Raw genomic sequence first — 57671 nt, forward strand, 5'->3', positions numbered from 1 at the left:
CAACAAAAATGAAGCTGCCGCTTCACGATTTATTAATCGTTAAAGCGACAGCCCCATTGAGCAAGAAGCCCCCACTTCAAAATCAGAGATTTAAGTGGTGGGAGCGTGTCACAGGTCAGGTATCAGCGAGCTGGAAGTATATTATCTGGCTGCTGATTACGGTAAGTCTTTGTATTCCTGTGCGCCTCTCGGCAAATTTTACCCTGATGGATTTTAAAGTACAGAGAAGCATTCAACAGAATGAACAAAATTCGAAGACAACGGATTACGCAGCAAGACCGGGAGAGAGACAACAGAAAATGAAAATAATGTCTTCTGTGAACAATAATACGAAAAGTCAGTCTGAAGTTCCGGAACAAAAAGGGTTTGTCGTGCATACGGCTGGAAAATGGATGGAAACTATTGCTGTAATTTTTGCATCGGTCTGGCTGGGTGTGGCAGTGCTTAAACTGGCAGGAGAACTGCTGGCATATTACCTTTCCATGAAAAATCTCAGGAGAATGAGCCTTCCAGTCAATGATCCGGTGAGTATTCAGATGTATAGAGATGTATGGCGGAAAAAGCGTGTGCGCAGAGTACCGGAGCTCAGACAGAATGCGGGTCTTACTACACCACTTCTGGCAGGATTCTTCCATACAAAGTTGTATCTTCCGGCAACAGGCTATTCCGCAGAGGAGCGAAAACTAGTATTTTACCATGAACTTACACATTATTGTCATCGGGACCTCTGGTATAAGATGCTTCTTCGAATCTGTGCATCAATATACTGGTTTAATCCGTTTCTTCTTATTATGCTGAAAGAAGCAGATAAGGATATCGAGAATCTATGTGATACGGCAGTGATTAACCGTGTAAACAAAAAAGACCACAGGCTTTACAGACAGCTGCTTCTTCGTACAGTGGCGATGAATAATCAGATCCCATATGTGACAGCAAGTCTCAATGACAGCGGAATGGTGTTTAAGGACAGAATTTTGTATATGGTGAACATACGGAAGCTTCGCAGAGGAATCTTGCCGGGAATTCTTGTGACGGTGCTTCTTGCGGGCAGTAACCTCGTATTTAATGTTTCTGCCGGGACAGATACAGTCCCAACGCGAACAGAGAGAACAGGGCAGCGACGGAAGTGTCGATGTAAAAGAGACCACAAACGGAGATTATTATTATCGTGATGCAAATGGTGTTGGCTATACCGATAACGGCGATGGCACCTGGACCGATGAGAATGGGAATAGTTATACGGAGTAAAGTCTGCTATGCATGATAAAAAGATAGTATTTTACTTTTGAGGTGGAAACGGGTATCATATGGGTAACAACTTTTTCACCCAAGAAGGAGGATTATCATGAGCAAAGTAGTAGATATTACTGGAGCTTCTTCAAAGGAAGCCAGATTGAAAAGAATTATAGCTTCTCTGGAAGAAATAAAAGATACTCTTGTGGATGTGATTGATGCATATGAAGCAGAAGATGAGAGCAGTGACAAACTGGATCTTCTGACAGAGGCACTGGATGCACTGGAGGATGCGAATGACGCACTGAATGATGCATCCGATGAAGCCTGACACGGAGAGAAAAATATGGCATCAGAAAGAGCAGACGAGCTTTACAGAGCATTGATTGAAAGAAGATATCCGAAGGAACTATGTTCAGAAATTGCCTACAAGTATCTGAATACGGATTACACAGCAACGCGCATGCTGGGGTATCTGTACAGGATGACAGAGCCACCCGCAGTTGAGGTAGTGGTGGATGAAATGATTGCAATTTTGAGTGACAGGGAGCAGCTTATAAAGAAAAAAGAATCAGAACATGCCCAGGCTGTGATCAGTAAGATGTACAGGGACGGGCTGTAGATATCATAAAACGAGCAAAACATATATTGACACATTTTAAAGAAATAGTTATAATCCTAAACGTTAGGATTATAACTATTTTGCTTTCAACATAAAAAGAAAGGAACGTGAGACGTGAACACATCATTGCATTACCTGACCATGGCGAATCATCTGTTAATTCAGAAGCGTATTCTGGAAAAAGTAAAGGAGTCAGGGCTTACACTGGGACAGCCGAAGGTTCTGGATTATCTTAAAAGTCATGATGGAGCAAGTCAGAAGGAAATTGCAGCGGGCTGTTTTATCGAGGCGGGATCGCTGACTTCAATACTGAACCGTATGGAGGAAAAAGGTCTGATCGAGCGACGTATGCTCAATGGAAACAGAAGGACTTTTCACATTTTTATGACAGAATCCGGCAGGAAGAGCCAGAAGCTTGTCGAGGCTGCTTTTGTGGAAATTGAGGAGAATGCATGGAAAGATATTTCTTCAGAAGAAGCAGAGACATTTATGAAGATTTATCATAAAATTTATTACAATCTGTCTGAGACAGGCTGCGAGGAAACAGGGAAAGAAGGAAAGTAACAAATGAACAAATTAAAAAGATACGTAATATTTCTGATCGGTCTGTTTGTGAACTCACTTGGTGTCAGTCTGATCACGAAAGCAAGTCTGGGAACATCACCGATCTCATCCATTCCGTATGTGTTGAGTTTGAGTTTTCCATTTACACTTGGTAATTTTACGATTTTTTTCAGCGTATTTCTGATCTTACTGCAGTTACTGATCCTGCGTAAGAATTTTAAACTGGAACATGTTCTGCAGATACCGGTATCGATTGTTTTCGGATATTTCATCGACCTGACGATGCTTTTGTTTACATGGGTAAATCCGCAGAACTATGTCATGAAAATTGTGTATCTTCTGATAGGATGTCTGATCCTTGGAATTGGTGTGTATATGGAAGTTCTGGCAGATGTTGTCATGCTGCCAGGAGAATCTTTTGTCCGTGCGATCGTTCTGACATGGAAAACAAACTTTGGTACGACAAAGATTTTCTTTGATGTGTCTATGGCAGTTATCGCGGCAGTTCTGTCTTTGGGCTTTGCCGGACACCTCAATGGTGTTCGAGAAGGCACAGTCATTGCAGCACTTCTGGTCGGATTTATCGCAAGGGTTCTGGGCAAGAAACTTGCGTTTGTAAAACCTGACATTTAATCTGAAAACGGAGATGGGAGTCTTTTTGTTTGTAGAAGGAGAAATCGATACACCTTATTGCAGGATTAAAAGTGCTTGGAAGTGGAAAATATTCATTTTTATTGTGAAAAAATTTATTTTTGTGTAGGAACGGAGGATTTCTAAAATGTCTGAATTGACTGAGAATAGTCATTTACAAAGTAACATAACAATGCCTGTGATAAGAGGGGAAATTGCACTGATAGTAATTATACTGATCAACAGTCTGGGAGTAGTACTTATGCTCTATTCTGGGTCAGGGATTTCTGCAATATCCAGTGTGCCGTATGCGTTTTCACTGGTGTTTCCAAAGATTTCTCTTGGAACCTGGACCTATATTTTTCAGGGACTTTTAGTATTATCACTGATGATCATGCGAAAGAAATTCGTTGCACCGTATCTTTTCAGTTTCTTAGTTGGATTTGCATTCAGTGAGATGCTGGATATACATGAAATGTGGATTAACGCCTTGCCGACAGCTTTAGAATACAGAGTGATTTATTTTGTAATCAGTTATTTTCTGATATGTTTTGGAATCGCACTTTCCAACCGCTGTGGTCTGCCAATTATTCCGACAGATCTTTTTCCGAGAGAACTGGCAGATATCACAAAGATAATATATTCCAGGATCAAGATTGGATTTGATGTCACCTGTCTGGTAATAACAGCACTGATGACCTGTATCATCCTTGGACATTTGGACGGACTCGGAATCGGTACGATTCTTGCTGCATTTACGATGGGAAAAGTGATTGGAATGATCGGAGACCAGATGGATCGTCATGTAAGATTTGAGTCATTTATGACAAAGAGATCGGCATAAAAGGAATAATAAAAAGAGTGTAAATCTTGTGGTGTCAGGATTTACACTCTTTTTTAGTGTTCTTATATCAATTGCGCAGTTTGGAAATAATAAAGCATACGATACCGAAAATGACCATGACCGGGATCAGAACACTCAGCACCGTACACAAAAGCACAATCACGATTGCAGCGATCAGGATAACGGCAAGCTTGCCATACCAGGTACTAAGATCGATGTGAAAACTACGGCTCTTTACTTTTTTACTGCCGGAGCTGCTGTTGTCATATTCATAAGAATTGTCTGTGTATGGTTCAGAATAGCTTCCTGTAGTCTGTGGATTACCGGAAGCGGTTGAATCAGTATCTAAAAGAGTACGTGCGATCAGATGAGGATCGCCGAGTTCATTTAAAATATCGTCTTCACTGCGTCCTTTACGCTGTTCTTCTTCAATATAATTGCGATAATATTGTACATGGGCGGCAACATTTCCCTCCGGCATCTGCCCGGAAAGCTGTTCATATAAAATGTCAAGAAATTCTTTTTTGTTCATAACAAATCTCCATAAAAGCAAATTCATTGCCTCTGACAGAGGCTTAATTATCAGAATGGTAACATTTTACCACACATAATGAGGAAGGAATAGAGATTGAAATATTAAATTTTCATAAAGGGATGTAAAGTGTTTCTGAAATAAAATGCTGGTATTTTATTTTATACATAGGAACAAAAACTTGTCTAAAAAAAATGAAACTGGTATAGTATACATTAGAACTTTTGCACAAATACGCGACAGAACAAATGGGGTGGAGAGATGTTAAAGATTTTTCTGGCAGAAGATGAGGTTGTAGTCCGTGAGACGATCAAACGAATGATCCCGTGGGAGGAACTTGGCTTTGAGCTGGTAGGAGAAGCGGCAGATGGTGAGATGGCATTGCCGTTGTTGATCAGACAGCAGCCGGACCTTTTGATCACGGATATCAAGATGCCATTTATGGATGGTCTAACGCTGGCACGTCTGGCCAAAAAGGAAATACCGGGGCTGAAGGTTGTGATCTTAAGTGGATATGATGACTTTAATTATGCAAAACAGGCGATAGGAATTGGGGTGGAGGATTATCTCCTGAAACCGATCACAAAGAATGCTTTGATTGAACGGCTTTCAGAAATCCGCAGCCGCTATGAACATGAAAAAACACAGAAAGAATATTACGAAAAATTCCAGAGAGAGATGCAGGCTTATGAGAAGAACAGCAGCCGCGATTTTTTTGAGGCATTGGTCGGCGGTTCCATGGACATGATGGAGGTCTATAAAAGAGCAGAAAAGCTTGGTCTGGATATTGTTGCAGAGGCTTACAATGTTCTGATCTTTACGATGAACTGTGATGAGGATTTTTCCGGACAGAGAGATGAATATTCTTCGTGGGAAGCAGAGTCACTGGAACTTCTGGAAAACTTTTTTGCCGGTCATTCATCGGCCATGCTGTTTCGAAGTAATATTTTCTCCTATGGTGTACTTCTTAAGGGACAGAGAGAAACTATTGAAGAAAATACAAGAGCGTGTGTGGATGAGATCCGTAAGATTCTGAGCAGGCAGGATGGAAGAAGGGAATGGTTCCTTGCAGTTGGTCAGTCTGTGGATCGTCTGAGTCAGATACAAAAGAGCTATCATACGGCATCAAGAGCCTTTTCGCAGAGATATCTGTATGATGAAAATATTCTTTACTATGATGAGATGGAAACTATGGAGCATCCTGGTGGACAGGCGGAGACTGAAGATAATGCCTATCTGCAGAAAGTGGATGTGAATGCCCTGAATCCGGCAATCCTTCAGAAATTTTTGAGCAATGGTCTTCAGGAAGAGACAGAAAACTTTGTAAAAGACTATTTTTATGCAATCGGTCAGGAGCCGATGGAATCACTGGTATTTCGAAATTATGTTATTCTGAATGTTCGGTTTTCTGTTATTTCATTCATTAAAGGGCTGGGATGTGATACGAATGAAATGGAATCTGCAGATACAGAAGAAGTACTTGCAGAGAGTGGAAAGAATATGGAAAGTGCAATTGCTTATGCGAAAAAAATGATCTCACAGGCAATCGAGATCCGTGACCAGAATTCCGGAAACAAAAACCGCAGTATTTTAAAAACCGCGGTGGACTTTATTGACAGCCATTATATGGATGAAGAGATTTCACTAAATACGGTTGCCAATGTTGCAAATGTCAGCTCTAATCATTTCAGCGCTCTGTTCAGCCAGAATATGGGACAGACTTTTATTGAGTATCTGACCACACTGCGTATGAATAAAGCAAAAGAGCTTCTGCGTTGCACAGGTATGCGTTCCAGTGAGATCGCAGGAGAAATCGGATATAAAGATGCACATTATTTCAGCTATCTTTTTAAGAAAACACAGGGTATGACTCCGAGTGATTACCGTAAGGCACGGGAGGAAAAAGCATGAGAGGAGTACTTCAGAAAAGAAAAAAGCAGATGGGACTTGAGAAACGTATGAACAGACTTCTGTTCAGTACGATGATTCCGATGGCCTGCCTGCTGGTTATTTTGCTTCTGATCTTCTGGCAGTATGCCGGACAGTATAACAAGCTGTCAGAGAATCTGGCGGTCAGCAGTAAATTCAACCTGAGCTTCAAGGATGAGCTGGATCTGGAAATGTATTATCTGGCAATCGGTTCAAAGGAAGCCAGTGAACTGGATGATGTACTGGGACAGGTAGAAGATGCACAGAATATCATGGAGAAGCTGCGTCAGAATACATATCATGCCAGTGGGGTGAAGTGTTTGAACAGTCTGGATGCTTATCTGGATAATCTGAAGAAACGAATGGTTCAGCTGATGGAGATCAAGGAATATGATAGGCGAATGGAATTTATGGACAGCAACATTCGTATTATTACAGGTCTGATCATGCAGGAGATGCAGAACTATATTTATAATGAGTCCATGTATCTGGTACAGGTGGAGACAAGTCTGACGCATAGAGTCAAAATCCTGATATCAGGAATGGCAGTGTTACTGCTTGCAACGCTTGGGATCCTGATGCGCAGATCGTTCCGTCTAACTGGTGGGATCATCCAACCGGTAACCGAGATGCGAGATAAGGTGAAGAAAGTAGGAAAGGGAAATTTCGATGTTCTTCCGGTGTCTGCGGAGATTATAGAGATTGAGGAACTGGATCAGGGAATCAACAAGATGGCACACAGGATCAGTGGACTTCTGGAAAATGTCCGGCAGGAAAAGGAGATGCAGCATCTGACAGAACTGCAGCTGATCCAGGCACAGGTCAATCCGCATTTTTTATATAATACCCTGGATACGATCGTATGGCTGATCGAAGGTGGTATGACGGATGATGCAGTGGAGATGATTTCCAGTCTTTCTATTTTCTTCCGTACATCGCTTTCTAAAGGAAATGACATCATTCCTCTTTCGGAAGAGAAACGGCATACGTTGAGTTATCTGGAGATTCAGCAGTTCCGCTACAGAGATATCCTGGAATTTGAATTATCCATTCCACAGGAGCTTGATGGGATACAGGTGCCGAAACTTTCCATTCAGCCGCTTGCGGAGAATGCTCTTTATCATGGAATCAAGAACCGGCGTGGCAAAGGAAAGATTACGATCACCGGCAGGGAAGAAGCGGATGCGATCGTTCTTACAGTCAGTGATAATGGACAGGGAATGACACCGGAGCGTCTTCATGAGGTACAGGAGGCAATACGTACAGGAGAGAGAGCCGGATTCGGGCTTGCGGCAGTTGCGGAACGTATTGCTTTGTACTACGGACCGGGCTACGGAATGACGATTTCTTCTAAAGAAGGAGAAGGTACAACGGTGGAATTACGGCTTGGGAAAAATATTCAACCGAAATCGTAAAAAATCCAACTTGTTAAAAATGAGACAGAAAGATAGATAAAAGACTAAACTTTTTTCCGAAAATAATCCATGGAGTTTTCGTAACAAATTGCTATAATAAAATCATATTAAAAAACACGAAACAAATGTAAAGGGAGGATTACAAAATGAAGAAAAAAATGGTGACAGCGCTCTTGGCAGTATCTATGTTGGCAGGACTTTCCGCAGTGAATGTTATGGCAGCGGACGACGACACAATTACAGTTGGTTTCTCACAGGTAGGTGCAGAATCTGACTGGCGTACTGCAAACACAGAATCCATGAAATCTACTTTCTCAGAGGATAACGGATATGAACTGATCTTTGACGATGCTCAGCAGAAACAGGAAAATCAGCTGACAGCAATCCGTAACTTCATCCAGCAGGAAGTTGACTATATCGTACTCGCACCTGTAACTGAGACAGGTTGGGATACAGTACTTCAGGAAGCAAAAGATGCAGGAATCCCGGTTATTATCGTTGACCGTATGGTAGATGTATCTGACGACAGCCTCTACACTGCATGGGTAGGATCCAACTTCAAACTTGAAGGTCAGAAAGCTATGGCATGGCTGGATGCATATCTCGAAGCAAAAGGCCGTGGCGATGAAGAAATCAACCTTGTTGATATTCAGGGAACCATCGGAGCATCTGCTCAGATCGGACGTACAGAAGGATTTGATGAAGCTGTAGAAGCTCATGACAACTGGACAACACTTGCTCAGCAGTCCGGTGAATTTACACAGGCTAAAGGACAGGAAGTTATGGAATCTATCCTGAAACAGAGCGGTGATGATATCGACGTTGTATACTGCGAGAATGATAACGAAGCATTTGGTGCAATCGATGCGATCAAAGCAGCAGGATATGAAGTTGGCGGCGAAGAAGGCCAGATTCTTGTAATGTCCTTCGATACAACAAACGCAGGTCTTACACAGACACTTTCCGGCGAAATTACATGTGATACAGAGTGTAACCCACTTCACGGACCACGTGTAGAAGAGATCATCCAGAAACTGGAAGCCGGCGAAGATGTTGATAAACAGGCATTTGTTGATGAAGTTGCATTTGCATCTGATGATACAGTAACTAAAGTAACAATTGATGGAACAGATTATGATATCACTCCAATTACTCAGGAAATCATCGACGGACGTGCATACTAATCTTTGAGACATAAAACTGCAAACTGAAAGAGATTTATAAGTAATGAGCCCGGGGCGTGGAACAGGATCCAGATGGTATGGATTTTATGGGCCACGCCCCTTTTGCGCTCAAAAAAGGGAAAATAAAGGAAAAAATGGAATAAAACAGGGAATGGAGGAAAGAAAATGGAACAAAACGTTGTTTTGGAAATGTGTGATATAAGTAAAAATTTCACCGGTGTCCGTGCCCTTTCCCATGTGGATTTTACACTTCGCAAAGGTGAGATCCATGCACTGATGGGAGAAAACGGAGCCGGAAAATCAACACTGATCAAAGTTCTGACCGGTGTACATGAATTCGAAAGCGGTTCCATTCATATGAATGGTGAAAATAAAGATATTATCAATCATTCTCCGCAGGAGGCACAGGCAAATGGAATCAGCACGGTTTACCAGGAAGTAAACCTCTGTCCGAACCTGACTGTTGCGGAAAACCTGTTTATTGGCCGTGAGCCGCGAAACAAGGTTGGAATGATCAACTGGAAAGAAATGAATGCACGTTCTGCAAAGCTTCTGGAAAGCCTGAACATTAATGTTCCGCCGACACAGATGCTGGATGAATGTTCTGTAGCGATCCAGCAGATGATCGCGATCGCACGTGCTGTGGATATGAAATGTAAGGTTCTGATCCTGGATGAGCCGACTTCCTCTCTGGATGATGAAGAAGTTGAGAAACTGTTTGTTCTGATGCGCAGACTTCGTGAGGAAGGTGTTGGAATCATCTTCGTAACACATTTCCTGGAGCAGGTATATGCAGTGTGTGACCGGATCACGGTTCTTCGAAATGGTGAGCTGGTTGGAGAATATGAGACCAAAGATCTTCCAAGAGTTATGCTGGTTGCCAAGATGATGGGGAAAGATTTTGATGATCTTGCAGACATCAAAGGCGATCGTAAAGATAAAAAAGTATTCTCCGAAACTCCGGTCATTGAGGCTGAGGATATTGGACATAAGGGAACGATCCGGCCATTTGATCTTAAGATCAATAAAGGAGAGGTTATCGGTCTTACCGGTCTTCTGGGATCCGGACGTTCTGAACTGGTACGTTCCATTTACGGAGCTGACAAAGCCGACAGCGGTACATTGAAGGTAAATGGCAAAGAAGTAAAGATTAACAGTCCACTGGATGCTATGAAGCTTGGTATGGCATATCTTCCGGAGGATCGTAAGGCGGAGGGTATCATTGCTGATCTTTCCGTACGAGAAAACATTATCATTGCAATGCAGGCAAAGAAAGGCATGTTCCATCCGATGAGCCGTAAAGAGATGGAAGAGGCGGCAGATAAATATATTGATATGCTGCAGATCAAGACTGCAAGCCGTGAAACTCCGATTAAGAGTCTTTCCGGTGGTAACCAGCAGAAGGTTATCCTTGGCCGCTGGCTTCTGACAAATCCGGAATATCTGATTTTGGATGAGCCGACCAGAGGTATCGATATCGGTACCAAGACGGAGATCCAGAAGATCGTTCTTGATCTTGCAGATCAGGGAATGGCAGTAACCTTTATTTCTTCAGAGGTTGAAGAGATGCTTCGTACCTGCTCCAGAATGGCAGTCCTTCGTGACGGAGAAAAGGTAGGAGAACTGGAAGAGAGCGAGCTTTCACAGAGCAATATTATGAAAGCGATTGCAGGAGGTGACGATAAGAATGAATAAAAGTAAATTAAAAAAGATCACGAGTGCACGACTCTTTCTTCCTATCGTGTGTCTGATCGCGGTCCTTCTGATCAATGTGATCAAGACTCCGGACTTCTTTAATATTACGATTCGAAATGGTGTCCTTTATGGATATGTTATTGATGTTATCAACCGTGCATCTGAACTGGTAATCCTTGCAGTTGGTATGACACTTGTTACAGCAGCATCCGGTGGACAGGATATCAGTGTTGGTGCAGTTATGGCGGTTGCAGCAGCTGTATGCTGTCAGATCTTATCTGGTGGTGCATCTTCTGTAACAGAATATCAGAACTCTCTGATCATTGCAGTTATTGCAGCACTTCTTGCAGCAGCACTCTGCGGAGCATTTAACGGATTTCTGGTAGCGAAGCTGAATATCCAGCCGATGGTAGCAACGTTGATCCTTTATACTGCAGGACGAGGTATCGCACAGCTTGTTACAAATGGACAGATCACTTACATCCGTGTTCCATCTTTCCAGATGGCAGGTGGATATATCGGTAAATCTCCGGTTCCGACGCCTGTTCTTTTCGCAATCGTAACCGTAGTTATCGTAGCTTTGATTTTGAAAAAGACAGCTCTTGGACTTTATATTGAGAGTGTTGGTATCAATGGTAAAGCAGCACGACTGGTAGGTCTGAACTCTACCATGATCAAGTTCCTGACTTACGTGATCTGCGGTGTTCTTGCAGGAATCGCCGGACTGGTAGCATCCAGCCGTATCTATTCCGCAGATGCGAACAACATTGGTCTGAACCTTGAGATGGATGCCATCCTGGCAGTTGCACTTGGCGGTAACTTCCTTGGCGGTGGTAAATTCAGCCTGATCGGTTCTGTAATCGGAGCTTATACAATCCAGGCACTGACAACAACTCTATATGCAATGAATGTAAAAGCCGATCAGCTTCCTGTTTATAAGGCAATCGTTGTTATCATCATTGTAACCTTACAGAGTGATGTATTTAAGAAATTCGTTGCAAATCACAGAAGCAAAAAAGTTTCCGTTGCAGCAGAGGGAGGTCAGAAATAATGAAACAGAAAAAGAAAATGACAAGTACCGGATTTCTACTGTTGATCACGATCGTTCTGTTCTTCGTTATGTATGCAGCAGGTATGGTGATCTTTGCAGATAAAGGTTTTGCCAAACCGCAGATGTTTCTGAATCTTTTTGTATCAAATGCAGGTCTTCTCGTTATTTCCTGTGGCCTGACGATCGTTATGATCACCGGTGGTATTGATATCTCCGTTGGTTCTGTAACAGCACTTGTCTGCATGGTAATGGCAGACCTTATGGAAAACAAAGGCGTGAGTGCATATGTGGCAGTTCTTGCAGCACTTCTGATCGGTCTTGCTTTTGGTATCGTACAGGGATTCCTGGTAACTTACATGGGAATCCAGCCATTTATCGTAACACTTGCCGGTATGTTCTTCGGACGTGGTATGACAGCAATCATCAGTACAGACATGATCTCCATCAAAAACGAAGTATTCCTGAAATGGGCAAACTACCGTTTCTACATGCCATTTGGTTCTACAAACAAAAAAGGTAAATTTATTCCGGCATACATTCCGCCGACAGTAGTGATCGCAATTATTGTAGTTCTCATTATTGCAGTGCTTCTGAAATATTTCAAATTCGGCCGTAAACTGTATGCGATCGGTGGAAACAGACAGAGTGCCCTGATGATGGGTCTTGATGTTAAAAAGACAATGTTCCGTGCCTATGTACTGGATGGCTTTCTTGCAGGACTTGGCGGATTCCTTTTCTGCCTCAACAGCTGCGCCGGTTTCGTAGAGCAGGCAAAAGGTCTTGAGATGGATGCAATTTCTTCAGCCGTTATCGGTGGAACACTTCTTTCCGGTGGTGTTGGTACCCCGATCGGTTCCTTGTTTGGTGTGCTGATCAAAGGAACGATTTCCAGTCTGATCACAGCACAGGGTACTTTATCAAGCTGGTGGGTACGAATCGTACTTTCCGCACTGCTTTGCTTCTTCATCGTGATCCAGTCTGTACTGGCATCTGCAAAGAAGAAAAAATGATCAAAGAAAAATATATGGAGGTTTTTTGTTATGGTTACAGGTAGAAATTATAAGTTCTGGTTTTGCACAGGCTCACAGGATCTTTATGGAGATGAATGCTTAAGAAAAGTTGCAGAACACTCAGGAATTATTGTTGAGGAACTGAACAAATCAGGCGTTCTTCCTTTTGAACTGGTGTGGAAACCAACATTGATCACAAATGAGCTGATCCGTAAGACTTTTAATGAGGCTAATGCAGACGATGAATGTGCAGGTGTGATCACTTGGATGCATACATTTTCTCCTGCAAAATCCTGGATCCTTGGACTGAAGGAATACAGAAAACCATTGTGCCATCTGCATACACAGTTTAACCAGGAAATACCATATGACACAATTGATATGGATTTCATGAATGAAAACCAGTCTGCTCATGGTGGAAGAGAGTATGGTCATATCGTTACCCGCATGGGAATCGAGAGAAAAGTTATCGTCGGACACTGGGCTGATAAGAAGGTTCAGGAGAGACTGGCATCTTGGATGCGTACCGCAGTCGGCATCATGGAAAGTAGCCATATTCGTGTCTGCCGAGTTGCTGATAACATGAGAAATGTAGCTGTTACCGAGGGCGATAAAGTAGAGGCACAGATCAAATTCGGATGGGAAGTGGATGCTTATCCGGTCAATGAAGTATGCGATTATGTGAAGGATGTTTCAAAAGGAGATATTGATGTTTTAGTCGAAGAATATTATAATAAATATGACATTCTTTTTGAGGGCAGAGACCCGGAAGAATTCAAACGTCATGTAGCAGTACAGGCAGCAATTGAAATCGGATTTGAGAGATTCCTGGAGGAGAAAAACTACCAGGCAGTTGTTACTCATTTCGGTGATCTTGGTGGTTTACAGCAGCTTCCGGGACTGGCAATGCAGCGTCTGATGGAGAAGGGATATGGTTTCGGCGCTGAGGGTGACTGGAAGACAGCAGCAATGGTCCGTCTGATGAAGATTATGACTGCAGGGGTGAAGGATGCGAAGGGAACTTCTTTCATGGAGGATTATACATACAATCTTGTTCCGGGTAAGGAAGGTATTCTTCAGTCACATATGCTGGAAGTATGCCCGACGATCGCTGACGGTAAGATTGGCATCAAAGTATGCCCGCTTTCCATGGGTGACAGAGAAGATCCGGCAAGACTTGTATTTACATCCAAGACTGGTCCGGCAATCGCTACTTCTCTGGTAGATCTGGGAGATAGATTCCGGCTGATCATCAATGATGTTGAGTGTAAGAAAGTAGAGAAACCGATGCCGAAACTTCCGGTAGGGAGCGCGTTCTGGACTCCGCAGCCGGATCTGGCAACAGGAGCAGAGGCATGGATCCTTGCAGGTGGCGCTCATCATACGGCATTTTCCTATGATCTGACTGCTGAACAGATGGGTGACTGGGCAGCAGCAATGGGAATCGAAGCTGTCTACATTGACAAAGATACAACCATCCGCAATTTTAAGAATGAACTGAGATGGAATGAGGTCGCGTTCAGAAAATAAAAGGCGGATGTGGTAAACACAGAAGTCGGGAGGATTTACAATGAGTGTAAACGAAGCAAAGACAGCTATTTTAAACAACAAAACAGCACTTGGAATAGAGTTCGGATCTACCAGAATCAAAGCAGTTCTGGTAGATGACAAATATGATCCGATCGCATCCGGAAGTTATGAGTGGGAAAACCGTTACGAAAACGGTGTGTGGACTTACTCTCTGGATGACATTCATAAGGGATTACAGGGAAGTTACAGCGACCTGGTGAAGGACGTACAGGAGAAATACGGTGTGGAGCTTACCAGTGTCGGTGCGCTTGGAATCAGTGCCATGATGCATGGTTACATGCCATTTGATAAAGATGGAAAACTTCTGGTTCCGTTCCGTACCTGGAGAAATAATATTACAGGTGAAGCATCTGAGAAACTGATGGAACTTTTCCAGTATAACATTCCACAGAGATGGAGCATCGCACATCTGTATCAGGCAATCCTGAACGGAGAAGAGCATGTAAAAGATATTGATTATATGTGTACTCTGGAAGCTTATGTACATCGCATGCTGACAGGAAAGCGTGTTCTTGGTATCGGTGATGCAGCAGGAATGTTCCCTGTTGATTCGGAGAAAAAAGATTACAATCAGGAAATGGTTGAGAAATTTGATAAACTGGTAGAGCCTTATGGATTCCCATGGAAGCTTCGTGACATTATGCCAGAGGTCATGGTTGCAGGACAGGATGCCGGCACTCTGACAGAAGAAGGTGCAAAATTCCTTGATCCTACAGGAAAACTCAAAGCCGGAATTCCGATGTGTCCGCCGGAAGGTGATGCAGGAACCGGTATGGTTGCAACTAACAGTGTTAAACAGCGTACAGGTAATGTTTCTGCAGGTACTTCTGTATTTGCAATGATCGTTCTTGAAAAAGCACTTTCCAAACCATACAAAGAGATTGATATGGTAACTACACCGGCTGGTGATGCAGTTGCCATGGCACACTCCAATAACTGTACTTCTGACCTGAATGCATGGGTAAATGTATTCAAAGAATTTGCAGAGGCTATGGGAATGGAAGTGGATATGAACAAGCTGTTTGGAACACTTTACAACAAAGCTATGGAAGGTGACCCGGACTGTGGCGGACTTCTGTCCTACTGCTATTTCTCCGGAGAGCATATGACAGGATTTGAAGAAGGTCGTCCGTTATTTGTTCGTTCCCCTGAGAGTAAATTTACACTTGCAAACTTTATGAGAACAAATCTCTACACCTGCCTTGGAGCAATGCGTGTAGGTCTGAATATCCTGATCGACCAGGAACATGTTAAGATTGACAGACTCTTAGGACATGGTGGTCTGTTTAAGACAAAAGGTGTCGGACAGCAGATTCTTGCAGATGCAGTGAATGCACCGGTATCTGTTATGTCAACCGCAGGAGAGGGCGGCGCATGGGGTATCGCGCTTCTGGCTGCTTATCTTGTCGACAAGAAAGACGGAGAGACTCTGGATGAATTCCTGGACAACCGTGTATTTGCCGGAAATGAAGGAAGTACTCTTGATCCGGAGCCGGAAGGAGTCAAAGGATTTAATGAATTTATGGACAGATATCTGAAGGGTCTGCCGATCGAGAGAGCAGCGGTGGAATCTAAGATCTGGTAAGAAATGATAGGACTGCAGGGTACTGTGTATGAAATGCACAGTGCCCTTGAGTTATATAAAAAGAACTGCGTAAAGGAGAAAAAGTATGCTTGAGAAATTAAAAGAAGAAGTATATAGGGCAAATATGGACCTGCCAAAATATGGGCTGGTAACATTTACCTGGGGAAATGTCAGCGGAATCGACCGTGAAAAAGGTCTTTTTGTTATTAAACCGAGTGGCGTGGAATATGATAAGCTGAAACCGGAAGATATGGTTGTTGTAGATCTTCAGGGAAATAAAGTAGAGGGAGAATACAATCCGTCTTCTGATACTCCGACGCATGTGGTTCTTTATAATGAGTTCCCGAATATCGGAGGAATCGTACATACGCATTCTGAATGGGCAACGAGCTGGGCACAGGCAGGAAGAGCTATCCCGTGTTATGGAACAACGCATGCGGATTATATTTATGGAGAAGTTCCATGTGTCCGAAATCTGACAAAAGAAGAGATTGAAGAGGCATATGAGAAAAATACGGGTGTTCTGATCGCAGATTATTTCCGCAAGCTTGATTATGAGGCTGTTCCGGCAGTCCTTTGCAAAAACCACGGACCGTTTACCTGGGGTAAAGATGCGCATGAGGCAGTGCACAATGCAGTTGTACTTGAGGAAGTGGCAAAGATGGCATGCCGCTGTGAACTGATCAATCCACAGGTGAAACCGGCGCCACAGGAACTGCAGGATAAGCATTATTACCGGAAACATGGTGCAAATGCTTATTATGGACAGATCAAAAGATGATAAAGGATTCCCGGTGAGGAATTGTGAAAGAGTACTCCGGTGGAGTTAACTTGTGAATTATCCTCTGAATATGGTTCAATTCAAAAATTCTAAAGTATCAGGAAGTACAGGATTTTGCTAAAGGCGATACATAAAATGCTGAACTCGCATCAAAGATGCTCAGACAGCAGCATTTTATGCATCAACGCAAAAACCTGCACATTCCGATACTTGGACGAATTTTTTCAGGCGAACTCATTTCAGAGGATAATTACAGGTTTTCTCCGTCGGAGTTTTTTCAATACCGCACCGGACTTTATCTGGGACAGCGGCGACGCCGGAGGATACGTGGGGATATGACAGCGCGCAGCGCGACCAGGAGCCCACCAATTAAAACAAAAGAATCTCTGGAAATATAAAAGCTCCCTGTCGGGAAAACTCTGCAGGAATTTATAGAAACACTTAGAGGATTCTCTTTCTGTGTTATGGATTGAAAAGTGCATTGTCTGAGCCGTAAGGCGAGTTATACACTTTTTATCCATGGTTTTAACAGAAGGAGAATACTCCTAGTGTTTCTGAATTCCGAAGCTGTTTCCAGACGGGGAGTTTTATATAACAGAGAAATTCATTTTGTTTTAAAGCTCATTTAGTAATCTCTTCCGGTAAACACGGCCACGCTCCTCGGCCGCATCACGAAACTTCTGTCAATCCGGACTTCCTGTCCTTCCGGATAGCAGTAATGCCCGTTTCCATCTCCATACGTATTGACGCTCAAGTGCCATGCGCCTCTTCTGTGAAGATTTGGAAGCGTGATCGTGACGTCTTCCCAGAAAGTATTGACTGCGACATAGATCAGGTCATCTTTTCCTTTTTCTTTATCGTATCCCGCAAAGCTCACACAGAAGGTACGTGCATCTCGTGGAATATCTGTTTCTTCTGCATTCAGATTATGTGTGTGGATAGGATCCATGCCGCAGACGGATGTGGGCAGCTGTTTGTGGATGACCGGATGCTTTTTGCGGAATGCGATCATAAATTTAAAGAATTCAAACAGATCTTTGTTCTTTTCGAGCATACGCCAGTCCAGCCAGGAAGTAATGTTGTCCTGGCAGTAGCTGTTGTTGTTTCCGAATTTGGTATTCCCAAATTCATCACCGGCAAGAAACATTGGTGTACCGCGGCTGCACATAAGGACAGCACAGGCATTCCGGATCATACGGCGGCGAAGTGAGAGGACTTCCGGATCATCGGTCTCACCTTCGGCACCACAGTTCCAGCTGCGGTTGTCATTGGCCCCGTCTGTGTTATTCCAGCCGTTTGCTTCGTTATGTTTGTCATTGTACGCATATAGATCGTACAGTGTAAAGCCGTCATGACAGGTCAGAAAATTCACGCAGGAATTGTAACCGGCATAGTTGCTGTGGGTATTGTCGTAATAGCCACCATAGAGATCACCGGAGCCGGAGATACTCCAGGCTGCATCCCATGCATTCCAGGAATCCCCTTTCAGATAACTGCGGAGAGAGTCACGGTATCTGCCGTTCCATTCTGCCCAGCGGCCGCTTGCAGGGAAGCTTCCTACCTGATAAAGACCGCCGGCATCCCATGCTTCAGCAATCAGTTTTACGTTGCTTAAGATTGAATCATCGGCAAGAGTACGGAGCAGAGGCGGATTATTCATAGGAGAGCCATCTTCATTTCGGCCAAGGATACTTGCCAGATCGAAGCGGAATCCGTCTACGCGGTAATTGATCGTCCAGTAGCGCAGACATTCGAGAATCAGCTGCTGAACGACAGGGTGATTACAGTTCAGGGTGTTTCCGCAGCCGCTGAAGTTGTAGTAATTGCCATCAGGAGTCAGCATATAGTAAATATTGTTGTCAAATCCTTTGAAACTGAATGTGTTTCCTTTTTCGTTTCCTTCGGCAGTGTGATTGAAAACAACATCCAGGATTACTTCAATCCCGTTGTCATGAAGTGCTTTGATCAGTGTTTTCAATTCCGTACCTTCCTGGTTATGTTCATTTGCAGCGGCATAGCTGCTGTTCGGAGCAAAAAATCCGACAGTGTTGTATCCCCAGCATTCGAGAAGTTGTTTGCCATCTACGGTACGGGAATTCATGGTCTCATCAAATTCGAAGATAGGCATCAGTTCCACTGCATTGATTCCCAGTTCTTTCAGATAAGGAATTTTTTCCATAAGTCCGGAAAAAGTTCCTCGATGCTGAACACCGGAAGAAGGATGATGAGTAAAATCACGTACATGCAGTTCGTAGATGATCAGGTCACAGAGTTCTTTTTTGGACTGTGGCATATCACCCCAGTCGAAACGGTCTTTGACGACACGTGCATGATACGTATGGTCCCAGCGGATTCCCCAGGTACGCTGACCTGCAACTGCTTTGGCATATGGGTCGAGCAGAATTTTATTTTTGTCAAAGAGCAGTCCTTTTTCCGGACAGTATGGTCCGTCTACACGGTAGGCATATTCAAATTCATCAATGTTCAGTCCATATACGATCATGGAATAAACATCACCGATCTTGTAAGCTTCCGGAAAAGGAAGTACAGCAAAAGGTTCTTCCTGTGCACGGTGGAACAGAAGCAGTTCACAGGAGGTTCCTCCGCATGTGTGAATGGTAAAATTAACACCATTCTGCAAAGGAGTAGCCCCGTTCAGATCGTAAATTCCCGGACGGACCGGAAAACCGGCGATTTCTGCCATAGGGGAAGATTCATAAGGATGGTCAGATACAAATTTCTGATGATAGGATTTCATTTTTTTCTCCATTTCTGAAGCTCCCGGCCTGATGTACAGACCGGGAGCTTGTTTTGTATAGATTCTTGTGTCGGAAAATTTTTATAAATCGTTTGTCAGATGCAGCTTATCAAGAATATAGAAGATAAGGCTTAAAGCCATGGCTACTACACAGGCAAGGACCATTCCGGTGAGTTTGACGTTGCCAAGATTCAGGGCGATTCCGGAAAGGCCTACGATAAAGACTACAGAAGTCAGGGCCAGGTTACGGGATTTGCTGTAATCCACCTGATTGTCTACGAGCATACGAAGACCGGAAGTTCCGATCATACCGTACAGCAGGAAGGAGATTCCACCGATAACCGGTCCCGGAATCGTGTTGATCAGGGCAGCAAGTTTGCCGAGGAAAGAGCAGCAGATAGAAAGAACTGCAGCACCACCAATGACCTGAACGCTGTAAACTTTTGTCATAGCCATAACACCGATGTTTTCACCATAAGTTGTAGTCGGCACAGAACCAAGACATCCGGATACGGTAGTTGAGAAAAAATCTGCAAAAAGGGAACGATGAAGTCCGGGATCTTTCAGCAGATCTTTGCCTACGATCTTACTTGTCACGATCTGATGGCCGATGTGCTCGGAAGTAACAAGAAGCAGTGCCGGAAGAATGGTCAGGATTGCCTCCAGATTAAATTTCGGTGCCTGAAAATTCGGAAGTGCAAAAAAAGCAGCTTCTTTTACAGCAGTAAAATCAAGAATTCCGCAGGCAGCTGCGGCTGCATATCCGGCAATGATCGCGATCAGGATTGGAATAACGGATAAAAATCCACGGAACAGGATCTGGCCAAATACAGCAACACCGAGTGTGACCAGAAATACGATCACATTTTTCATATCGATCTGTTCGTCCAGAAGTCCGGCAGTGCTTGCTGCGCTTCCGGCAAGCTCCAGTCCGATCAGTGCAACTACCGGTCCCATGGCTGCGGTTGGAAGGACAATGTCAATCCAGTTAGTTCCACACTGACGGATGATCAGAGCAACGATCATACCGCAGATGCCGAGGACAACAAATCCGCCCAGAGCATACTGGAAACCAAATTTGGAGGCAACCAGGAGTCCAGGTGACAGGAATGCAAAACTGGAACCAAGATAGGCCGGTGCTTTACCTTTGGTGATCAGAATGAACAGAAGTGTTCCGATACCGTTCATCAGAAGAACGATGGCAGGGTTGATACCGAACATAAAAGGAACCAGAACAGAGGCACCGAACATGGCAAACATATGCTGGATGCTTAAAGGTATTAACAGATTAACAGGTACTTTGTCTTCTACTTGGATAATTTTTCTTTCCACGTTACCCTCTCTTTCTTATCTGCATGCGGCAGATAACATTTAACTAAGTGACCGTTTACAAACGGTTACGATTCTGAACAATTATACCATAGAGGAGCTTTCATTACTATTTAAAAATAAATGTGCAGAATGTAAAAATAATATGCAGGAATAAAAAGTGGATGTGAGTGGGGGAGGTGGTTATAATTTGGACAAAAATAGGGTGCATATTGGTGAAATGTTGTTGCTTTTTTCAATATTTTATATTATAATCTTGTTTGTAAAAAGAATTTACCCTTCAAAAATTTTTTTTACATAACCCCTTATTTAATTATTTATACTCCCCTTGAAATACCCGGTAGCTCCCCTATCGGGTATTTCTCTGTTTAAATATGGAAAATCATGGAAGTTTTCTGGCTGTTTTATAAAGAATCCAGGCAGTTATGAATAGTATCCTGTTCTTCTGGTCATAATAATGGATGTAATGAAATTGCTGCAAACAGTAATCTTACATTACAAAACGAACCAGGAGGAATGGACAAATGGCAAAAAATTACGAAAATGAAAACAAAGCAAAAAACTACAGCACAGATAAAACTTCAGACAAAAATGCAATGGACAGCCGAAACAGTTCCAAAAACAGCTCTAAAAATGCTTCCAGAAACAGTTATGGAAACAAAACATCCAATGCATATGACAAAGAGCAGAATGATTATTCTGGCAGATACTAAGGAAGAATAAAACAGGATTTTCCCTTCTCTTGCAAAGAGGCTGGCTATGTGCCGGCCTCTTTTGCTGCCTGCAGATAAGGATGGTATTGCTTGGGAAGATTGAAGAGGCAGATCGTGCACCGAAAAGAAAAGGGAACATATGATAAATAAAAAAGGAAGGTTTGTCATGTTTCCTATTGAAACGATCTCAGCCAGGATGCTTGATTATTATGTGGGGCGAAACGATGCTTTGATCATAGATCTGCGAGAAGAAAAAGCATATGCCGAAAGTCATGTGCGGGGAGCTGTAAATATTCCATATGAAACACTGGAGAACAGAAAAGATCTTCCAATGAATAAGATACTTGTTTTTTACTGTGACAGAGGCGGTGCAAGCATGGCAGCCGCAAGAGAATTTGTCAGACGGGGATACAGGACACGTTCGGTGATCGGTGGGTTTACGGCGTACCGAGGCAGAAATCTTGTGAGTGGAGACAGGTAATGAAATCTTGTAATTTCCCTGTAACCATGATAAGGTAAGAAAGAGAAAATGTTATTATTCAGAGGAGAATTAAGTATGAAATACATGTTTGCATCTGATGTGCACGGCTCGGCATACTATTGCCGGCTGATGCTGGAGAAATATAAAGAAGAGCAGGCAGAACGCCTGGTGCTGCTGGGCGATCTGCTTTATCACGGACCGAGAAATGACCTTCCGAAGGAATATGCACCGAAAGAGGTCATCAAAATGCTGAATGGCATGAAAAATGATATTTACGCAGTAAGAGGTAACTGTGAAGCGGAAGTGGACCAGATGGTTCTGGAATTCCCGGTAATGGCAGATTACTGTATTCTGGCAATTAACGGACTTACTTTTTATGCGACGCATGGACATGTCTATAATGAAAATAATCTTCCACCGTTCCACGAGGGAGACATTCTGATACATGGACATACACATGTGCTGAAAGCAGAACAAAAAGAAGGGTATATCCTTCTGAATCCGGGATCTGTATCTATTCCGAAAGAAGGAAATCCGCCTACATATGCTGTTCTGGAAGACAAAACATTTACGATTAAAGATTTTGATGGAAATATCATCAAGGAAATGAGGCTTGGATGAAATATATGGAATTGATCGCACCGTGTCACTTTGGCATGGAAGCGGTTCTGAAACGCGAGATTCTGGATCTCGGGTATGAGATCAGTAAGGTAGAAGATGGCAAAGTTACGTTTCTGGCAGATGCGGAAGGTATTGCACAGGCCAATATGTTCCTTCGTACGACAGAGAGGATTCTGCTGAAGACCGGAGAGTTTAAAGCAGTGACATTTGACGAACTTTTTGAAAAAACAAAGGCGATCCCGTGGGAAGAATATATTCCGAAGGATGGCAAGTTCTGGGTAGCAAAAGCCAATTCTGTGAAGAGTGCGCTGTTCAGTCCTTCTGATATTCAGTCCATCATGAAAAAAGCAATTGTAGAACGCCTGAAAAGTGTTTATGGAATTTCCTGGTTTCAGGAGGATGGTGCAAGCTTCCCGATTCGAGTAGCCTTTATGAAGGATGTGGCTACGATCGGGATTGATACATCCGGAGTTTCTCTTCATAAGAGAGGCTATCGTCAGATGACTGTCAAAGCTCCGATCACTGAGACGCTGGCCTCTGCACTGATCATGTTGACGCCATGGAATAAAGACCGCATTCTTGTGGATCCATTCTGCGGAAGTGGTACTTTCCCGATCGAGGCAGCTATGATTGCGGCAGATATGGCTCCTGGCATGAAACGTTCTTTTCTTGCGGAAGACTGGAAACATCTGGTTCCGCGCAAATGCTGGTATGATGCACTGGAGGAAGCGCAGGACCGTGTGAACCTGGATATAGATACAGATATTCAGGGATATGATATTGATCCGGAGGCACTGAAATCTGCCCGTGCCAATGCGAAGATGGCAGGAGTGGATAAGCTGATCCATTTTCAGCAGAGAGCAGTCAAAGATCTCAGTCATCCGAAACCATATGGATTTATCATCACGAACCCGCCATATGGAGAACGTCTGGAAGAAAAAGAAGCACTTCCACAGTTGTACAGAGAGATTGGAGAGAGTTATAATCGTCTGGACAAGTGGTCTATGTATCTGATCACATCTTATGACCGTGCGGAAAATGATATTGGACGAAAAGCGGACAAGAATCGCAAGATTTATAATGGTATGTTAAAAACATATTATTATCAGTTCCTGGGTCCGAAACCACCAAGGAGGAAAAAAGATTGAAAAAAGTAATTTTTGCAACCGGTAATCAGGGAAAAATGAAAGAAATCCGTGAAATACTCGGAGATCTGGATATTGAACTTCTTTCCTTAAAAGATGCCGGAATTCATGCAGATATTGTAGAAGATGGAAAAACGTTTGAAGAAAATGCACAGATCAAGGCAAGGACCATCTGCAATCTGACAGGTGAGATCGTTCTGGCAGATGATTCAGGACTGGAAATCGATTACCTGAATAAAGAGCCGGGAATTTATTCCGCACGTTATATGGGAGAAGACACTTCTTACCATATTAAGAATGCAAAACTGATCGAGAGACTGGAAGGAGTTCCGGATGAGAAGAGGACTGCAAGGTTTGTGTGTGCGATCGCAGCGGCATTTCCGGATGGAACGATGAAGACTGTGAGAGCAGCGATGGAAGGCAGAATCGGATATAAAGAGAGCGGAGAAAATGGTTTTGGTTATGATCCGATCTTTTATCTTCCGGAATACGGCTGTACTTCTGCCGAACTTTCCATGGAAGAAAAAAATAAGATCAGCCACAGAGGGAAGGCTCTGCGTGCGATCAAGGATGAACTTCGATGAAGGTACTGATCGTCAGTGATACCCATGGGCACGATGAAAATCTGGAAAGAGCGGTGATGATGGAAACGCCGTTTGATATGCTGGTACATTGCGGAGATGTGGAGGGCCGTGAGATTTTTATCGAAGCTCTTGTGGACTGCCCCTGCTGTATTGTTGCCGGCAATAATGATTTTTTCTCAGACCTTCCGAGAGAAGAGGAGATAGAACTTGATGGAAATAAGGTTCTTGTCACGCATGGAAATTATTATGGTGTGTCCATGGATATTTCCGGTGTCGCAGAAGAAGCAAAGTCCAGAGACTGTGATGCTGTGTTCTTTGGACACACGCATAAGCCTGTAATTGAAGAAATAGACGGTGTTCTGGCCATTAACCCGGGAAGTCTGTCCTATCCACGCCAGCACGGCAGAAAGCCAAGCTATGTGATCCTTGAGACTGATAAAGACAGAAAGATGTCTGCCAAGATCAAATATCTGTAAAATGATTTAAACAAGTATGTATAGGGGACTCTAAATTGTTCGGGTTAAGATTCAGGGAAAACAAAATAATAGAATGTCAAAACAGCAGGAAATCTTCTCCATACGAGAGAGAAGTCTCCTGCTGTTATTCTATACATATCCTATTTGAAAAACGAAGAAGTCCTTTGCTTCTCAGCCAAGGGTGTGCAGAGGGAATGGTAAGTCCCTTTGCAATCCTTATGATTTAAATAAAATGCGGATGACAGGACTTGAACCTGCACGTCGTAGACACCAGAACCTAAATCTGGCGCGTCTGCCAATTCCGCCACATCCGCATAGAAACAATATATAGATAAACGGAATTGTCAGACGATCGATAAATCGATTAGCGTCTGTCCGATCTTGAACTGACGTTCAAGAACAAAGAATTCCGCCACATCCGCATATTGTTTGATATATTCGTGTGTAACATAAAAGATAAATAAAAACACTATCGAAATGATAGTGTTCTTAAAAATCAATGAGACATCGGGGATTCGAACCCCGGACAACTTGATTAAAAGTCAAGTGCTCTACCAACTGAGCTAATATCCCATATAAAAGACTGGGCTAGCTGGATTCGAACCAGCGAATGCAGCAGTCAAAGTGCTGTGCCTTACCGCTTGGCGATAGCCCAAAGGCGAGGGTGGATACAGGGATTCGAACCCTGGGCCTCCAGAGCCACAATCTGGCGCGCTAACCAACTGCGCTATACCCACCACAGCGTGCCTGAAGGGATTCGAACCCCCGACCCACGGCTTAGAAGGCCGTTGCTCTATCCAGCTGAGCTACAGACACATTCCTCTGTTTGCAACAGAGAAGCGGGTGATGGGAATCGAACCCACGTATCCAGCTTGGAAGGCTGGTGTTCTACCATTGAACTACACCCGCATGTCGCTGAAACGGTATTGTTTACAGCATCGGGGTGACAGGATTCGAACCTGCGGCCTCCTGGTCCCAAACCAGGCGCTCTAGCCAAGCTGAGCCACACCCCGTTAACGGTATTTAATTGTTTGCGTTTGGCTTTGTCGCTCAACGCAAGACATATTATATTATAGTGATATGCAAATGTCAACAACTTTTTTCAACTTTTTTTCGAAAAAAGTTTTAAGACCTAAAAAACATTGATTTTACAGGGGTTTCAGGTGGAAAAAAGTTTTATATTTTATTGCGAAAAGAGTAAAAATTATAGAAAAGAGATAGATTTTCTTGGAAAAAACAGAGAAGGATGTTACAATAAAAAACGGAGAAAAAATGAAAAATAACAGTGTGTTTAAATGATCTTAATAAGATAATGACAGATGAACTGTCGGAATAAAGGAGAACTGTGATGAACGTACAGGAGTTTCAGAATAAACTAAAAGAAGTGCAGGAAATTGCCAGACAACATGGGAATGCGTTAAATGCAGCCGAAATCCGTCAGGTATTTGAAGAGTGTGACCTGGACAAAAGCCAGTTGCTGGGTGTATTAAAATATCTTACTTCTCAGGGAATTCTCATTGAAGGTCTGGAAACGGCAGGAGAAGAAGCAAAGGAGCCTGAACATAAAAAAATTCCTCTTACAGCAGAAGAAGAAGCTTATCTTAAAAATTATCTGGAGGAACTGCCGGTTGTTGATGAGGTGGATGCTGACAGTGTATTTGAAGCTCTGGCAGCCGGTGATCAGAGGGCACTTCAGACACTTACTTCTTATTATATGAAAACGGCGGCAGATATGGCTGTTGAGATGAATATAGAAGAAATGCAGCTGGCCGATCTGATTCAGGAGGCGAATCTGTGCCTGATCCAGGCGCTTGGAACTGCCGGTGATGAATGCAGAGATGAGAAGTGGCTTCTGAGTGAAATGCGCAAAGGAATCCAGCTTGTTCTGGAAGAACAGACACAGAGAAAATTCGAGGATGACAGTCTGGTAGCGCGTGTGGAGAAACTGGAAAGTGCTGTTCGAGAATTAAATGACGGAGAGGATGAGAAGAATGCATTTACGATCGATGAACTGGCAATCATCCTTGATATGAAGGTGGATGAGATCCGCGATATTCTTCGTCTGACCGGCGATGATAATTAAGACATACAGTGGCGCCTAAACAAAGTTAGATAAGAAAAACAATTGTTGAATTCAGGGTAATCCTGTGGTATTATGTACCTAAATGGGAGGTATTTTTTATGCAAATCAGAGAATCGGCAGAGGATTACCTGGAGGCAATCCTTGTTTTATCCAAAAAAGGCGGCGGAGTTCGTTCTGTTGATATTGCGACTATGCTCGGGGTATCCAAGCCAAGTGTCAGCCATGCAATGAAGCTTCTCAGAGAAGACGGTTATATTGCGATGGACCGTTATGGAACGGTGACACTGATGGACAAAGGTGCTGAGATTGCAAACAGAATCTATGAGCGCCATACCGTCCTGACAAAGATGCTGGAAGGCCTTGGAGTATGTGATGAGATTGCCCGGGCAGATGCCTGCAAGATGGAACATGATGTCAGTGATGAGAGTTTTGAGAAGATAAAAGAACATCTGAAAGCAAAAGGCGAGATTTAATTACTGTTCACAGGTAATATCTCGAGACATACGAGATTTAAACAGATTGCAGAGTGAATCAGAGCTTTTGTATTCGTTTAAATAAAATATGAGATAAAAAGGTCGTCACGATCAGAGTTGAATCAGATCAATTCTGACAGTGATGACCTTTTTTGGTATAATTATGCAACGCGGCAAAACCAATTTTATCAGAAAGCAGTTCCTTTTTGTGGCAACTGAGCCAGGATGATCGCACCAAACATCAGCACGCAGCCGAAAATTTCGCGACTACTGAGATTTTGGCCGAGAATCAACCAGCCAGCGATAACAGAGATACAGGATTCCAAGCTGAGAATCAGGGAGACTACAGTTGGGTTCATATTTTTCTGACCGACGATCTGCAGGGTGTAGGCAACGCCACAGGACATAACTCCGGCATAGAGAACCGGAATTTTTGCGGCGAAAATTCCGGCAAGATCCGGACTTTCAAAGATCAGCGCCGGGATTCCGGAGAGGATTCCACAGACCAGAAACTGGATACAGGACATTTTTACACCATCTACCAGTGGTGAGAAATGGTCGATTGTAAGGATATGTAAGGAAAACAGGAAAGCACAGATCAGTACCAGAAGTTCGCCCTTGCCGATGGCAAATCCCTCTCCTGGAGTCAGACAAAGAAGATAAAGTCCACACAGGGAAAGAATGACAGCAATCCAGATAAACGGGCTGCATTTCTTTTTCAGAAAGATACCGATGATCGGAACAATGACAATGTAACAGGCGGTGATAAAGCCGGCTTTACCAACGCTGGTGTATTTGATGCCAAACTGCTGGAAGTTGCTTGCAAAGCAGAGCAGGATACCACAGCAGATACCGCCGGTGATTAATGTTTTGCGGTCGGAAGATGCTTGAATACGTTTTTTTTCTCCTGGTGCTTTTGTTTTGCCAAGTCCCCAGATGACCGGCAGGAGTGTCAGTGCACCAATAAGATTGCGGACGGCATTGAAAGTAAAGCCGCCGATGTAGTCCATGCTGACACTCTGGGCAACAAAGGCAACACCCCAGATAGTTGCAGTCAGAAGCAGTAAAAGAGAATTCCTGACCGGAATAGATTCTTTTTTCATAATGTTTCTCCTCGTGTGATAAGATAGCGGGTTTCAAATGTATATGCCCATTCATGCGAGCATGAAGCTCATATCCGCTTTAAACCCTTGTATCTTTGTATTATACTGCATAGGTATGCATTGATAAAGAGTGAAAATAAAAAAATAAGGACTCCGCATATGCAGAGTCCCTATGAATAATTTTCAAGTCGAACATCCGTGAGACCTGGCGCGTGATTCAGGTCAGCATAAGCTGACATCTTCTTTACAGAATCACTGCGCATCCTTGTTAAGATCAGATGAAAATATATTTCAGTACAAATAATATGGCAAGAACGTACATCAGCACACTGATCTTCTTTTCTTTTGCTTTTCCGGTAATTACATTGATTACCACATAAGAGATAACACCCATGGAAATACCTTCTGAAATACTGTACATAAATGGCATTGCAATGATAGCAATAAAGCAAGGGATTGCTTCTGTCATATCATTGAAATCAATCTTTGTTACTGATGTCAGCATCAGATAACCAACAACGATCAGGGCGGGTGCTGTGGCAAAAGAAGGAATTGCCAGGAAAATTGGTGAAAGCAGGAGAGAAAGTCCAAACAGTACAGCTGCTACCAGAGAGGTGAGGCCTGTACGTCCGCCTTCTGCAACACCAGAAGCACTTTCCACAAAAGTTGTAACGGTAGAAGTACCGCAAACAGCACCTACAGTTGTTCCGACCGCGTCAGAGAGAAGTGCACCTTTGATTTTTGGAAGTTTGCCGTCTTTGTCGAGCATATCTGCCTTGGAAGCTACGCCGATCAGAGTTCCAAGCGTATCAAACATATCAACAAACAGGAATGCAAACATGATGACTACGAAATCCAGTGAGAATACAATGGAAAAATCCATTTTCATAAAGGTTGGAGCCATACTTGGTACAGAAATTCCGTTTGAAAAATCTGGAAGCAGGCTGTAATAACCAATGTCTGCATTTGGTACATACAGATGTGTCAGCTGGCAGATGATTCCGAGAACCCAGGTGATCAGGATGCCCCAGAGAATACTTCCCTTGACATCTTTTGCCAGAAGAACAGCGGTCACCAGAATACCAATCAGAGCCAGCAATACGGTGATTCCCTGAGAGGAGAAGGTCCCTTCTGCTACAGAAGATTTGAAGGAAAAGATGCTTACCAGTGTGGAATCATTTCCAACAACGATCTTGGCATTTTGCAGTCCGATGAATGCGATAAAGAGACCGATACCTACGGATACTGCGTGTTTCAGGTTCATCGGAATGGAGTTGAAGATCGCTTCACGTACATTGGTAAGAGAAAGCAGGATAAAAATGATACCTTCTGCAAAGACTGCTGCAAGTGCCTGCTGCCAGGTGTATCCCATACCGAGAACTACTGTGTAGGTAAAGTATGCGTTCAGTCCCATACCAGGAGCAAGAACGAACGGATAGTTGGACAGAAGCGCCATCAGACAGGTGGCAATGAATGCGGATAGTGCGGTGGCGGTGAAGACAGAGCCGCGGTCCATGCCGGAAGCAGACAGGATGTTTGGATTGACGGCCAGGATATAAGCCATTGTCATAAAGGTAGTGATTCCTGCCATAACCTCAGTTTTGACATCTGTGTGATTTTCTTTCAGGTGGAAAATTTTGTCGAGATTCATATAAGTACCCCCTTCGTGTTGTGCAGATGTATGCACTAAAAGATTTTGTTTCCGGAAATATATTTTCCGGTGATGCAACTGTCATCTGAGAGATAGATCAGTCGTTCCAGACGTTCTCTGGCCGTCAGAGGCTGAGGATGCCGGAGTTTGCTGTCATCCAGAATCAGTGCATCAAACTCATAGCCTTCCGCGAAAGTTCCGACTTTTCCGAAAAAGGATCCTCCACCCATAGTAGCCATATAAAAGGCTTCTTCCAGTGAAAGAGGTTTTTGGGAATCATCCACAAGCCGCCAGCGAAGTTTGGATACTTGAATGGCATCTGCGATCGCTCGTAGCATGGAAAGAGAGTGGCCGCCGGCAATGTCGGTACCGAGTCCGATGTGAAGTCCCTCTTCAAGATAACGCCTGACCGGAGCGATACCAGAAGAGAGATTGGTATTGGACTGTGGGCAGTGGGCGATGAATACACCTCGGTCCTTCATCAGGGAGAGCTCTGCATCAGAACTGTATACACAGTGCGCCATGATCGTCGGGCAGGTTTTGCCGCCAAAGAGACCAAACTGATCATAGGCTTCCCCATAGAAAGAAGTATTGGGGCATAATTCTTTTACCCAGGCTATTTCACTCTTGTTTTCGGAAAGGTGAGACTGTACCGGGAGACAGTAAGCTCGCTGGATTTCTGCCAGTCTGGACATAAGTTCGTCACTGCAGGAAGGGGTAAAACGAGGGGTGAGAATCGGTTTGACGTTCTCATATTTTCCTGCAATATCATTTAGCCAGCGGACAGTATCCGTTGCAGAAACAACAGCACTTTCCTCCTGGAGAGCCTTGGAGCCGTTCCGGTCCATATTTATTTTGCCGATGAAAGCTTTTAGTCCGGTTTTCTCCATAAGGTCCATCAGAAGTTCTGTTGCATCTACATGTAAGGTGCCGAAGATGGAAGCTCGTGTGGTCGCACTTTTTTTCAGATCATCGGCAAAGATGGAATAGGCTTTTTCTGCATAGTTCAGATCAGAATATCTGGCTTCTTCCGGAAACGTGACCGTGTTGAGCCATTCCAGCAGCTCCAGATCCATGTACATACCGTGAAATGCATACTGTGGTGCATGGAGATGAAGATCATTCATTCCGGGGATGATCAGACAGTTGCTGAAATCCTGACAGGGAATGCCGTGAAACTGTTCGGGAAGCTCTGTGAAGACACCGGCTGTCCGTCCATTCTGACAGACAATATAAGCGTCTTCGAGACAGGTCAGATGACTGGAATCTGTACTGAAGCATACAGCGCCTCTGAGTGCAAATGTGGTTGGTTTTTTTGTCATATGAGTTACCTCCTTTTGGCTGTTGGAACTTGTCCGCAGGCAAAAAAAATACCGAATATTAATGCGTAATAAGTCCCTCAAAAAGAACTTATAGGCAACTATTACGGTAGTTGGTAGAGACGTCCAACCAATTATGGACCTATATAAGTTTCGTGATGTTGTTTATAAAATTATTATAAAATAGCAAATGTTTTCTGTCAAATATAAAATAAAAGGTTTGCCTGATAATATTAAGGAAAAAATTTGCATAAAAAATCCGATAGCCTGAAATTCCAGACTATCGGAAAGAGAAGTTGAAATTATTTATTGTTTTTGTTTTTTTCTACTTCCAGTAATTTCATAGCACGAACTTTGAGCGGAAGACCAAAGAGGGTGATGAATCCGTCTGCATCATGGTGATCATACATATCACCTGTTGTAAAGGATGCAAGAGATTCGTTGTACAGGCTGTATGGAGAAGTTGTACCGGCTTTGATGATGTTTCCTTTGTAAAGTTTGAATTTAACTTCACCGGTTACATATTTCTGTGTGGATTCTACGAATGCCTGGATTGCTTCGCGAAGTGGTGTGAACCATTTTCCTTCGTATACAACCTGAGCAAACTGGCTGCCGAGTTTCTTCTTGGCTTCCATTGTGTCACGGTCAAGGATCAGTTCTTCCAATTGTTCGTGAGCTGCCATCAGAATTGTTCCGCCAGGAGTTTCGTATACACCACGGGATTTCATACCAACAACACGGTTTTCTACGATATCAATGATACCGATTCCGTTTTCGCCGCCAAGACGGTTCAGTTCAGTGATGATCTCGGAAACCTTCATTGCTTTTCCGTTGAGAGTTTTCGGAACACCTTCTTCGAAAGTCATAGTTACTTCTGTTTCTTTATCTGGCGCTTTTTCAGGAGTTACACTTAAAACAAGCATGTCATCATAGTTTGGAGCCTGGGAAGGATCTTCCAGTTCCAGACCTTCATGGCTGATGTGCCATAAGTTACGGTCACGGCTATAACTGTGGCTTGCATCAAACGGAAGATTGATTCCATGAGCCTGACAGAATGCGATCTCATCTTCACGGGACTGCATGGTCCATACGTCTGTCATTCTCCAAGGAGCGATGATCTTGATATCCGGCGCAAGTGCTTTGATACCAAGTTCGAAACGAATCTGGTCATTACCTTTACCGGTTGCACCATGGCAGATAGCAACTGCATTTTCTTTACGTGCAATTTCAACAAGTTTCTTGGCAATTGCCGGACGTGCCATAGAGGTACCAAGCAGATATTTATGTTCGTATACAGCACCTGCCTGTACACAAGGCATTACATAATTGTCACAGAAATCATCAACAATATCTTCAATATATAATTTGGAAGCTCCGGAAAGTTTGGCTCTTTCATCCAGTCCATCCAATTCGTTACCCTGTCCGCAGTTTACGCAGCAGCAGATAACTTCATAATCAAAGGTTTCTTTCAGCCACGGAATCAGTGCTGTGGTATCAAGACCGCCTGAATAAGCAAGTACAACTTTTTCTTTCATAATGTAATCCTCCTGAAAATGATTTTCTGCCACTTGGCAGATACATGAATATTTGATATTATAAAAGGTAAAGATTCATACGCTGATTTGATAAAGTGTTGAATCTTCATGCTATGTCGGGTTTCGACAAAAGATAATATACAACAATTTTTATAAATATGCAATACCAATATGCAAAAAAGTTAAAGATTTTTTTGTATAAAAATGCACATTTAAATAGGAAGAAACCAATAAAAATACATAAATTCAAGAAAAAAGAATGTAAAATCCATAAAAATTACGTATTGCATATTATGCATAAAGGATGTATAATTGTTACATCTTATGAGAGAACATTCCGATTTCAGGAGGAGAGAAAAATGATCAAAGCAGGAATTATCGGAGCGACTGGTTATGCAGGAAATGAACTTGCAAGACTGCTCCTTGGACATAAAGAAGTAGAAGTGGCATGGTATGGTTCAAGAAGCTATATTGATCAGAAATATGCAGATGTTTATCAGAACTTTTTCAAACTGGTAGATGCAAAATGTATGGATGACAATATGGCTGCACTTGCGGATGAGGTAGATGTGATTTTTACTGCAACACCACAGGGGCTTTGTGCATCTCTTGTAAATGAAGAGATCCTTTCCAAAGCCAAGGTGATTGATCTGAGTGCGGATTTCCGTATTAAAGATGTAAAGAAATATGAAAAATGGTATGGCATCGAGCACAAAGCTCCACAGTTTATTGATGAGGCTGTTTACGGATTGTGTGAGATTAATCGTGAGGATATTAAGAAAGCAAGACTGATCGCTAATCCGGGATGCTATCCGACATGTTCGACATTATCAATCTATCCACTTCTCAAAGAAGGACTGATCGATCCGAATACGATCATCATTGATGCAAAATCCGGTACATCAGGAGCAGGAAGGGGGGCAAAGGTTCCGAACCTTTACTGTGAAGTAAATGAGAACATCAAGGCGTATGGTGTAGCGACTCACCGTCATACACCGGAGATCGAGGATCAGCTGGGATATGCATGCGGTCAGGAGGTCCTGATCAATTTTACGCCACATCTGATTCCGATGAACAGAGGAATTCTGGTGACCGCATATGCTTCTCTGAAGAAAGAAGTTTCCTATGAAGAAGTAAGAGCCGCTTATGATAAATATTATGCAGATGAAACATTCATCCGTGTTCTGGACAAGGATGTATGCCCGCAGACAAAATGTGTAGAGGGCAGCAACTACGTAGATGTCAACTTCAAGATTGACCTGAGAACCGGACGTGTCATTATGATGGGTGCGATCGACAATCTTGTAAAAGGTGCAGCAGGACAGGCTGTACAGAATATGAACCTGATGTTCGGTTTCGATGAAGCGGAAGGTCTTCATCAGATTCCGATGCTTCCGTAAAGAAACAAGAACACAGGGATATTCCATATGACGAGGAGGAATATATTATGAAGATCATTACAGGTGGAGTTACAGCAGCAAAAGGTTTTCAGGCAGCATCCACAGCTGCGGGAATCAAATATCAGGGAAGAACTGATATGGCAATGGTATATAGTGAGAAACCGTGTGTGGCAGCAGGTACTTTTACGACAAATATTGTGAAGGCAGCACCGGTAAAATGGGATCAGGAGATTGTTTATCAGCATCCGAGTGCCCAGGTGATCATCTGTAACAGTGGTATTGCCAATGCATGTACCGGTGAAGAGGGATTTAGTTACTGCCGGGCTACTGCAAAAGCAGCAGCGGAAACTTTGAATGTGGATGAAAACAGTGTACTGGTAGCATCTACAGGTGTTATCGGTATGCAGCTTCCAATCCAGAAACTGGCGGATGGTGTCAAAGCAATGGCACCGAAGCTTCAGGGAACTCTGGAAGCCGGAAACGAAGCGGCAAAAGCAATCATGACTACAGATACAAAGGAAAAAGAAGTCGCAGTACAGATTGAAGTTGGTGGAAAGACAGTTACCATTGGCGGCATGTGCAAAGGTTCTGGAATGATCCATCCAAATATGTGTACCATGCTTGGGTTTGTCACTACAGATGCGTGCATTTCCAAACAACTTCTGCAGGAAGCATTAAGCCAGGATGTTAAGGATACGTATAACATGGTATCCGTTGATGGTGATACTTCTACAAATGATACTGTTCTTTTACTTGCAAATGGAATGGCAGAGAATCCGGAGATCAATGAGAAGAATGAAGATTATCAGAAATTCTGCGAGGCTTTGAACTATATCAATACCACACTTGCAAAGAAAATTGCCGGTGACGGTGAGGGAGCAACTGCACTGTTTGAGGTCAGGATCATTGGAGCAGAGAGTAAGGAACAGGCAGTAACTTTAAGTAAATCCATCGTTACTTCTTCTCTTACAAAGGCTGCAATCTATGGACATGATGCAAACTGGGGAAGAATTCTCTGTGCAATGGGATATTCAGGCGCACAGTTTGATCCGGAAAAAGTAGACCTGTATTTTGAAAGTAAAGCAGGTAAGATTCAGATCATTGAAAATGGTGTGGCAGTTGATTACAGTGAAGAAGAAGCAACCAAGATCCTTTCTGAAGATGCAGTGACGGCAATCGCTGATGTAAAGATGGGGGACTGTACAGCAACTGCATGGGGCTGTGACCTTACTTATGATTATATTAAGATCAATGCGGATTACAGGTCATAACAGGTTTTAGAATATATAATGAGGAGAAATAAAAATGGTAAATCAGAAATATCTGGACAAGGCCGAGACTCTTATTGAGGCTCTTCCTTATATACAGCGTTTTAATCGTAAGATCGTAGTAGTAAAATATGGTGGAAGTGCCATGCTGGATGAAGAACTGAAGGCAAATGTCATTAAAGATGTTGTTCTTCTGAAACTGATCGGATTCAAACCGATCATCGTTCATGGCGGTGGTAAGGAAATTAGCCGCTGGGTGAACAAAGTCGGCATGGAACCGCGTTTTATCAATGGCCTTCGCGTAACAGACAAGGATACCATGGAAATTGCAGAAATGGTTCTTGCAAAGGTAAATAAAGAACTGGTTACTCTGGTGGAATCTCTTGGTGTGCAGGCAGTCGGTATCAGCGGAAAAGACGGTGGACTGCTTCGGTGCCACAAGAAACTTTCCAATGGAGAGGATATTGGATATGTTGGTGATATCGAAAAAGTAAATCCGAAGGTTCTGCAGGATCTTCTGGAAAGAGATTTCCTTCCGATCGTATTTCCGATTGGTTATGACACAAACTTTGATTCTTATAATATCAATGCAGATGATGCAGCATGTGCAATCGCAGAAGCAGTACATGCAGAAAAACTAGTATTCCTCTCTGATATTGAAGGGGTATACAAAGACAAAGATGATCCGAATACACTGATTTCTGAGCTGCATGTACATGAAGCAGAAAAACTGATCAGCGAAGGTTATGTAGGAGGCGGAATGATTCCGAAACTGCAGAACTGTATCGATGCGATCGAAGAAGGGGTAAACAGAGTACATATTCTGGATGGACGTATTCCACACAGCCTTCTTCTGGAAATCTTTACAAATAAAGGTATCGGTACTGCTATTTTGAGAGAGGACGGGGAGAAATACTACGATGAGCATGAATGAACAGATGAATCATGCAGAAGAAAGCATTCTGCATACATATAACCGTTTTCCGGTCATGTTTGACCATGGAGAGGGATGCTACCTCTATGACACAGAAGGCAAAAAATATCTTGATTTTGCTGCCGGAATTGCAGTAAATGCACTGGGATATCATTATCCGGGATATGATGACGCACTCAAGAGTCAGATCGACAAGCTGACACATATTTCAAATCTCTATTACAATGAACCAATGAGTGAAGCGGGAGAGAAACTGATCAAAGCCAGTGGACTCAGTAAAGCATTCTTTACAAACAGTGGTACAGAGGCAATTGAGGGCGCTCTCAAGGCTGCACGTAAATATTCTTATACCAAATATGGCAAAGAAGCAGGAAGATTTGAGATTATCGCGATGAATCATTCCTTCCATGGCAGAAGCATGGGAGCTCTTTCTGTAACAGGAACAGAACATTACAGAGAGCCGTTTGAACCACTGATCGGCGGTGTGAAGTTTGCAGACTTTAATGATCTGGAGAGTGTGAAGGCACAGATCACAGATAAAACCTGTGCAGTCATTACAGAAGTCGTACAGGGTGAAGGAGGAATTTATCCGGCGCAAAAGGAATTCCTGGAGGGGCTTCGCGCACTTTGCGACGAAAAGGACATTATTCTGATCTTTGATGAGATTCAGTGCGGCATGGGACGAACCGGATATTATTTTGCATGGCAGTCTTATGGTGTGCAGCCAGATGTGATGACATGCGCCAAAGCACTTGGATGCGGTGTTCCGGTTGGGGCATTCGTTCTTGGAGAAAAAGCAGCAGCAGAGTCTCTGGTGCCAGGAGACCATGGTACAACTTATGGTGGAAATCCTTTCGTATGTGCAGCAGTCAGCAAGGTATTTGATATCTTTGAACAGGATAACATTCTTGCACATGTGCAGGAACTTACACCATATCTTGAGGAAAAACTGGATGCACTTGTGGATAAATATCCGATTGTCGCAGCACGTCGTGGAAAAGGTTTCATGCAGGGACTGGTGATCGAAGGTACGACAGTTGGAAGTGTTGTGACAAAAGCACTTGCGAATGGACTTCTTGTGATCTCTGCGGGAAGTGATGTGCTTCGTCTCGTTCCTCCGCTTGTTATCACAAAAGAACATATCAATGAAATGATCGAGAAATTAGAAAAGAGCCTGGCTTAATGCCGGGCTCTTGCCTGTTCTGAAAAATTCTTAAATTCTGTACAGTTCTGTACCATTCACTTCATAATGATTATTTCATACTGTCGAGATCAATATGTTTCTTGATCGCTGCAAAACTTTCGCTGCTGATCACATGTTCGATCTTGCATGCATCGCTTGCTGCAACAACCGGATTAACACCAAGCTTTTCAAGCCACTCGGAAAGGAAAAGATGACGTTCGTAGATTTTCTCTGCGGTAGCACGACCGGATTCTGTCAGATAAAGATATCCTTCCGGAGATACAGTGATCTGATCTGTCTCGCGGAGCTTTTTCATTGCGACACTGACGCTGGATTTCTTGAAACCAAGCTCAGCGGCAACATCTACAGAACGCACGACCGGATGTGACTTGCTTAAGATAAGAATTGTTTCAAGATAATTTTCGGCGGATTCGTTTGTATGCATCTATTACACCCCAATTTCTGTTCATGATCTAATGGAAAATGATTTCTCATTTAAATTACTTTAAAATTTAAGGTTTTCACTCAATTTTATAGTATTTCTATAATATCATATTTTATCGCCGGGGACAACAAAAATGCATAAATATACTTATAAATAATTGTATAAAAGTTACTGTGAACAGTAACGTATAAAACCGATAAAATTCAGAGATGCAGAAGTTCCTTGAGCCAAACATTGGTTATATACTACAAATATAAGTTTGAAATAACAGATTGAAGTTATACATAACAAATAATAGTTTTATTAAACGAAAAAAAGTACTTGACAGCTTACAAACGTTAGCATATACTAACCCTGTAAGAAAAAGTAAATGGTGTTTAACTGTGAACTTTTTTTGATAAAGAAAATAATTCTCAATAAAGACTATAAAAGAAAGTGAGCTGATACATATGATGCCTATCACAATGGCTGGAATCGGAGAAAAATGTAAGATTCAGAAAATAGGTGGAAACGAAGAAACAAGACGTTTTCTGGCGAATCTTGGATTTGTCAATGAGGCTGAAGTGAGTATCGTTTCTGCAATCGGCGGAAATGTGATCGTGAACATCAAAGATGCACGTGTAGCAGTTAATTCAGATATGGCAAAGCACATATTTATATAAATTTTATAACGGAAAGGAGACAGAACGATGACTTTAGGTGATGCAAAAGTTGGAAGTACCGTTGTTGTAACAAAGATTGAAGGAGACAGCGCGTACAAACGTCGTATCATGGACATGGGAATCACAAAAGGAAGCGAACTGTATATCAGAAAAGTTGCTCCGCTTGGAGATCCTGTAGAGATCACTGTTAGAGGTTATGAGTTATCTGTAAGAAAGAACGATGCTCAGTGCGTACAGGTAAAGTAAGTACGCTCAGTGCGTACAGGTAAAGTAAGTACGCTGTAGTGTTCTGTAAGAACTATTATGAAAAATGCAACTGTGGAGAAGAACGCAGTTACAATAAGAGGGATTAAGGAGGTAAGAAAAAATGGCAATTAAGATTGCACTTGCCGGCAACCCGAACTGTGGTAAAACAACAATGTTCAACGCATTAACGGGCGCTAACCAGTACGTAGGAAACTGGCCGGGAGTTACTGTAGAGAAAAAAGAAGGTAAATTAAAGGGAAAGAAAGGAAAGGGCGAAGACATTATCGTAACGGACCTTCCTGGTATTTATTCCCTTTCACCATACACACTGGAAGAAGTAGTCAGCCGTGACTATGTCCTCAAAGAGAATCCAGATGTGATCATTGACCTTGTCGATGCAACAAATATCGAGCGTAACCTGTATCTGACCACTCAGCTGATCGAGACAGGTGTTCCGGTTGTTATTGCACTGAACATGGCTGATCTTCTTGAAAAAAGAGGAATCAAGATTGACACCAAGCGTCTTTCCATGCTGCTTGACTGCCCGATCATTGAGACATCTGCGCTGAGAGGGGAAGGCCTTGACAAATTGATCGACGAGGCTGTCAAAGTTGCAAAGAGCAGCAAAGTTGATCTTCCAAAAGAAATCTTCTCCAAAGATATGGAAGCAGCTATCGACGAAGTAAAAGGTGTTCTTCCTACATCTGTTACAGATGATAAGAAGAGATGGTATGCGGTTAAGTTCCTTGAGAATGATGAAAAAGTAAAAGAGGCTATGAAGCTTTCTGCTTCCGGACAGTCTCTGGTTGATACAAAACGTCAGGAACTTGAAAAACAGCATGACGATGACATGGAAAGTATCGTAACAGACGAAAGATACAAATTCATCCAGAAGATCGTTAATACGACGGTTAAAAAAGCAAAAGATAAACTGACTGTATCCGATAAGATCGACCGTATCGTTACCAACCGTATTCTTGGTATCCCGATCTTTGTTGCAGTTATGTGGCTTGTATATTATGTGTCCGTAACAACAGTCGGAACATTCGTAACAGACTGGACAAATGATGTATTTGTAGTAGCTATTCAGGACTTCTTTACAAACATCCTTACCAGCATCGGTGCCGGTGACCTGGTAATGGGACTTGTAGTTGATGGTATCATCGGTGGTCTTGGTGCAGTACTTGGATTCGTTCCTCAGATGGCAATTCTGTTCCTGTTCCTGTCCATCCTTGAAGACTGTGGTTACATGGTACGTATTGCATTCGTTATGGACCGTGTATTCCGTCACTTCGGACTTTCCGGTAAGAGCTTCATTCCGCTTCTGATTTCTTCAGGATGCGGTATCCCTGGAATCATGGCTTCCAAGACCATCGAACAGGACAATGACAGACGTCTTACTATTATGACAGCAACATTTATTCCTTGTGGTGCCAAACTTCCGGTTATCGCTCTTATGGGTGGTGTAATCGCTGGTGAAACTGCAGGATATGCAGAGAGCTCCTTTATCGCTCCTCTGATGTACTTCATCGGAATCGTAGCTGTACTTGTAGCAGCAATCATTCTTAAGAAGACAAAACCGTTCTCCGGTAAACCGGCTCCGTTCGTAATGGAGCTTCCACAGTATCATATTCCGCAGGTTAAAACAGTTCTCCTTCATGTATGGGAAAGGCTGAAAGGCTTCATCATCAAAGCTGGTACAATCCTGTTCCTTGCCTGCGTAGTAATGTGGTTCCTTGGTGGATTTGGATTCACAGATGGTGGATTCGGTATGGTAGAAGACAGCGCAGACAGCCTTATGGCAGCAATCGGTGGTGTGATCGCTCCGATCTTTGCTCCACTTGGATTCGGTGAATGGCAGCCGGTAGCAGCTTCTATCTCCGGTTTTACAGCAAAAGAAGCTATCGTATCTACAATGGGTGTCCTGGCTAACGTAGCTGGTGATACAGAAGATGCAGTAAACGTTGCAGCAGGTGTTGCAAGCTGGTTCCCGACAGGAATCGCAGCTTTCTCCTTCCTGATGTTCAACCTTCTTGATTCTCCTTGCCTTGCAGCTATTGCAACTATGGCAAAAGAAATGAACGACAGAAAATGGTTCTGGTTCGCAATTCTTTTCCAGAACATCTTTGCTTACGTTGTTTGCCTCTGCTTCTATCAGATTGGTTCCTTTGTAACTGGTGGAGCATTCGGTTTCGGAACTGTAGTAGGATTCGTAGTACTTATTGTAATGCTGTTCCTGCTGTTCAGACCGGACCCGTACAAAGATCAGAAAGTTTATTCTAAACGTTCTGTACAGGCATAATAAAAAATGTAATAATAAGGGGGCTGGATACAGAGATGTGTCCGGCCTCTGTTTGATTCGAAACCGATGACTGGTAGTACTTGATGAAGAGAGGATGAGTGAAATGCTGGCAAATATTATTATAATGATTCTGATCCTTGGATATTGTGCATTTATCATTTATAAAAGTGTAAAGAATACCAAAGAAGGTAAACATACGGGGTGTGCCGGATGCAGTGGAAACTGTGGAAGCTGCGGTGGATGCAGCGGTGCTGCTTTTCATAAGAACACCGCGCAGTCTTCTAAGAATCGTTTGAAATAGGAGGCACTGATATGGGAAATTCAACAGGATCCACAATGTACATGTTTGGTGCGGTCATTGTTATTTATATTGTAGGAATGCTGATCTATCAGGGGGTTCAGTGGATCAGGAAAAAAAGGGAACAGAAAAAAGACGAAGAATTCAGAAGAGGTGACAAATAGTGGTAGATATAATTATAGTACTGATCGTAATTGTTTTGCTTGGGTTTGCACTGAAAGGTTCTATCAAACATTTTAAAGGAGAGAGTCCATGCTGTGGAGGCGGCAGTGGAGAGATCGTTCTCGATATTCCGGATAAAAAACTTGAGAATCCGATACTTGGAAAGAAGGTTCTCAAAATTTCCGGTATGCACTGCGAACATTGTGTAAAGGCTGTTACAGAGGCAATCAACAAGATTGACGGAGCAGCTGCAAAAGTAAATCTTTCTGAGAACGAAGCAGTCGTTTCTTATGATCGTGAACTTGATGACGAACAGCTTAGAAAAATCGTCAAGGATGCAGGGTACAGAGTCGTAAGCATCAAATAATTCATAATATAATGAAGGAAATATCATTTCCCGGATCCCGTGGCATATGAAGCTGCGGGATTTTTTCTGCGCATCTCGCAGCAAGAATGCAGAGGCATTATTGAAGTGATTTTTTGAAGTGGTTCCCTGTATAAAAAACAGATTTTCTGCATAAGCTGATAATAAAATTTGCAGACAGCTACAGGAAAATCATCTGAGCTGAGTGGAGGTTGCATTATGTGGGGATTTTTTACGGCATTGATCTCGGGAGCACTGATGAGTATTCAGGGTGTTTTTAATACAGAAGTGACGAAACAGACCAGTTTATGGGTATCAACGGGATGGGTGCAGCTCTCAGCATTTATGGTCTGCGTGCTGGCATGGATATTTACAGGAAGACAGAGTGTTTCGGCATTATGGCAGGTGGATAATAAATACACGCTTCTTGGCGGAGTGATCGGAGCATTTATTACAATTACTGTTATTCAGAGCATGGGGGCACTTGGGCCTGCAAAAGCAGCTATGCTGATCGTCATTTCCCAGTTGATCGTGGCATATGTAATTGAACTTTTGGGAATGTTTGGAACAATGCAGCAACCGTTTGAGTGGAGAAAGATTCTGGGAATGCTGATCGCGATTGCCGGCATTGTGATTTTTAAATGGGAATAATAAAGTTATCATGCACAGGAATAAATAAAGTTTCCTATTGTAAATCTACCGGGAATTCGTTAAAATAAGACATGGTTAAGTATGAGAATCGGGGAGGTCTGCCGTAATCCTACGGAGGGAAGTGAACCGAGATCATGAAAGTAAATTTTTACAGTCTGATATTGAGCATATTTTTTCTGGCAGGTTTGTCAGGAATGAGTGGATGTCAGAAAAACAAAACAGAAATAATGCTGGACGGACAGGATACTGTATCAGAATCAGAAACACAGGATGATACACAGGCTGGGAATGATGCAACAGAGGATCTGGCGGAAGCAAAAATATCAGCAGAAGCGGAGCTATCGGAGATGCCGGTGGAGACAGAGCCGGAAATGATTTTTGTGGATGTCTGCGGAGCAGTAATGAATCCGGGAGTTTATGAACTGGATGGGAGCAGCCGGGTTTTTCAGGCAATAGAGGCGGCTGGAGGATTTTTGCCGGAAGCAGCGGCTTCGGCCGTGAATCAGGCACAGCCGGTCAGTGACGGACAGCAGATTTATGTACCTACGCAGGAAGAAGCGGAAGAGGGAGCTTTACCTGCGGCAATACAGCCGGCGGATCCGGGATCTGAGACAACAGATGCAAATGGTGTAGTGAATATCAACACAGCAGATGCATCTGCGCTTAAGAGCCTGTCAGGAATCGGTGATGCCAAGGCACAGGCAATTCTTACGTACAGAGAGGAACATGGTTTCTTTTCCAGTATTGAGGAGATCATGCAGGTGCCGGGAATCAAAGAAAGTACGTTTTCGGCGATAAAGGATAAAATAGCTGTGAAATAAGGAGAAAAGAATGAGCAGGAAAGTTTTAGTAGTTGATGACGAGAAACTGATCGTAAAAGGAATCCGTTTTAATCTGGAACAGGACGGTATGGAAGTTGACTGTGCTTATGACGGAGAAGAAGCGGTTGAGAAGGCAAAGGAGAATAAATACGATATTATCCTTCTGGACCTGATGCTTCCGAAGATGGATGGACTGGAAGTCTGCCAGCAGATCAGAGAATTCTCCAATGTTCCGATCGTCATGCTTACTGCAAAAGGTGAGGACATGGACAAGATCCTTGGACTGGACTACGGGGCAGATGACTATATTACAAAACCATTTAATATTCTTGAAGTAAAGGCCAGAATCAAAGCAATCATGCGTCGTGCGCGTTCTGAACATGAAGAAAAGGAAAAGGCGAAGACAATTGAAGCAGGCGATCTGAAACTGGACTGCGAGAGCCGTCGTGTATTTATTGCAGGCAAAGAAATTAATCTTACAGCAAAGGAATTTGATGTGCTGGAGCTTCTCGTATTCAATCCGAACAAGGTATACAGTCGTGAAAATCTTCTGAATATTGTCTGGGGATATGAATATCCGGGAGATGTCAGAACCGTTGATGTACATATTCGGCGTCTTCGTGAAAAAATCGAGGCTAATCCCAGTGAGCCTAAATATGTACACACCAAATGGGGCGTAGGATATTACTTCCAGGCATAACCCATGGTAACGAAAAAAAAGACAAAGTTTTTTAAGAGTCTGCGTTTTCGGATACTGGTCATACTGCTCATACTGGGAATTGTGCCAAGTGCTATCGTGACACAACTCATGATCAGTAATTATGAAAAACAGGCAATTGAAGTAAAGGTAAGTGAGATCAGTACACAGTGTGCGATTCTGTGTAATCAGATCATCAAAGAAAATTATCTCAATGACTCCAGCTCACAGTCTGTGAACAGCAAGCTGGAGTTGTTGTCTAATGTATATGGCGGAAGAATGGTGATTGTAGACAGAGATCTGAAAGTAATTGCAGATACCTATCATGTAGATGAAGGACGGACACTGATCTCACCAAAGGTCGTGAAGTGTTTTAAGAACGGAGAAGTCACAAATTACCGCAGATACGGGCAGATGCTGGAAATGGCTGTTCCCGTAAAGAGCGCGGATGTCCCGCAGATTCAGGGAGCCATGCTTGTAAATATTTCAATCAGTGACATTATGGCAACGGTGGGAGCACAGGAACAGATGGCGATGCTGCTCACAGGAATTATCGTTGCATTGTCTGTATTGCTTGCCTATGGCCTTTCTACGATTCTGGTCAAACCGCTGGCCAGTGTTACCAAATCCATCGAAGATCTTACTGACGGATATCAGAAAGATGAGATTTCAGTTCCGGATTATACAGAAACAGAGCTTATTACGGATGCATTCAATAAGATGCTTGCACGTATGAAAGTACTGGATGAATCAAGATCAGAGTTTGTTTCCAATGTATCGCATGAACTGAAGACACCAATGACTTCCATGAAGGTTCTGGCAGATTCCCTTGTCGGCCAGGAAGGAGTTCCGGAAGAACTTTATCAGGAATTTATGCGTGACATTACAGCGGAGATTGACAGGGAAAACCGTATTATTACCGATCTTCTGACTCTGGTAAAAATGGACAAGAAATCTGCAGATCTTCAGATCAGTCATATGGATATCAATCAGCTTCTGGAGGATATTCTCAAACGTCTGCGTCCGATTGCGGACAAACGCAATATTGACCTGATCCTTGACAGTTTCCGTCCTGTGGAAGCGGATGTGGATGAACTGAAATTTACATCTGCGATCAGTAACCTTGTTGAAAATGCGATAAAATACAATGTAGATGATGGCTGGGTACGTGTGTCACTTGACGCAGATCATAAGTTTTTCTATGTTACGGTAGCAGATTCCGGTATGGGTATCCCAGAGGATTCCATCGACCGTATTTTCGAGAGATTTTATCGTGTGGATAAATCACATTCCAGAGAGATCGGAGGAACCGGTCTTGGACTTGCGATAACAAGAAGTACGATTGCCATGCATCATGGTGTGATCAAAGTATTCAGCAGAGAAGGGGAAGGAACTACATTCTCAGTTCGTGTCCCGTTATCTTATATTCCGTAGGAGGTGCCGGATGAAGAAATATATAAGAGTACTTCTTCTGGCAGCACTGGTTTGCAGTTTACTTGCCGGATGCAGTATTGAGACAAAAAGCAGTAAGGATTCGCAGGATGAGAGTAAGTACCATCTGTATTATCTGAACGAGAGTGAGACGCTTCTCAGAGAAGAACCATATTCACCCGGAGAAGAGACGGCAGATTTTATGGTAAAAGATCTTATGCAGAAGGTTGGGAGCAAAGATGCACCGGATGGGGAAATCAGCCTTCTTCCAGAAGATGTTTCCATCAATTCTTATGAAGTGCAGAAAGATCTGCTTGTCATAGACTTCAGTAAAGAATACTCAAAAATGAGCAAGATCCGGGAGGTTATGACACGCGACGGAGTTGTGCAGACATTTTTGCAGATTCCGGATATTCATAAAGTCCAGTTTACAGTTGGAGGTCAGCCGCTGACCAACTCGCGAAATCAGGAAGTTGGAGAGATGACTTCAGATACATTTGCACAATATACCGGAAAAGACAAAGAAAGCTATCGTTATGATACTTTTACACTGTATTTTACGGATAAAAATGGAAAAAATCTGGTGAAAGAAACCAGAAATGTATATTATCGAAGATCTCTTCCAAAAGAACGTGTCGTGCTTGAACAGCTTGCGAAGGGACCGATGGAAGAAGGGCATTATGCAACAATACCAGACAGTTCTCTGGTTTTGAGTGTGATTACAGCGGACAGAATCTGCTATATTAACATGAACAGTACTTTTCGTGATGAAACACCGGAAGTAGGAGAAAATATCTCTATTTACTCGGTTGTGAATTCTATTATAGATTCCTGTGATGTTGACAGGGTTCAGATATCTATTGAAGGAAGTACGGAGGGGAACTTCCAGGATAGCCTGCCGTTATACAAATTTTATGAAAAAAACGAAGATTTAATTGCACAGGATGAGGAACCAAAGTAGTCCTGATGCAGTAATGCCGCAGGTGGAATAGCCTGCGGTGTTCTATATACAGAAAGGAAGGCTTATGAAAAGACGCCCGGTGTGTCTTGTATGCCTGATTCTGATGTTTTGTATATGGTTGATGGATCTGGCGGGATTTGCACGGATCAGTGGAAATCCTTTGCCGGAATCTGTACAATTATATATTGAAAAACATCCGGAAGCTGTCATCTGCGGGGAGGTGCAGCAATATCAGGCTACGGAATATTCTCTTTCTGCCTATCTTAAACATGTCTGTCTGATCGTCGGATCAGAACAAATTCCCATAAAAAATTTAAGAGTATTTTTAAAATCGAATAAAGAGTTCCCGATTGGAACCACTGTTAAGATTTCGGGAAAACTGGAAGAAATTCCTGAGCCACGAAATCCTGGAGAATTTGATTCCAGGCAATTCTACGCCTGTCAGAAAATCTACTATTTTATGAAAAACGGTGTGGTTCTGGCATGGAGCAGCAAATATTCCAGATATGGTCAGTTTATGCAGAATCTGAAAAGTAAGATAATGCAGACGCTGGATATTGCGGCAAAGGAAGATGCCGGTATTTTTGAAGCAATGCTGCTTGGTGAGAAAGATAACCTAGAAGATGAAGTTAAGATTCGTTACCAGATGGCGGGGATCATTCATATACTGGCGATTTCCGGACTTCACATCAGTGTACTGGGGATTGGATTTTTTGATCTGCTGAAAAGAGCCGGATTTGGAAATGTGTCTGCCGGGATGGTGGTGCTCAGTGTTCTTCTGCAATATGGAATCCTTACCGGGGAAAGTGTTTCTGCCATGCGGGCGGTAGGCATGTTTCTGGTGGCGGTTGGTGCAAGAATCGCAGGAAGAACCTATGATCTGCTGACGGCGCTGGCAGTGTCGGCGGTCCTTTTACTTCTGGATGCACCTGCAAATCTGTACAACAGTGGATTTTGGCTGTCGTTTGGGGCTGTTGCCGGACTTGGTGTAGTGGCACCGGTATTGGCAGGATGCATTAGAGTGGAGAATCGTCTGGCGGCATCCGTTATGAAAACACTGGTATCTTCGATAGCTGTGCAGATGACGACTTTTCCGATCATGCTGCGAATCTATGGAGAGATTTCGCTGGCTGGATTTTTTCTGAACCTGCTGGTGCTGCCGACAGTCAGTGTAGTACTGGTCAGTGGAATTGCAGCAGTTGCGGTTGGGATGGCATCGGTCAGTGCTGCAGTTTATGTGGTGCTGCCTGGAAGAGTGCTGCTTTTTCTGTATGAGAAACTCTGCGAACTGGCAGCAGGAATTCCGTTCTGTACATGGATCGCAGGAAGTCCGAAGCTGTGGCAATGTGCCGGATATTATGTATTGCTGTTTTTGGGAGTTGAAATTTTGGGAATGAGTCGGGGAACTGTCACATGGAATGGCGCAACTGGAAAAAGGGCGGGAAATCATGCATTCATGCAGGAAGAAAAGAATCATGGGGAAGGAAAAGGATGGCTGAGAAAATATCAGTTACTGTCAGGTATATCAGGAATCATGCTGATACTTGGACTGGGAATCCTCATTTATCATCCGTCTGGAAATCTGCAGATCACCTGTCTTGATATCGGACAGGGAGACTGTATTTCTATTCAGCTTCCACAGGGGCAGAATTTCCTGATCGATGGCGGCAGCAGTAACAAGAAGAATATTGCACACTATCAGATTCTGCCATTCCTTAAAAATCGGGGGATTGGAGTGATTGATGCTATTTTGATCTCACATACGGATAATGACCATATCAGTGGTGTGCTGGAACTGTTTGATTATATGAGGACACATCTTACTTCTGTCAGGGTGAAGAACCTGATCTTACCGGAATGGACACAACCGGACGATGCGTATCAGCAATTGGTGGATAAAGCGCAGGCAGCAGGCGTGAATGTACAAAAGGGAAGAAAAGGGGAACAAATTGCGCTTGGAAAAGCTTCTCTTCGATTCCTTTCACCGGATAGAGGGACTGCAGGAACAGATGCGAATGAAGACGGTATGGTCGTGGAACTGACATATGGCGGTTTTGAAGGGCTATTTACCGGTGATATCGGGACAGAGACGGAGAAAAAACTTCTGCCGGAGCTGGAAGATGTAGACTTTCTGAAAGTGGGACATCATGGATCCAGATATTCCACCTGTCAGGAATTTCTGGATGTGGTGAGACCGGAACTTGCGGTGGTCTCCTGCTCTGCAACAAATACATATGGACATCCGTCTGGCGAGACAATAGAACGGTTGGAAGATTCCGGGGCAAAGATTTGGTACACAATGAAAGAAGGGGCTGTGACAGCAGAGACCGATGGTAAGGAGGTATGGGTGGATACGTTTGTGCATCCGTGAGCAGAGATACGGTATTGAGAAAAAAATCAAAATCGTCTATACTAAACAGATAATGAATAATTAATGCTGTCTGTGGATGGCATTCCGTCAGAAAACGGTATTTTTCAGGAGGTTTCGCAGGAAGTGAAAAATTTACAGGAAGACATTAAAACAGGAAAATTCAAAAATGCATATCTTCTGTTTGGTGAGGAAGCGTATCTGAAGATTCAGTACAAAGAAAAGCTGATTCATGCATTAAATCCGGATGATGATACGATGAATTTTACCAAATATGAAGGAAAAGGAATTGAGGTGCGTGAAATGATCGACCTCTGTGAGACAATGCCTTTCTTTGCAGATCATCGTGTGGTCCTTGTGGAAAATTCCGGATTTTTTAAGAATAAATGTGATGAACTTGCAGATTATATGAAGACGCTGCCGGATTACCTGAGGCTGGTTTTTGTTGAAGAAGAGGTAGATAAACGAAGCCGTATGTATAAGGCGGTGAAAAACTGCGGCCGCATTGTAGAGTTTGCAAAGCAGGATGAAAAGACACTGATGCGCTGGGCAGCAGGTATTCTGGCGAGAGAAGGACGCAAGATCACGACCAGAGATATGGAACTTTTTCTGACAAAAACCGGTACGGATATGGGAAATATCCGTATGGAACTGGAGAAGCTGATCACATATACCATGGGACAGGATATTGTAACGAGAGAAGATATTGAGGAAATCTGTACAACACGGACAGAGAATAAGATCTTCGATATGGTTCGTGCAGTTACGGAGCGAAATCAGAGGAGAGCACTGGATCTGTATAATGATCTTCTGACGCTGCGTGAGCCGCCGATGAGGATACTGTTCCTGCTGTCGAAGCAATTCCGGCAGATGTGCCTTGCAAAGAAAATGGCAGGGGAAGGGGCATCTCAGAACGAAATTGCAACCAGACTTGGCGTACCGTCTTTTGTGGCAAGAAATATACTGGCCTGTGCGAGAGCTTACAGTGTTGAGGAGCTTGAACAGGCAGAAGAGGATTTTGTTGATGCGGAGGAGGCAGTGAAGACCGGAAGACTGCAGGATGTGCTGAGTGTGGAACTGTTGATAGTGAAATATAGTACTGAGAGAAAAAGATAAAAGTGTAACAGATGTGAGTAAATATAGTACCCGGAAACGGCTTCATCGTCCGGTTGTACTAGAATATAACCTGGCTGTTAAGAACGTCAAAATCGTCAGCAAACTCGCTACGCTCAGACAGAGTTTCCGATTTTGCCAACACAGCCCGAACATATTCAAGTACAACGACGAACGATTGCAGATGTTTCCGGGTACTATATTTATCCATCTGTTTTCGCTTTTATTTAATTTTTCTCCCGGGAAGGGGCGAAGGCACGGATAGTGCAAGAATTTCTTTACACCAATATACATAGGTGTCTTGACACCTAACATGTCGGGTAGTATAATCACAAATCAGAAAACATAAAAATACAAAACCCAACAGAAAATCCGGCATCAACCGGTACGAGGAAACAAAAATGAAAGAAAATTACGATGTCATTATCGTAGGAACAGGAGCCGCAGGTCTCTACTGTGCACTGAATCTGCCTTCCAGAATGAAAGTACTGATGCTGACCAAACAGCAGGCGGATCAGTCCGACTCCTTTCTGGCACAGGGCGGTATCTGCATGCTCAGAGGAGAAGAAGATTATAATGATTACTTTGAAGATACCATGCGTGCGGGCCATTACGAAAATGACGCAAAAGCAGTCGAGCTGATGATCCGTAGCTCTAACAGTATTATTCGAGATCTTTTACAGAGAAATGTTACATTTGAACGAACAGAGACGGGAGAATTGGATTTCACTAGAGAAGGAGCACATTCTCAGCCGAGAATCCTTTTCTATGAAGATATTACCGGTAAACAGATCACACAGACTCTTCTGAATCAGGCACTGACAAGAGACAATATTGAAATCTGCGAATATATGACCATGGTCGATATCATTTCCAAAGACAACGTCTGTGGCGGGGTAATCGTCATGGATGAGAAGAATGAAGTATATCCGGTCAGAGCACCATACGTTGTTCTGGCATGTGGTGGTCTCGGAGGTCTTTACAAAAACTCCACCAACTTCCCGCATATTGCAGGCGATGGACTTGGAATCGCCATGAAACATCAGGTGGTACTCGAACATCTGGATTATATACAGATTCATCCGACTACTCTTTATTCTCAGAAATCAGGACGCCGTTTCCTGATTTCTGAATCTGTCAGAGGAGAAGGTGCACTTTTGTATGATAAAAACGGACAGCGTTTTACAAATGAATTGCAGCCGCGAGATCTGCTCAGCCAGGCAATCTTTGCACAGATGGAAAAAGACGGTACTGATTTCGTGTGGGAAGATATGCGTCCACTGGGAGAAGAAACCATCATGAAACATTTTCCAAATATTTTCCACAGATGTGTAGAAGAAGGTTTTGATCCGCGCAAAGAGCCGATTCCGGTCGTTCCGGCACAGCACTATTTCATGGGTGGAATCAAGGTTGACCTTGGAAGCCGTACTTCCATGAAGGGGCTGTATGCCTGCGGTGAGACAAGCTGTAATGGTGTGCACGGCAAAAACCGTCTTGCAAGCAACTCACTTCTTGAATCTCTGGTCTTTGCAAGACGCGCTGCAGATGATATCATATTTGGAAGAAAACCAGATCCGTGCAGACCGGGTAGCATAGATCTGAAACCATATGAGGACAGAGACGCAGTTCTGACTGTTTATCATGAAATGGTTTTAAATGAAATTGAAAGGATGAAGAAGAGTCATGAATGAAATTACAATGAAAATGCAGGCTGATCAGCTGATCCGTATGGCGTTGCAGGAAGATATTACAAGCGAGGATGTTTCTACAAATGCGGTTATGCCGACAGCAACAAAAGGAACCGTAGATCTGATCGCAAAAGAAGACGGTGTAATTGCCGGACTTGACATTTATGCGAGAGTATTTACAATCCTGGATGAAAAAACAGAGATTGATTTTCACTGCAAAGATGGAGATGAAGTAAAAAAAGGTGAGTTGATGGCAACTGTAACAGGTGACATTCGAGTCCTTCTTTCCGGAGAACGTGTAGCGCTGAATTATCTGCAGAGAATGAGTGGAATTGCCACATATACCAGACAGGTTGCAAAACTTCTGGAAGGCAGCAAGGTAACTTTGCTGGATACCCGTAAGACAACCCCGAACTGCCGAGTATTTGAAAAATATGCAGTAAGAGTTGGAGGCGGATGTAATCACAGATATAATCTTTCAGATGGAGTTTTACTGAAAGATAACCACATCGGGGCAGCCGGAAGCGTAACCAAAGCGATACAGATGGCAAAAGCGTATGCACCGTTTGTCCGTAAGATCGAGATTGAGGTAGAGACACTGGAACAGGTAAAAGAGGCTGTAGAAGCTGGTGCGGATATCATCATGCTGGATAATATGACACCGGAAGTAATGAAACAGGCGGTTGAGCTGATCAATGGCAGAGCACAGACCGAATGCTCTGGTAATATCACAAAAGAAAATATTCAGAAGATCCGTGAAATCGGTGTTGATTTTGTTTCAAGCGGAGCTTTGACTCACTCTGCACCAATCCTTGACATTTCCATGAAAAATCTTCATGCGGTGTGAGAGGAGGAGACCTTATGAACACTGCAGAAAGACGCGGAGAAATTTTAAAGATCCTTCATAATGCAGATGCTCCGGTGGCAGCAAGAGAGCTTGCGGGAAAATTTGGTGTCAGCCGTCAGGTGATCGTGCAGGATCTGGCGGTGATAAGGGCTTCTACGCCGGGAATATTGTCAACAACAAAGGGGTATGTGATTCAGCAGGACAGCAGTTGCAGTCGAGAATTTAAAGTTCGTCACAGCCAGGATAAAGCTGCTGAGGAACTGAATCTGATCGTAGACTGTGGGGGGCATGTCAAAAATATCAGTATCAGTCACAGAGTTTATGGTCGTGTCAGCGCGGAGATGGATATTCGCTCCAGACAGGATGTGAGTGAGTTTGTACAGGCATTGCAGAACAGTCATTCCACTGTTTTAAGTAATGCAACTTCAGGATATCATTATCATCTGGTGGAAGCCGCAAGTGAAGAACGGTTGGATCTGATTGAAGAACAGCTGAAGAAAGCCGGTTTTCTGGCTCCGCTTCAGCCATGGGAACAGAGCACAGGAAAGGGAAATATTAAATTATGACAGTACAGGAAATTCAGCAGGAGATCCTGCGAATGAAAAAAGAACAGGATGTATGTATTCTGGCACATGCTTACCAGGGACAGGAAATTCTGGAAGTAGCAGATTACATGGGCGATTCTTATGGACTGAGTGTGCAGGCATCCAAGAGTAACTGCAAAGGCGTCATCATGTGTGGCGTCCGTTTTATGGCAGAAACCTGTAAGGTTTTAAGTCCGGAGAAGAAAGTATGGCTTGCCAATCCGACAGCCGGATGTCCAATGGCAGAACAGCTGGATCTGGAGAGCCTGCGTAAGTTAAAAGCAGAGCATCCGGGATATGCGGTAGTTGCTTATATCAATACGACTTCTGAACTAAAGACAGAGTGTGATGTCTGCGTGACATCTTCTTCTGCAGTACAGATCTGCAGTAAACTGGATAATGACAAGATTCTGTTTATCCCGGATCCGAACCTGGGACGTTTTGTTGCAGAGAAACTTCCGGAAAAAGAGTTTGCCTTCTACAAAGGTGGATGTCCAAGACATATTATCGTCAGCGCCCAAGATGTAGAAAAAGCAAAGAAAGCACATCCGGATGCATTGCTTCTGGTTCATCCGGAATGCCGTCAGGAAGTCGTAGAACTTGCTGATTATGTTGGTTCTACAACCGGAATCATGGAATATGCAAAGAAATCTCCGAATAAAGAATTCATCATCGGAACAGAGAACAGTATTGTGGAACATCTCCAGTTTGCATGTCCGGACAAACAGTTTTATCCGCTGTCTGTCATGCTGACCTGTATGAACATGAAGATCACAACACTGATGGATATTTACAATTGCCTGAAGGGAACCGGCGGAGAAGTGATCGAACTTCAGGAAAATGTTATGGAAGGCGCCGGACGCTGCATTCACCGTATGGTAGAACTCGGAGGGTGAATATAATAAATAAAGAAAAAGTTGAGCTGCTGGAAAGGATATTTTCAGCAGCTTGTTTTATACTCGAGTTTATAAAAAGTTTCGTTGACCAGATAGTAGGTTTTTGTTAAGCTTAGAACATAAAGAACTATAGTGAAAAGGAGGGTACAGAAAAAATATTTACCTGTACAGAAGATAAAATTTTCTGGATGAAACAGAAAGTGAAAAATACATTCCGATAATTCCTTTAAGAAACAGTATTCAGAGAAGGACAGTTAGATCAAAGAACAATATCTGAAACTATATAAAACTAATAATACGAATGGAGGACGTTATCGAAATGGAAAATACACCTACAGTCCCGAATAATGAGCTGGAACAGCGTTACATAAGGTATAAAGATGTAATAAAAGAGCTTACAATCATGAATGATATCTTTATGCGGAATGTATTTAAGAAGCGTGAATGTATAGAACATGTCCTGCGTATCATAATGGAAATGAAAAATCTGCAGGTATTGGATTATACTGTCCAGAAGGATTATAAGAATTTACAGGGGAGATCTGCAATCCTTGACTGTGTGGCGCGGGATGATGTAAATAACCAATATAATGTAGAAATCCAACAGGATACAGAAGGAGCGTCACCGAAAAGAGCAAGATATCACAGTGGATTACTGGATATGAATACTTTAAATCCAGGGCAGAATTTTGAGGAATTGACAGACAGTTATGTGATCTTTATCACAAAAGATGATGTGCGGGGAAATGGATTGCCGATTTATCATGCAGATCGAGTGATTGAAGAGACCGGAGGAATGTTTGGAGATGGATCGCATATTATATACGTGAATTCTTCGATTCAGGACGAAGACACAGCTCTAGGGCGATTGATGCATGATTTGCATTGTAAGAATGCCAATGATATGTACAGTGAGGTTTTAGCAAAGCGGGTATCTGAATTAAAAGAGACAGAAACGGAGGAAAGTGTTAGTATGTGCGATGCGTTAGAGAAACTTATTCAAGAATTTGAGCAGAAAGGCGAATTACAGGGCGAAGCACGTGGAATAGCAAAGGGCGCAATAAAAAAGGCGAAAGAGACTGCGAAAGCACTTAGCCAGGAAGGCATGCCAGTACAGAAGATTGCTCAGATTCTTGGAGAAGAGGGAGAAATAGTGAGGAATTGGTTAGAGGAAGAAAAATAACTGATTAATTGCTATTTGACAGGATGTCTTCAAAGTAAATGAGAAAATAGGATTCTATCGGAAGATTACAGACAGGGTGATGGAAATAAATCCGTTATCCTGTTTGTTTTTTGAAAATTCGTCGCTTTATACAAAAAATAGAGAAAAATATTGTCTGATTTAGTGGATTGCATATTGGAATCCGATATGATATTATACATACATGAAGAACGAAGTTCAAATATACAGAACAACGGAGCTTGGATTATCCCTTATCCAAGTTTGAATTCACCCGATATATGAGAACAAAGTTCAATAATACAGAACAAATACAGCTTAACATAGAGTGGAAAGGAGGAAGTTATTTTTTTAAACAAGAACAAAAACATTGTACATTATTAATGAACAAGGAGGGCGAGCAGTAAACTATGAAAGCAGCAGTTTTTACAGGACCTTATGAATTCAAAATCTGTGATCGTGAAAAACCGAAACCGGGTCCGAAAGAAGTACTTATCCGTATTCGTGCAGTTGGAATCTGTGGCTCAGATATTCATCCATACATGGGGGATGGAATAGATCGAAGAGAGCCTGGAATCATTATGGGACATGAAGCCTCTGGAGATGTTGAGGAAGTTGGTTCTGAAGTAACGAAATGGAAACCTGGCGACAGAGTTGCTATTAATCCACAGATCAATGATGAGACATGCCCAATGTGTAAGAAAGGACTTCCACATCTGTGTGATCATTCACTTCTGATTGGATCATCCATGAGAGGATTTCTGGATGGAGCAATGTGCGAATACCTGATCATGCATGAAAAACAGCTATATCATTTGCCAGATGAAGTAAGTTATGACCATGGCACATTTCTTGATCCACTTGGAAATGCGATACATCTGATCAACAGGGGTGGCGTAAAACTCGGAGATGTTGTTGTGATCATTGGTGCAGGAACGATCGGTCTTCTGGCAATCCAGACAGCAAAACTTGCAGGAGCAGTCAAAGTCATTGCAGTGGATCTTTCAGATTATAAACTAGGAATTGCAAAAGATGTTGGTGCAGACATCTGCCTGAAATCAGATGATCCGGAATTTATGGATAAGATCAAGGCTGAGACTCATGGCACAGGACCGGATGTAGTTGTAGAAGCTGTTGGAATTGGAGTTACTTATAATCTGGCACTGAATATGTGCAAAAAGAGAGGAACGGTTGTTGCTCTTGGCTTTACAAAACCGGAACTCGATATTGCAATTCAGCAGATCATATACAAAGAACTGAATGTATACGGAAGTACAGGATATGCGGATGAATGTGAGACAACACTGGAATTCCTGAAAATGAAAAAAGTAGATATCGATAAAGTTATCACACACAGGCTGCCACTTGAAAAAGTAAAAGAAGGTTTTGACCTGTTATGTGATAAGAACAGCGGAGCAATCAAAGTTATTTTAAACCCATAGGAGGTAATCTATGAAGAACAGATGGAGAAAATTAGTAGCAGGTGGGCTTGCAGCGTCAATGACGGTTATGATGGGAACCAGTGGAGTATATGCGGCAGATAAAGATGTGGAAATCAACCTTCTGAGTCACAGATATGCGGCGCTTGAGTATTATGCTCAGGCAATGATTGATAATGCACCGGAAAATGTCACAGTTAATACAGAATTAACAACATATGGAGACTGGCAGGAAAAGATGACCATGAACTTATCATCTAAGTCCAGTGCATATGATATCACATATATTTTCCCACCAGATCTGGCTACATTTGCAGATAACGGATGGCTGATGCCATTGGATGATTATATTGAAAAATATAATGACGTTTATAATTTTGATGATATTCCAGATTATCTGTGGGATGCATATACATATGATGGACATATCTATGGTATTCCAAGTCATCAGTGGGCTGCATTACTTTTTGCAAGAGATGACGTATTGGATGAAGCTGGATTAGAAGTACCAAAGACTCTGGATGAGCTAGTAGATACAGCAGATAAACTGAATACAGATGATATGTCAGGTATTACTCTTTCTCTGAAAGCATCAGATATGCTTGCAATTACCTTCCAGTGTTTTATGACAGCCTGCGGTGGATGGTGGTTTGATGATGATATGAAACCAACATTTAACAGTCCAGAGGCAATGAAAGCAGTTGAATACATTCAGAAATTAATGAATGATTGTCCTGATGGCAGTATGACATATGGTTCTGATGAAACTGCACTTGCAGTAGCACAGGGACTGGC

55 protein-coding genes, 7 tRNA genes and 1 riboswitch (1 of these 63 running past the window's edge) are annotated in these 57671 nt (G+C 43.0%); of the genes, 47 read left to right on the forward strand and 15 right to left on the reverse strand.

The features are described 5' to 3' along the window. The 6 genes from LI112_RS03895 to LI112_RS03920 all read left to right on the forward strand — a co-directional run. Positions 1–1172 (forward strand): M56 family metallopeptidase (locus LI112_RS03895; RefSeq protein ID WP_227190271.1); only part of this gene is annotated, 1172 nt, incomplete at its 5' end. A gap of 173 nt (positions 1173–1345) precedes the next feature. After that, a complete protein-coding gene (locus LI112_RS03900; RefSeq protein WP_005424286.1) occupies positions 1346–1564 on the forward strand; it encodes a hypothetical protein in 219 nt (72 codons plus the stop codon). Positions 1565–1579: 15 nt separating this feature from the next. After that, positions 1580–1855, forward strand: coding sequence for a hypothetical protein (locus LI112_RS03905; protein ID WP_173904919.1), 276 nt, complete (start codon positions 1580–1582; stop codon positions 1853–1855). 141 nt (positions 1856–1996) lie between these two features. Beyond that, positions 1997–2419 (forward strand): MarR family transcriptional regulator, encoded by a 423-nt coding sequence (locus LI112_RS03910; RefSeq protein WP_227190314.1) that lies wholly within the window; start codon positions 1997–1999, stop codon positions 2417–2419. A 3-nt stretch (positions 2420–2422) separates the two neighbouring features. After that, positions 2423–3052, forward strand: coding sequence for a YitT family protein (locus LI112_RS03915; protein ID WP_005424289.1), 630 nt, complete (start codon positions 2423–2425; stop codon positions 3050–3052). A 145-nt stretch (positions 3053–3197) separates the two neighbouring features. After that, positions 3198–3893: a DUF6198 family protein gene (locus LI112_RS03920; protein ID WP_227190272.1), complete on the forward strand. Its 696-nt coding sequence runs from the start codon at positions 3198–3200 to the stop codon at positions 3891–3893. Between the two features lie 67 nt (positions 3894–3960). Here the strand turns inward: LI112_RS03920 and LI112_RS03925 are convergent, their stop codons facing one another. Further along, complete coding sequence (locus LI112_RS03925; RefSeq protein ID WP_227190273.1) at positions 3961–4425, reverse strand: DUF1700 domain-containing protein; 465 nt, start codon at positions 4423–4425, stop codon at positions 3961–3963. 261 nt (positions 4426–4686) lie between these two features. Here LI112_RS03925 and LI112_RS03930 point away from each other — a divergent pair, with 261 nt between their 5' ends. The 9 genes from LI112_RS03930 (at position 4687) to araD (ending at position 16665) form a co-directional block, all read left to right on the forward strand. Next, entirely contained in the window at positions 4687–6336 is a 1650-nt protein-coding gene (locus tag LI112_RS03930; RefSeq protein ID WP_117628600.1) for a response regulator, read from the forward strand. Beyond that, on the forward strand, positions 6333–7769 hold the full coding sequence (locus LI112_RS03935) for a sensor histidine kinase (RefSeq protein WP_227190274.1): 1437 nt from the start codon (positions 6333–6335) through the stop codon (positions 7767–7769). The genes LI112_RS03930 and LI112_RS03935 overlap by 4 nt, the downstream gene beginning before the upstream one ends. Before the next feature lie 146 nt (positions 7770–7915). Next, positions 7916–8953 carry an ABC transporter substrate-binding protein gene (locus LI112_RS03940; RefSeq protein ID WP_005424296.1) on the forward strand — a complete coding sequence of 346 codons (1038 nt, stop codon included), beginning with the start codon at positions 7916–7918 and terminating at the stop codon, positions 8951–8953. 165 nt (positions 8954–9118) lie between these two features. Beyond that, positions 9119–10648 (forward strand): sugar ABC transporter ATP-binding protein, encoded by a 1530-nt coding sequence (locus tag LI112_RS03945; protein WP_227190275.1) that lies wholly within the window; start codon positions 9119–9121, stop codon positions 10646–10648. After that, positions 10641–11699 (forward strand): ABC transporter permease, encoded by a 1059-nt coding sequence (locus tag LI112_RS03950; protein WP_055055694.1) that lies wholly within the window; start codon positions 10641–10643, stop codon positions 11697–11699. The genes LI112_RS03945 and LI112_RS03950 overlap by 8 nt, the downstream gene beginning before the upstream one ends. After that, entirely contained in the window at positions 11699–12709 is a 1011-nt protein-coding gene (locus LI112_RS03955) for an ABC transporter permease (protein ID WP_005424300.1), read from the forward strand. The genes LI112_RS03950 and LI112_RS03955 overlap by 1 nt, the downstream gene beginning before the upstream one ends. Positions 12710–12739: 30 nt before the next feature. Then, positions 12740–14239 (forward strand): L-arabinose isomerase, encoded by a 1500-nt coding sequence (gene araA / locus LI112_RS03960; RefSeq protein ID WP_227190276.1) that lies wholly within the window; start codon positions 12740–12742, stop codon positions 14237–14239. 40 nt (positions 14240–14279) lie between these two features. After that, entirely contained in the window at positions 14280–15884 is a 1605-nt protein-coding gene (locus LI112_RS03965) for a xylulokinase (RefSeq protein WP_227190277.1), read from the forward strand. A gap of 85 nt (positions 15885–15969) precedes the next feature. Next, a complete protein-coding gene (gene araD / locus LI112_RS03970) occupies positions 15970–16665 on the forward strand; it encodes an L-ribulose-5-phosphate 4-epimerase (protein ID WP_055055692.1) in 696 nt (231 codons plus the stop codon). A gap of 625 nt (positions 16666–17290) precedes the next feature. Here the strand turns inward: araD and LI112_RS03975 are convergent. Together LI112_RS03975 and uraA are read right to left on the reverse strand one after the other, a co-directional pair. After that, the gene (locus tag LI112_RS03975) at positions 17291–19423 is read right to left on the reverse strand and encodes a glycogen-debranching protein (RefSeq protein WP_118037104.1); all 2133 of its coding nucleotides are present in this window, start codon (positions 19421–19423) and stop codon (positions 17291–17293) included. Positions 19424–19504: 81 nt separating this feature from the next. Continuing rightward, complete coding sequence (gene uraA / locus LI112_RS03980) at positions 19505–20755, reverse strand: uracil permease (RefSeq protein ID WP_044925460.1); 1251 nt, start codon at positions 20753–20755, stop codon at positions 19505–19507. A 521-nt stretch (positions 20756–21276) separates the two neighbouring features. Here uraA and LI112_RS03985 point away from each other — a divergent pair. From LI112_RS03985 to LI112_RS04010, 6 genes are all read left to right on the forward strand, one after another. Further along, positions 21277–21465: a hypothetical protein gene (locus LI112_RS03985; RefSeq protein WP_022388458.1), complete on the forward strand. Its 189-nt coding sequence runs from the start codon at positions 21277–21279 to the stop codon at positions 21463–21465. A 166-nt stretch (positions 21466–21631) separates the two neighbouring features. Continuing rightward, positions 21632–21946: a rhodanese-like domain-containing protein gene (locus tag LI112_RS03990; protein ID WP_022388459.1), complete on the forward strand. Its 315-nt coding sequence runs from the start codon at positions 21632–21634 to the stop codon at positions 21944–21946. Between the two features lie 75 nt (positions 21947–22021). Further along, positions 22022–22567, forward strand: a complete 546-nt coding sequence (gene yfcE / locus LI112_RS03995) for a phosphodiesterase (RefSeq protein ID WP_022388460.1) — start codon at positions 22022–22024, stop codon at positions 22565–22567. Continuing rightward, a complete protein-coding gene (locus LI112_RS04000) occupies positions 22564–23715 on the forward strand; it encodes a class I SAM-dependent RNA methyltransferase (protein ID WP_118051126.1) in 1152 nt (383 codons plus the stop codon). Before yfcE ends, LI112_RS04000 begins: the two co-directional genes overlap by 4 nt. Next, a complete protein-coding gene (locus tag LI112_RS04005; protein WP_118037041.1) occupies positions 23712–24296 on the forward strand; it encodes an XTP/dITP diphosphatase in 585 nt (194 codons plus the stop codon). Before LI112_RS04000 ends, LI112_RS04005 begins: the two co-directional genes overlap by 4 nt. Continuing rightward, positions 24293–24772, forward strand: coding sequence for a metallophosphoesterase (locus tag LI112_RS04010; protein ID WP_005424314.1), 480 nt, complete (start codon positions 24293–24295; stop codon positions 24770–24772). Before LI112_RS04005 ends, LI112_RS04010 begins: the two co-directional genes overlap by 4 nt. Before the next feature lie 233 nt (positions 24773–25005). Here the strand turns inward: LI112_RS04010 and LI112_RS04015 are convergent. From LI112_RS04015 to LI112_RS04045, 7 genes are all read right to left on the reverse strand, one after another. Further along, a tRNA-Leu gene (locus LI112_RS04015) sits at positions 25006–25086 on the reverse strand. A 186-nt stretch (positions 25087–25272) separates the two neighbouring features. Further along, positions 25273–25345: transfer RNA gene (locus tag LI112_RS04020), tRNA-Lys, on the reverse strand. 10 nt (positions 25346–25355) lie between these two features. Continuing rightward, a tRNA-Gln gene (locus LI112_RS04025) sits at positions 25356–25427 on the reverse strand. Positions 25428–25435: 8 nt separating this feature from the next. Beyond that, positions 25436–25509, reverse strand: a tRNA-His gene (locus LI112_RS04030). A gap of 5 nt (positions 25510–25514) precedes the next feature. Further along, positions 25515–25588: transfer RNA gene (locus tag LI112_RS04035), tRNA-Arg, on the reverse strand. Positions 25589–25610: 22 nt separating this feature from the next. Then, a tRNA-Gly gene (locus LI112_RS04040) sits at positions 25611–25681 on the reverse strand. Between the two features lie 29 nt (positions 25682–25710). Continuing rightward, positions 25711–25785 (reverse strand) — tRNA-Pro (locus tag LI112_RS04045). Positions 25786–26120: 335 nt separating this feature from the next. Here LI112_RS04045 and LI112_RS04050 point away from each other — a divergent pair. Further along, positions 26121–26855 (forward strand): hypothetical protein, encoded by a 735-nt coding sequence (locus LI112_RS04050; RefSeq protein WP_117592065.1) that lies wholly within the window; start codon positions 26121–26123, stop codon positions 26853–26855. Between the two features lie 98 nt (positions 26856–26953). Then, positions 26954–27328, forward strand: a complete 375-nt coding sequence (locus LI112_RS04055; protein WP_005424317.1) for a metal-dependent transcriptional regulator — start codon at positions 26954–26956, stop codon at positions 27326–27328. Positions 27329–27516: 188 nt separating this feature from the next. Here LI112_RS04055 and LI112_RS04060 read toward each other — a convergent pair whose 3' ends face one another. The 4 genes from LI112_RS04060 to LI112_RS04075 all read right to left on the reverse strand — a co-directional run bounded on the left by LI112_RS04060 (position 27517) and on the right by LI112_RS04075 (position 32936). Further along, positions 27517–28416, reverse strand: a complete 900-nt coding sequence (locus LI112_RS04060; protein WP_227190315.1) for a DMT family transporter — start codon at positions 28414–28416, stop codon at positions 27517–27519. A 289-nt stretch (positions 28417–28705) separates the two neighbouring features. After that, positions 28706–30082: an NCS2 family permease gene (locus tag LI112_RS04065; protein WP_173908475.1), complete on the reverse strand. Its 1377-nt coding sequence runs from the start codon at positions 30080–30082 to the stop codon at positions 28706–28708. Between the two features lie 35 nt (positions 30083–30117). After that, positions 30118–31404 carry an amidohydrolase family protein gene (locus tag LI112_RS04070; protein ID WP_227190278.1) on the reverse strand — a complete coding sequence of 429 codons (1287 nt, stop codon included), beginning with the start codon at positions 31402–31404 and terminating at the stop codon, positions 30118–30120. Between the two features lie 71 nt (positions 31405–31475). Then, positions 31476–31571, reverse strand: a riboswitch (purine riboswitch). Positions 31572–31703: 132 nt separating this feature from the next. Continuing rightward, positions 31704–32936, reverse strand: coding sequence for an argininosuccinate synthase (locus tag LI112_RS04075; protein WP_005424322.1), 1233 nt, complete (start codon positions 32934–32936; stop codon positions 31704–31706). Between the two features lie 359 nt (positions 32937–33295). On the opposite strand from LI112_RS04075, the gene argC reads away from it, so the two are divergent. From argC to LI112_RS04095, 4 genes are read left to right on the forward strand one after another with little or no spacing between them, the layout of a single operon-like run. Then, positions 33296–34336 carry an N-acetyl-gamma-glutamyl-phosphate reductase gene (gene argC, locus LI112_RS04080; protein ID WP_173898569.1) on the forward strand — a complete coding sequence of 347 codons (1041 nt, stop codon included), beginning with the start codon at positions 33296–33298 and terminating at the stop codon, positions 34334–34336. A gap of 47 nt (positions 34337–34383) precedes the next feature. Further along, positions 34384–35607 (forward strand): bifunctional glutamate N-acetyltransferase/amino-acid acetyltransferase ArgJ, encoded by a 1224-nt coding sequence (gene argJ, locus LI112_RS04085; protein ID WP_005424324.1) that lies wholly within the window; start codon positions 34384–34386, stop codon positions 35605–35607. 34 nt (positions 35608–35641) lie between these two features. Further along, positions 35642–36538: an acetylglutamate kinase gene (gene argB, locus LI112_RS04090; RefSeq protein ID WP_195968047.1), complete on the forward strand. Its 897-nt coding sequence runs from the start codon at positions 35642–35644 to the stop codon at positions 36536–36538. Then, positions 36531–37721: an aspartate aminotransferase family protein gene (locus LI112_RS04095; protein WP_369123564.1), complete on the forward strand. Its 1191-nt coding sequence runs from the start codon at positions 36531–36533 to the stop codon at positions 37719–37721. Before argB ends, LI112_RS04095 begins: the two co-directional genes overlap by 8 nt. A gap of 70 nt (positions 37722–37791) precedes the next feature. Here the strand turns inward: LI112_RS04095 and LI112_RS04100 are convergent, their stop codons facing one another. Then, complete coding sequence (locus tag LI112_RS04100) at positions 37792–38166, reverse strand: metal-dependent transcriptional regulator (protein WP_117592058.1); 375 nt, start codon at positions 38164–38166, stop codon at positions 37792–37794. A gap of 452 nt (positions 38167–38618) precedes the next feature. Here LI112_RS04100 and LI112_RS04105 point away from each other — a divergent pair, with 452 nt between their 5' ends. The 20 genes from LI112_RS04105 to LI112_RS04200 all read left to right on the forward strand — a co-directional run. Further along, positions 38619–38828, forward strand: coding sequence for a FeoA family protein (locus tag LI112_RS04105; protein ID WP_044925470.1), 210 nt, complete (start codon positions 38619–38621; stop codon positions 38826–38828). A gap of 27 nt (positions 38829–38855) precedes the next feature. Continuing rightward, positions 38856–39074: a ferrous iron transport protein A gene (locus LI112_RS04110; RefSeq protein ID WP_005424329.1), complete on the forward strand. Its 219-nt coding sequence runs from the start codon at positions 38856–38858 to the stop codon at positions 39072–39074. Between the two features lie 121 nt (positions 39075–39195). Then, on the forward strand, positions 39196–41376 hold the full coding sequence (feoB, locus tag LI112_RS04115) for a ferrous iron transport protein B (protein ID WP_055055687.1): 2181 nt from the start codon (positions 39196–39198) through the stop codon (positions 41374–41376). 103 nt (positions 41377–41479) lie between these two features. After that, on the forward strand, positions 41480–41677 hold the full coding sequence (locus tag LI112_RS04120) for a FeoB-associated Cys-rich membrane protein (RefSeq protein ID WP_055055686.1): 198 nt from the start codon (positions 41480–41482) through the stop codon (positions 41675–41677). A gap of 11 nt (positions 41678–41688) precedes the next feature. Continuing rightward, on the forward strand, positions 41689–41838 hold the full coding sequence (locus tag LI112_RS04125; protein ID WP_117639096.1) for a hypothetical protein: 150 nt from the start codon (positions 41689–41691) through the stop codon (positions 41836–41838). After that, positions 41838–42203 carry a heavy-metal-associated domain-containing protein gene (locus tag LI112_RS04130; protein WP_117739115.1) on the forward strand — a complete coding sequence of 122 codons (366 nt, stop codon included), beginning with the start codon at positions 41838–41840 and terminating at the stop codon, positions 42201–42203. Before LI112_RS04125 ends, LI112_RS04130 begins: the two co-directional genes overlap by 1 nt. Before the next feature lie 216 nt (positions 42204–42419). Beyond that, a complete protein-coding gene (locus LI112_RS04135; RefSeq protein WP_005425504.1) occupies positions 42420–42851 on the forward strand; it encodes a DMT family transporter in 432 nt (143 codons plus the stop codon). A 134-nt stretch (positions 42852–42985) separates the two neighbouring features. Further along, complete coding sequence (locus tag LI112_RS04140; RefSeq protein ID WP_005425502.1) at positions 42986–43672, forward strand: ComEA family DNA-binding protein; 687 nt, start codon at positions 42986–42988, stop codon at positions 43670–43672. Positions 43673–43682: 10 nt separating this feature from the next. Next, positions 43683–44372, forward strand: a complete 690-nt coding sequence (locus tag LI112_RS04145) for a response regulator transcription factor (RefSeq protein WP_005425500.1) — start codon at positions 43683–43685, stop codon at positions 44370–44372. A 3-nt stretch (positions 44373–44375) separates the two neighbouring features. Continuing rightward, positions 44376–45803 carry a cell wall metabolism sensor histidine kinase WalK gene (locus tag LI112_RS04150; protein ID WP_227190280.1) on the forward strand — a complete coding sequence of 476 codons (1428 nt, stop codon included), beginning with the start codon at positions 44376–44378 and terminating at the stop codon, positions 45801–45803. A gap of 10 nt (positions 45804–45813) precedes the next feature. After that, positions 45814–46761, forward strand: a complete 948-nt coding sequence (locus LI112_RS04155) for a GerMN domain-containing protein (RefSeq protein ID WP_227190281.1) — start codon at positions 45814–45816, stop codon at positions 46759–46761. Positions 46762–46798: 37 nt separating this feature from the next. After that, entirely contained in the window at positions 46799–49132 is a 2334-nt protein-coding gene (locus LI112_RS04160) for a ComEC/Rec2 family competence protein (RefSeq protein WP_330664097.1), read from the forward strand. A gap of 123 nt (positions 49133–49255) precedes the next feature. Then, positions 49256–50245: a DNA polymerase III subunit delta gene (holA, locus tag LI112_RS04165; protein WP_044925759.1), complete on the forward strand. Its 990-nt coding sequence runs from the start codon at positions 49256–49258 to the stop codon at positions 50243–50245. A gap of 398 nt (positions 50246–50643) precedes the next feature. After that, on the forward strand, positions 50644–51933 hold the full coding sequence (locus LI112_RS04170) for an L-aspartate oxidase (RefSeq protein WP_119200808.1): 1290 nt from the start codon (positions 50644–50646) through the stop codon (positions 51931–51933). Next, positions 51926–52777 (forward strand): carboxylating nicotinate-nucleotide diphosphorylase, encoded by an 852-nt coding sequence (nadC, locus tag LI112_RS04175; protein WP_117753733.1) that lies wholly within the window; start codon positions 51926–51928, stop codon positions 52775–52777. The genes LI112_RS04170 and nadC overlap by 8 nt, the downstream gene beginning before the upstream one ends. Before the next feature lie 14 nt (positions 52778–52791). Beyond that, a complete protein-coding gene (locus tag LI112_RS04180; protein ID WP_005425483.1) occupies positions 52792–53343 on the forward strand; it encodes a transcription repressor NadR in 552 nt (183 codons plus the stop codon). Then, positions 53340–54257: a quinolinate synthase NadA gene (nadA, locus tag LI112_RS04185; RefSeq protein WP_118197892.1), complete on the forward strand. Its 918-nt coding sequence runs from the start codon at positions 53340–53342 to the stop codon at positions 54255–54257. The genes LI112_RS04180 and nadA overlap by 4 nt, the downstream gene beginning before the upstream one ends. Before the next feature lie 319 nt (positions 54258–54576). Beyond that, complete coding sequence (locus LI112_RS04190; RefSeq protein ID WP_022388439.1) at positions 54577–55440, forward strand: PD-(D/E)XK nuclease family transposase; 864 nt, start codon at positions 54577–54579, stop codon at positions 55438–55440. Positions 55441–55847: 407 nt separating this feature from the next. Then, entirely contained in the window at positions 55848–56879 is a 1032-nt protein-coding gene (locus LI112_RS04195; protein WP_117592044.1) for a zinc-binding dehydrogenase, read from the forward strand. Positions 56880–56889: 10 nt separating this feature from the next. Beyond that, a protein-coding gene (locus tag LI112_RS04200) for an ABC transporter substrate-binding protein (protein WP_117592042.1) crosses the window boundary here: on the forward strand, positions 56890–57671 show its 5' portion. It continues 493 nt past the right edge of the window; 782 of the gene's 1275 nt are visible here — the first part of the coding sequence; the start codon lies at positions 56890–56892; the stop codon falls past the right edge of the window.

The sequence above is a fragment of the Blautia sp. 210820-DFI.6.14 genome (assembly GCF_020558815.1).
Classification (GTDB): domain Bacteria; phylum Bacillota; class Clostridia; order Lachnospirales; family Lachnospiraceae; genus Blautia_A; species Blautia_A obeum.

Excerpts from the sequence above, each read along its gene's own strand:
- LI112_RS03900 (WP_005424286.1), top strand. The coding sequence starts at position 1,346 with ATGAGCAAAGTAGTAGATATTACTGGAGCTTCTTCAAAGGAAGCCAGA.
- LI112_RS03905 (WP_173904919.1), top strand. The coding sequence starts at position 1,580 with ATGGCATCAGAAAGAGCAGACGAGCTTTACAGAGCATTGATTGAAAGA.
- LI112_RS03910 (WP_227190314.1), top strand. The coding sequence starts at position 1,997 with ATGGCGAATCATCTGTTAATTCAGAAGCGTATTCTGGAAAAAGTAAAG.
- LI112_RS03915 (WP_005424289.1), top strand. The coding sequence starts at position 2,423 with ATGAACAAATTAAAAAGATACGTAATATTTCTGATCGGTCTGTTTGTG.
- LI112_RS03920 (WP_227190272.1), top strand. The coding sequence starts at position 3,198 with ATGTCTGAATTGACTGAGAATAGTCATTTACAAAGTAACATAACAATG.
- LI112_RS03925 (WP_227190273.1), bottom strand. The coding sequence starts at position 4,425 with ATGAACAAAAAAGAATTTCTTGACATTTTATATGAACAGCTTTCCGGG.
- LI112_RS03930 (WP_117628600.1), top strand. The coding sequence starts at position 4,687 with ATGTTAAAGATTTTTCTGGCAGAAGATGAGGTTGTAGTCCGTGAGACG.
- LI112_RS03935 (WP_227190274.1), top strand. The coding sequence starts at position 6,333 with ATGAGAGGAGTACTTCAGAAAAGAAAAAAGCAGATGGGACTTGAGAAA.
- LI112_RS03940 (WP_005424296.1), top strand. The coding sequence starts at position 7,916 with ATGAAGAAAAAAATGGTGACAGCGCTCTTGGCAGTATCTATGTTGGCA.
- LI112_RS03945 (WP_227190275.1), top strand. The coding sequence starts at position 9,119 with ATGGAACAAAACGTTGTTTTGGAAATGTGTGATATAAGTAAAAATTTC.
- LI112_RS03950 (WP_055055694.1), top strand. The coding sequence starts at position 10,641 with ATGAATAAAAGTAAATTAAAAAAGATCACGAGTGCACGACTCTTTCTT.
- LI112_RS03955 (WP_005424300.1), top strand. The coding sequence starts at position 11,699 with ATGAAACAGAAAAAGAAAATGACAAGTACCGGATTTCTACTGTTGATC.
- araA (WP_227190276.1), top strand. The coding sequence starts at position 12,740 with ATGGTTACAGGTAGAAATTATAAGTTCTGGTTTTGCACAGGCTCACAG.
- LI112_RS03965 (WP_227190277.1), top strand. The coding sequence starts at position 14,280 with ATGAGTGTAAACGAAGCAAAGACAGCTATTTTAAACAACAAAACAGCA.
- araD (WP_055055692.1), top strand. The coding sequence starts at position 15,970 with ATGCTTGAGAAATTAAAAGAAGAAGTATATAGGGCAAATATGGACCTG.
- LI112_RS03975 (WP_118037104.1), bottom strand. The coding sequence starts at position 19,423 with ATGAAATCCTATCATCAGAAATTTGTATCTGACCATCCTTATGAATCT.
- LI112_RS03985 (WP_022388458.1), top strand. The coding sequence starts at position 21,277 with ATGGCAAAAAATTACGAAAATGAAAACAAAGCAAAAAACTACAGCACA.
- LI112_RS03990 (WP_022388459.1), top strand. The coding sequence starts at position 21,632 with ATGTTTCCTATTGAAACGATCTCAGCCAGGATGCTTGATTATTATGTG.
- yfcE (WP_022388460.1), top strand. The coding sequence starts at position 22,022 with ATGAAATACATGTTTGCATCTGATGTGCACGGCTCGGCATACTATTGC.
- LI112_RS04000 (WP_118051126.1), top strand. The coding sequence starts at position 22,564 with ATGAAATATATGGAATTGATCGCACCGTGTCACTTTGGCATGGAAGCG.
- LI112_RS04010 (WP_005424314.1), top strand. The coding sequence starts at position 24,293 with ATGAAGGTACTGATCGTCAGTGATACCCATGGGCACGATGAAAATCTG.
- LI112_RS04050 (WP_117592065.1), top strand. The coding sequence starts at position 26,121 with ATGAACGTACAGGAGTTTCAGAATAAACTAAAAGAAGTGCAGGAAATT.
- LI112_RS04055 (WP_005424317.1), top strand. The coding sequence starts at position 26,954 with ATGCAAATCAGAGAATCGGCAGAGGATTACCTGGAGGCAATCCTTGTT.
- LI112_RS04065 (WP_173908475.1), bottom strand. The coding sequence starts at position 30,082 with ATGAATCTCGACAAAATTTTCCACCTGAAAGAAAATCACACAGATGTC.
- LI112_RS04070 (WP_227190278.1), bottom strand. The coding sequence starts at position 31,404 with ATGACAAAAAAACCAACCACATTTGCACTCAGAGGCGCTGTATGCTTC.
- LI112_RS04075 (WP_005424322.1), bottom strand. The coding sequence starts at position 32,936 with ATGAAAGAAAAAGTTGTACTTGCTTATTCAGGCGGTCTTGATACCACA.
- argC (WP_173898569.1), top strand. The coding sequence starts at position 33,296 with ATGATCAAAGCAGGAATTATCGGAGCGACTGGTTATGCAGGAAATGAA.
- argJ (WP_005424324.1), top strand. The coding sequence starts at position 34,384 with ATGAAGATCATTACAGGTGGAGTTACAGCAGCAAAAGGTTTTCAGGCA.
- argB (WP_195968047.1), top strand. The coding sequence starts at position 35,642 with ATGGTAAATCAGAAATATCTGGACAAGGCCGAGACTCTTATTGAGGCT.
- LI112_RS04095 (WP_369123564.1), top strand. The coding sequence starts at position 36,531 with ATGAATGAACAGATGAATCATGCAGAAGAAAGCATTCTGCATACATAT.
- LI112_RS04100 (WP_117592058.1), bottom strand. The coding sequence starts at position 38,166 with ATGCATACAAACGAATCCGCCGAAAATTATCTTGAAACAATTCTTATC.
- LI112_RS04105 (WP_044925470.1), top strand. The coding sequence starts at position 38,619 with ATGCCTATCACAATGGCTGGAATCGGAGAAAAATGTAAGATTCAGAAA.
- LI112_RS04110 (WP_005424329.1), top strand. The coding sequence starts at position 38,856 with ATGACTTTAGGTGATGCAAAAGTTGGAAGTACCGTTGTTGTAACAAAG.
- feoB (WP_055055687.1), top strand. The coding sequence starts at position 39,196 with ATGGCAATTAAGATTGCACTTGCCGGCAACCCGAACTGTGGTAAAACA.
- LI112_RS04120 (WP_055055686.1), top strand. The coding sequence starts at position 41,480 with ATGCTGGCAAATATTATTATAATGATTCTGATCCTTGGATATTGTGCA.
- LI112_RS04125 (WP_117639096.1), top strand. The coding sequence starts at position 41,689 with ATGGGAAATTCAACAGGATCCACAATGTACATGTTTGGTGCGGTCATT.
- LI112_RS04135 (WP_005425504.1), top strand. The coding sequence starts at position 42,420 with ATGTGGGGATTTTTTACGGCATTGATCTCGGGAGCACTGATGAGTATT.
- LI112_RS04140 (WP_005425502.1), top strand. The coding sequence starts at position 42,986 with ATGAAAGTAAATTTTTACAGTCTGATATTGAGCATATTTTTTCTGGCA.
- LI112_RS04145 (WP_005425500.1), top strand. The coding sequence starts at position 43,683 with ATGAGCAGGAAAGTTTTAGTAGTTGATGACGAGAAACTGATCGTAAAA.
- LI112_RS04150 (WP_227190280.1), top strand. The coding sequence starts at position 44,376 with ATGGTAACGAAAAAAAAGACAAAGTTTTTTAAGAGTCTGCGTTTTCGG.
- LI112_RS04155 (WP_227190281.1), top strand. The coding sequence starts at position 45,814 with ATGAAGAAATATATAAGAGTACTTCTTCTGGCAGCACTGGTTTGCAGT.
- LI112_RS04170 (WP_119200808.1), top strand. The coding sequence starts at position 50,644 with ATGAAAGAAAATTACGATGTCATTATCGTAGGAACAGGAGCCGCAGGT.
- nadC (WP_117753733.1), top strand. The coding sequence starts at position 51,926 with ATGAATGAAATTACAATGAAAATGCAGGCTGATCAGCTGATCCGTATG.
- LI112_RS04180 (WP_005425483.1), top strand. The coding sequence starts at position 52,792 with ATGAACACTGCAGAAAGACGCGGAGAAATTTTAAAGATCCTTCATAAT.
- nadA (WP_118197892.1), top strand. The coding sequence starts at position 53,340 with ATGACAGTACAGGAAATTCAGCAGGAGATCCTGCGAATGAAAAAAGAA.
- LI112_RS04190 (WP_022388439.1), top strand. The coding sequence starts at position 54,577 with ATGGAAAATACACCTACAGTCCCGAATAATGAGCTGGAACAGCGTTAC.
- LI112_RS04195 (WP_117592044.1), top strand. The coding sequence starts at position 55,848 with ATGAAAGCAGCAGTTTTTACAGGACCTTATGAATTCAAAATCTGTGAT.